This is a genomic window from Mucilaginibacter sp. RCC_168, from assembly GCF_041355315.1.
Lineage (GTDB): Bacteria > Bacteroidota > Bacteroidia > Sphingobacteriales > Sphingobacteriaceae > Mucilaginibacter.
The window spans coordinates 1-42,095 of record NZ_JBFUPN010000039.1; the positions used below are offsets into that span (position 1 = coordinate 1).

Sequence of the window (42,095 nt, forward strand, 5' to 3'; positions counted from 1 at the left end):
TGCTGTACTCGTCCGCCAGCCAAATACATGCTCCGTTTGCCACGGAATAGCATGGTCACCCTCCGCAGAATACCCAGATAAGGACAACCACGGCATTCTTTTAGAATTCCCCCTAAACAGGTATATAACTTCAGATTTAGCGTTAAATTCGATAGATCCCTTGAAAGACATTGATGGATTGAGTGCTTTCAATCTTGGAATGATTGCTATGGGAAATGAAAATGACGCAATATTGCCAGCGACTCCTCAGGCATGCATCGCCTTAGCAGAGCAGGATATCGAACTTATCGGGAAAAAAGTTGCGGTAGTCGGACGTGGACGTACGGTCGGACGTCCTCTTCTAAATATGTTGATCAATCGTGGTGCAACCGTAGTGGTTTGCCATACGAAAACATTGAATTTAAGCAGTCAACTTAAGGATTGTGATATCGTATTTGTCGCTATTGGAAGCCCATACGGAATCGACGAAACACATTTACCGGAAAACCAAATCGTTATTGACGCAGGTATTAACTTCTTAAACGGTAAAATCGTCGGCGATGTTTCTCCTGCGGCTTACGATAAAGTTAAAGCTTATACTCCTGTTCCAGGCGGTGTGGGAATAGTGACCAGTACCTTAATATTTAAGAATCTGATTAAGGCGGTAAAATTGCAAAACAGACGAAATGGATAAAATGAACTCTCTTTTAAATAACTCGTTGTCTAAGCTGATAAATGACGTAGCGAGTGATTCCCCCACACCAGGCGGGGGTTCGGTAAGCGTAGTCTCAGCGGCGCTTGGTTTATCACTAGTTATAATGGCCGCTGAAATCTCAAAGAAAAATAATTCTTCGATGGATCTTGAGAATTTAATCTTAGAAACTAAAAGCGCTTCAGAATCGCTATTAGGATTTGCAGACAAAGACATTGAAGTTTTCAATCAATATATGTTCGCCCTAAAACTACCCAAGCATAACGATGAAGAAAAGCAAGTTCGAAATGAAGCTATTCAAGCAGCCGCAAAGATGGCAACTGAATCACCATTAAAAGCCGCGGCCGAGATTGTTAAAAGCATGAAATTGACCAAACGCCTTTTGCCATTTATAAAAAAAGATGTCGTGAGTGATATTGGTGCCGGTATTGCTCTTTTAAATGCCAGCCTTAATGCTGTACTGTTAAACGTAGATATTAATCTCTCAAGCATTCGAGATAGTTTATTAAAAACGACCTTTAAAAGTAAAAAGATAGCATTACTTAATACCGGGGCAGATGTGTACGCATTAGTTTGGGATGAGGTTACAAACATGTTTGCCGTCTAATTTAGTCGAGTGCCCCATATTGCCTGGTCCAAAAGCTTTACAATTCCGGTACTATTTACGTTATCAGTATGGGAGCATGAAAGCTGAAAACGATACGGCCGCTGCCCGCGAGAGGAATAATTTTTTTTACCTGGATTTATTCACAAAAAGCTATTTCCAAACAGTACTTGTATTCCTTTGGTTTGAATTTTTAAATTCGTACGCATGCAGAAAGTTTACTATAAGCGGATCACGACCTGGTTTGATTATCCTGATCACAACGAGATTTGTGACGATTACGTCACTTATGGTTTATCACGTCACAATTGGGTGGAGATCTGCCGCACGCTCCCTCAAATGGATATGAAAGCAAGACAACAAGCCGTAGCTGAAGCGTTGCGGGTCGAACCAGCTGATATAGAGCTTGTCAAAAAATAGGCTGAATCATTACCATTTATTCCCGTCGATGTCGCCACCATAAGCCTGGTCATTGCGGCGGTACTCTCGCCGTTGCCGTTGAATATTTCCGCTACTAGATTTTCCTCTTTCTTCCGATTCTGACAGCGCAATTTTGCGCCCGTATATCTCCTTCCCGTTCAGGGCTGCAATCGCGGTCTTTGCTTGTTCACTGGCCGGCATCTCTACAAACCCCCAGCCTTTTCTTTTTCCTTCTTCATCAGTTTTCAGCATCACCGAGTCAACCTGTCCGAATTGGTTCAGCAGCTCTTTCAGCTCCGTTTCCGAAAGCTTGTGCGGTACGTTCGCAATAAATAGTTTCATAAGTGCGTATTATATTCTTTCAATGATTTGATGTTTGACGGGATCGGCTGTTAAGTGATGCATCGGGCAAATCAACTTGCCGTCATACTCCAGCATGTCGGTGCCGAGGTGCGGGCATCTTCTGCCTTTACAGCTTTGGCCCAGATACCCCTGGTACCATTTTTCATAAGTCGAGAGATCGGCATTGTGCCCGGCAAATGATAAGCCGGATTGCTGCCGCTCGCAAACCAGTTCAAGCGCGGTTAGGCCTATAAAATCGTACATCTCCGAACCGGACGGCAATATAATGCTCCGGGTATAGCCATTTGCTATCTGAAGCCGGTGGCGCATTCGCGGGTGCATTGCAAAGCGTCCGTCGATATGATAATGTTCGTGCGGAAAATTAAACTGAACATCCGTGTGTGGCTGCGCAAAAACTGGGATAGCATAAGCTCGCCCATCCTCTTTGAGGCGAATCTCCGTGCAGGTAACCGTATAGCTTTGTCCGATTTGATATTCCACGCCCTAAAATAAAGAAAAAAGCGGCTACTTGACGCAGCCCGGCGTTTTACCTAACTTTAACAGATGTTTGATAATAACCCGGTATTCGAGATTATAGTGGAGGATAAGGCGGTGCGTGTCAGCGAACACTATATTGGTGAACAGCGAGTCTTTTATGTGGACCTACCCCTGCAAGGAAAGCCTCTGATCCTTACAGTGACTGAGGGTCCGAAAGGCCGATTCTGGACCTCTGTACCGCAGGGACGTCAGGCAGACGCGGAAAAGGTTGGCCCTTTAATTGCGTGGTATTTCAAAAACAAGAAAAATAAAACATAAACATATGTGTTATTATAACGGACAGAAGGTAACCCGCGCGGAATTTATTAAGTTGAAGTCGCTGGAAAAAGCGGTCAGCAAGTATAACTTCCTCAATGTAGGTGTACATAACGGGTTCAATTATGCGCCCTGCGCGATATTGGTGCCCACCGAAGATGGAAAGGACTTCGAGATCGTACAGGCCGAATGGGGCTATGTGCCAGGGTATATCAAAACCCGCGCCGAAGCCAATATTTTCCGAGCCAAATACACGACCCTGAATTTTAAGTCTGAAAATCTTTTCGCGAAAGAAGACGGCAAACCGTCCATGTGGGCCTCGGCGGCTAAGAATCGTCGCTGCCTTGTGCTGTCGACCGGCATCGTGGAAAGCCGTCACGTACCCAAGATCGGCAAGAAGGGCCAGGAACTGAAAGAGACGATAAAATACCCATATCTCGTCACTGTAAAAGGTCAGGAATATTTCTTTATGCCCGGTTTATATAATGAATGGCTCGACCCGGAAACAAGCCAATTCGTCAATACCGTGGCGATCGGCATTACCTCGGCGAATGCGCTGATGAGCCAGATTCATAATTCCAAGCTGCGCATGCCGACCATCTTAACGGAAGACCTGGCTTATGAATGGCTGCTGGAAAAACGGGAAAAAGAACGCCTGAGTATTATTGCCAGGACGCAGATACCGTCGCGTCTACTGGAGTTTTGTACGATTGACCCGGATTACCGGACTGCGAAGGAAGCGACGCCGCGCGACTTTCAAGAGCTGGCGCCGATAGATATGACCTTTCTGTATCGCGAGGAACTGGAATTCGATCACTGGCCGGTGACGCCGTTCGAGCCGGAACCGGAAGCCGTGAAAGGTACACTGACAGAAGAAACGGTGTTGGCTGGGCGTCCGGGCAACTTAACGCTGTTTTAGTATCTGTCCACCTTGACGGTTGTTGTATAGCCGCTTTCAAAAGTGAGATTTACCACCCTGTCGACTTTGGGCCGGGTGCGGTGCATCACATTCCGCGGAATAGTGAATAGTTGGTTCGGCCGCAGCTCAAAGGTTTCATTCTCCAATTCAATGATCAGGATGCCTTCGATCACTAAAAAGCATTCATCGGAATCAGGGTGCAAATGCCAGAAATAAGGTTCGGTCATGACGGCTAAACGTACGACATGATCGTTTGTTAATGCGACTGGCAGGTTTTTATAGAGCTCACTGGTGGTAGCTTCCTTAGCCAGATCAATCACGGTCAGGTTTTCGGTATTGATTTCCGCGATATTAAAATCATCGTCTGTAGGAATCGAAAACTCCCCGCTTTCCTTATCCTCACTCAGCCAAACCTCCTGGATATAACTGGAGAAGACATCAAAGTGTATGGTAGCAAAGGCTATCTTTTCTTCCCACTCATCGTCATTATCCAACTCACATTGGTTGTAAAAGGAATTGATCACGATATCCTGCATAGACGGATCGCCGGGATCCACATCGACACTGTCCAAATAATCATGTAATTTGCTCGTCTGCGGTCATCCCGTAAATGTAGGAATTCCTCAACCTATTTAAAATTCCGGCTTTTAGGAAAGGGCTTTTTCAGATCCTCGGTGTTTAGCACATTTTCGAAATAAGCATCGGCATACGGGTCGACTTTTTTGGCAGCACTGGAATTTTTGAGCTGACGGGTTTCCGCGGCTTTGTCCTGTGTGAGATGCCGGGTGAGGCGCGAATAATCGTAGCATCTGGCAACAATCAGGTGCGTGCTGCCACCTTCCTGCTGCACGCGGCCTTCGACGCAGAGTACGTCGGAGTATAAAATTTCCTTGGTGAATTTCTTAAAGTTTTGTTTAAAGACTACCAGATTGCAGGTATCTTCTTCATCTTCCAATGTAATAAAACATACGCCTTTGGCTGTGCCCGGTCGCTGGCAGAACAGCATGATACCGGCCAGGCGGACGTAAGTTCCGTTCGGCACGGCTTTGACCTGTTTGACCGTCAGCGCACGGAGTTTGTTTAACTGCGGCCGCAGAAAGCTAAGTGGGTGCGCCTTTATTGATAAACCCGTTGTCGCATAATCCTGAAGGACATGTTCCGACAATTGCATAAAAGGTAACTGTAATTGCTGCTCAAAGGAGCTGTTTGATGCCTGTCCCGCGAATAATCCGATAGGCCGGTCTTTTAACGCTTCGGCTTCCCATAAAGCCTGCCTGCGGTCAAGACCGATGGAGCGAAATGCATCGGCTTTTGCGAGCAGGACGATGCCTGCCTGCGATACACCGGCTTCGGCGAGTTGCTCCATGCGGGTAAGAGGTTTTGTCCGAGCTGCCGTCAAGAAGTGGATATCTTCTTCTTTTAGCCCTTTGACCTGGCGGAAGCCTAGCCGCAGGGCGCAGAACTTGCCTTTGGTTTCTTCCAATGTGTAGTCCCATTGCGAATGGTTGATATCGATATGCCGAAGGGAAACGCCGTGCTTATGAGCATCGCTGACGAGTTGGGCGGGCTGGTAAAAGCCCATCGGCTGGCTGTTGAGGATGGCGGCGGCAAAGACGTCGGGATAATAACATTTGATCCAGCAGGAAACGTAGACCAGGTGCGCAAAGCTGATGGCATGGCTTTCGGGGAAGCCATAGCTCCCAAAACCCTCTAATTGTTTGAAGATACGTCGTGCAAAATCCTCGGAGTAGCCTTTGGCCAGCATGCCGTTGATCAGCTTGTGCTCAAATTTGGTGACCAGTCCATTGAATTTAAAGGTCGCCATACTGCGGCGGAGCAGGTCGGCCTCGGTTGGTGTAAAACCTGCCGCCACGATGGCCAGTTCCATTGCTTGTTCCTGAAACAGCGGGATGCCGAGTGTGCGTTCCAGTATGGCTTTGATCTCATCGGATTCATAAGTTACCGGTTCCAGTCCTTGCCTTCGCCGGATATAGGGATGCACCATATCGCCCTGTATCGGGCCGGGCCGCACGAGCGCAACCTGTATGGCCAAATCATAAAAATTCTTGGGGCGGAGTTGTGGCGCCATAACCATCTGCGCACGGCTTTCCACCTGAAAGGTGCCGGCGGTATCGGCAGCCGTAACCATTTCAAAAACCTTGGGGTCGTCCTGCGGAATATTGGCCAAGGTCAGATCAAGGCTGTGGTGCTTTTTAGCCAGGTCGAAAGCTTTGCGGATGGCCGTCAGCATACCGAGCGAAAGGAGGTCTACCTTCATAAAACCCAACGCGTCGATATCGTCCTTATTCCATTCGATGTTGGTGCGGTTGATCATCCGCGCGCGAAAAACCGGGCAGAGGTCGCTCAACTTACCTTGCGTTATAACAAAACCCCCGGTGTGCTGTCCGAGTTGCCGCGGGAAACCTATGAGCTCGCTGGTCAATTGGATGACCTTGCGCAGGTGTCTTTCTTTTGGGTTCAGTCCCAGTTTGGTGATCGCTTCTTCGTCGATATGATCATCCGCCAATTCTCCAAAAGCCTTTGATAACTTTTTAACGGTATCGACCTGCAGACCCATAGCCCGGCCAACGTCCTGGATCGCACCCTTACTTTGTAATACCGTTACGGTTGGCAAAATCGCCGCACGGTCACGGCCGAAGCGGCTGAATACATACTGCATCACTTCTTCACGGCGTTCGTGCTCGAAATCCACATCTATATCGGGTGGTTCCGGGCGGTCGTCGGACATAAAGCGCGAGAAAAGCAGGCGGTACTTCATGGGATTCACCGGGGTAATGCCCAAGCAGTAGCACATGGCCGAATTAGCTGCTGAGCCGCGGCCCTGGCAAAGGATCTTTTGTGAACGAGCCCAGGCGACGTAATCGTGAACAGTTAGGAAGTATTTGGCATGGCCGCGTCTTTTAACAAAATCCAACTCGAAATGAAGTTGCTTTTCGAGTTTAGGTGCCAGCTTTTCCCCAAAGAATTCATGCGCGCCTTTGAACGTCACTTCGGCCAGGTATTCATCGGCGGTCATGCCATCCGGCACAAGTTCATCCGGGTATTCGTACCGCAAACTCTTCAGATCGAAGTTGCAAGCCTGCGAAATCTTTTGGGTGTTGGCGATGGCTTCGGGGTACGCGTGGAACAGCCGCTCCATTTCTTTGGCTTCCTTCAGGTAGCGTTCAGCGTTTTGATGCAGCAGGAAACCGGCGTTAAAGATCGTGCGCTTATGCCGGACGCAGGTTAAGACATCCTGCAACTCCCTGCGGGAGGGGTCGTGGTAATGTACGTCATTGGTGGCCATCATAGGAATGCCCAGTTCGGAGAGCAGGAACAGCCGCTTGGCGTCACCGTCCGCAAATGTTCGGCTGGCAGCGATGTACAGGTTCTTGATATTTTGCTGGTACTCGGCGGCTTCTTTTTTAAATTTTGCAGGCAGCTCAAAATCAGCCGTTATACTGGCTGGCGGGATGATGACGAAGATGCTGCCTTGGCTATACTGATAAAGATCTTGTTTATAGAGGTAGCATTTTTCTTTTTCAGCCCGCAGGTTGCCCAAGGTCAGCAGTCCTGACAGGCGGGAATAAGCGGCTTGGTCAGCAGGATAAGCCAGCAGGCTTGGCCCGTCCAGTAAGTCAAGCCGTACGGCCGGAATAAATTTAATGCCGCGATCTTTGGCCACAACGTAGGCACGCACGACCCCGGCAAAAGTATTACGGTCAGTGATCGCGATAGCCGTGTAGCCCAGGTCAGCCGCCTGATCGACGAGTTCCTCCGGATGGCTGCCGCCGAGCCGGAAGCTGAAATTGCTCGTGACCTGCAGCTCCGCGTAACTCATGGGAAATAACCGTGTATGAACCAGCGCCGGGTTTGTTCAGGAATGTCATTCGGCGTGCCGAACAACCAGTAGCGCATACCTTCTTCGTCTTCCGCCACATAATAGTCGCGATAACCGCCGTCTTCGATCCACCATTCATGGCTAATGCGCTCCGGTCCGTCAGCGTTCACAATAATATGCCGCTGGTTTCGATAAACGAATTGGCGGGGCGCGTAATCAGGTGTCAATGCCATCGCCTCGATTGGCTCGGGTGGTTCCAGCAATTGTACCGGACGGATCTTGTCCTCGGGCCACTCGTTTTCGGATGTTTGCGCCAGATCAGTAGTATTAACGGCTGCACGTTCCGGCCAGTGATGCTCTTGTGGCAGGTAGCGGTGAATGTGGTCTTTGCCTACACGTGCGCCGACATTATCCAATAACTCGGCGACCTCTTCGCCGTCCGCCGCCGGCTTGCCGTTCCACAGCAGGTTCTGTTTATCGCTGGCAGGCTCTGTTTTGGTTGCCTCCAATAAAAACACTTCTATACCCAGACCCGGGGCGATCTGGTCGAATTGCAGCTCGAAGAGTTTAAAGATATGATCCGTGCGCTGGCTGGGATGGTTGGTGCCAATGCTCAGCTGTCCTGATTTCCCATCGATTCGCCAGTAGGTCAGTACAGCACTGCGCAGGCCGAGGCCTTCACCATACAATCGTTTACACAAGGTATCGATCAGCGCACGTACGGTCGTTTCGATCACTTCGCGGGTTGTTATCGGTTCGAGCAGAGTGAGCCGTTCACTATAGGGTACCGACTCTTTAAGCGGTAACAAGAATTCGGCTTCCTGTCCCAGCGCCTGGTAAAGCCGCAGCACCATATTACTACCAAAGCGGCGTTTGAGCACCGATTTTGGCATATGAATAAAACTGCCCACCTGGTAAAAACCGAGCTCCCGCAGCTTGATCACCAACTCCACACCTAGCCGTAACGAGGCAGGCGGCAAGGGCATCAGCGCGTTACGCTGACCACCGGGCGGCACAATGAGTCCGCTCTCAGCGCAGCGGGCTACCGCCCAGGCGCACCCGATGGTATCGGCCATACCGGGGCGAATGGTATAACCCAACACGCGCAAGCGGCTGACCATATCTTTGAGGAATTCGATCTCGCCACCTTTCAAATGCGTGCAGCCGGTTACGTCGAGTAGCAAACCGTCGGGTGGATCCACCATGACCAGTGGTGTATAGCGCAGGCACCATTCGGCTAGTCCTTTCAGGAGTTTGATATTTCGACCGGGCTTCGTTTCCAGAAGTTGTATTCCCGGTGCCATCACCCGGGCGTCGGCGGCGGTAATGCCGGCCTTAATACCGCAATTTTCGGCATGGATGTTCATGGTCATGACCAACATACGGCCATGGTCGGGTACAGTAATGGCAACGGGGAGTTCTCTCAGCGATTTCATACGTTTAGCTTCCCGGTCGGTCAGTAAATATTTAAACCATATGGATACAAAACGCTTAAGCATAGCGACGGCCGGCATCGGGTTGTTGAATCTGTTCTTTTTGCGGGTGAAGGAAAGCGTTGTTTTTCCATTCCAGCGTCCAGGACCCGGGTTGTCCGTTCTTCACTTTGAGCAGATCTACCTGCCAGCGAGGATGACCGACACCGGGCATACCAGGCCGCAGTTTACTGCGTAGAGGTTTCACCGTCCAGCGGGCGGTACAGGCGGTAGTATTTAACGCTTTTACGTCTTTGCGCAGAATAAAGCCGGTGACTTGGCTTTGTTCGATCGCCAACTGGAGACGGCGTGATTCCATAAAGGTGAGCAGCCGGGTTTCACAGATGACTGCTGCAATCCCATTACATTTAAGCGCTTCTTCGGTCACCCAGAGTACATCCTTTTCGCGCACCACATCGATAAAAATTATTCTGTCTGGGTTGATGCCAAAACGTTTGAGGGCCGGTGGATAGATCCTGCGCGTATAACTGACCCAGACGCAGACACCGCCTTTTTCCAGCAGGGTCTGCATGATGCCTGCAATAAAGCCGCCGATGGCTGCAGTGAATTCAGGCCTTGTACTGATAAATTCATGTAATACGCCAGTAGGAAACGCCTGGTTAGGAAATGCGTTTTCGATAGGCCCCAATCCAAAGGTTTGGCGTTCCTCCGGTGCTGTGGGTCGGAAGCCTTCCCAGCCTAAAAGGTCCTGGCGCAATTTGTCGATTAGTTCTTGTTTAGTCGCGCTCATGGTCTTAGAGTTTAAAAGTCAAAATGCATTTGGTCAAAATTCAATTTGCGGCTGCTGTTGTATTCACGGATAGCGGTCGCGATAGCTTTGGTTTCATTAACCGTGAAAACATCTTCTTCGCTGAAGCCTGCTACATCCTCCGGCGTTAGGGACTCATCTTCGATTTTCACGAAAATGACCGAACTGTGGTTAAAGCTCCTAATCTGATAGCGCATGTATCCGGTGTCATCGGCTAGCCGATCAAGTTGTTCGGCTGAAAGCGTCGTCAGTTTTCCGCTGATGTCGAGTTGAAAATTGAATGGTACCATGTCAGTAAATTTGGGACTATAAAGTTATGCTAATATTTTTAGCATTTTCTCATTCTTTTTTACATTTTTTTCTCCACTTTTGTTTTTATGAGAAATAAATTATTCGATGACCTGCCTAAATCGGTGAAGGTCAGCAGTGGAAAATGGGTGCAGATACTACCGGATAAAGGGGAAGGCTATGAACTATATAATCCGCTGGCTGAAAAAGAGTTAGGGCGGTTATTGTTCGATGCTTCGGATAACTGGGTCTATGATGGAGACGTACTTACGGTGGACGAGCAGGAAGAGCTGGCCGGTAAAATCACTGGACATCAAAAAGAAATGGACAAATTATTGAATACGTTAAAGGAGGATAATGGAACAGCTGAGTTTTTTTTCCGAAGCGGGACAAAGTAGAGATTTGCCGCAAGAATTGCTGGAGTACCGAACAGACCTGTTTGATGCGGCCGCCAGTGATAGGCTATTGATAAAATTTATTCAAGAAACGCCCTGGAAGCAAACGACTCAAAAATTATGGGATAAGGAATATCTCACGCCGCGACTAACCTGCTGGTATGGCGAAACCGAACGCATTACGGGCGCATTGCCCTGGACTCAGGAGCTAAATTCCATTCGCGAAAAGGCCGAAGATTTGGCAGGCATAAAGTTCAATAGCGTGCTGCTGAACTATTATCGTGACGGCAATGACTCGGTGGCCTGGCACAGCGACAAGGCTTGCGCCGAAACGGTGTGGTCTCATTCATCATAATCTCCAGTCACTAGCCAAACAGCTATTTTAAAGACCTATCGCTTCAACGAACAAATTCTTAAACTGAGTAGCACGTTCGTCCAGAAAAATCCACAGCAGATCCTAAAAGAGCTGATTGCAAATCAGCCGGCAACCGAAGGGCATGTCAGCTTTGAATTTATTAAAATCGCGCCTGGCAGTGGAAGGGATCACTATTTTCGGTTCAGGACACAGCACATATCAGAAATATTGGGCAAGATCAACGGTGAAAGGCCGGGGGCGTCTGTGTTTTTAATAGGCCGTTATAAGGTGAATGCACCGAGTGATATCCGCTACTTAAATAATCAGTATCCAGGTCTTCAAATTAAATTTTTTACCGCTCACGCTGTAAAGGGCATGACTTGTGATTACACGATTCTATTGGATATCGACTCGGGTATACTCGGGTTTCCTTCAGAAATGGCCGATGATCCAATGCTTAATTACTTGCTTCAGGAGGGTGACGGTTTTGATAATGCAGAAGAACGCCGGGTTTTTTATGTGGCAATAACGAGGGCGCGGTACAGGAATTACCTGATCTATAACGAGCATCAGCCGAGTAAATCTATCGCAGAATTGCAAACGGAAAATAATTTAACAGAACAGGCTGCAATCAAGTGTCCAGAATGTGGCGGACAAATGGTTAAACGTACAGGGCCATACAGCGAATTTTATGGCTGTGTCCACTATCCGCAATGCACAGGAAAAATTGCGATAGCGCTAACTAATGAATAATGTGGTTTTCTATATATTTTTATCGATGAGCCTAAAACACCTTTTGGAAAATCCTCTTCCCTAGCTTATCGAGGCAATGTATCGTAAAGACAGCAGAAAAATATTGAATTGTATTATTTTATAACTAATCTATATATCTTTAACATCTATTCTTATCACTTCATGATCCAACCTATTGAAACGGCAAGCTCCGTATTACATTATAATACACTTGAAAAGCAAATCTGGCGGGAAATTTCAATGCTTACAGATTTTAGACTGATTAAGGAAAAATTAAAAAAAGAGGCCAGGAGCGCTAATCTTGCCATGACTGATGAATTTGCTTCACAAAAAGCAAAGGATATTCAATATTGCATTAAACAAGCTAAAGAGTACTTTTTGTCTTCAAAATCCGCAACACTAGTGATAAAACCAACGCTGATATATTACGGATTAATTAGTCTTGCGGCTGCACTTGTTATTGTGAGAGACCGTGATAAAAGTCTAAATAGCATGCGAGGGGCTCATGGATTAAAAGACAAATATCCCGACAAATTAAATTCAGTAGCAAATTCAACGATAAGCAGAAATGAAATTTTAGAGATATCGGCAGAGATTCAAGATAGCGGAACTTTCGCGGAAATAATTCGGATGAATCTACATGAAGGCTTCACCCTTCCCATTAAACATGAGGGGTCAACCGACACGACAAAGGATTTCAAACAACAGGTCAATTATGCAGGTAGCTATCCCACGCTAAAAGAAATTAACCTTTTATCTATCTTCCAAAATATACCCGAAATTTGGAAGGAAACAAAACTTGTACTTAAAAAGGAGTCTTTTGTATATATGGGTGAAGCGGTTTTGAGTGGAGAGATCATTACATGCCGGATATCAAAAGAATTAAATACAATTGATGAATTAGAAAGGAACTTTTCTTTTACGGCAAGAGCTACAGTAGCAGAAAGCAACAATTATTATTTTTTCAATATTCCCAGATCACAATATACAGATATTACCCCGCTAACTAAAAGAGACACAACGGCAACGCAATATTTAACTGCGGATAAAAACAATCCTTTAATAACTAGTGATTTTATTTTGTATTACCTTTCTTTTTTCTTGTTAGGTTCACTTGCGCGTTACAAGCCTGCTCTCTGGCGTTATATCCTTGAAGACCCGATGCACGGCTTAAGCACAATACCAGAGATACTATGCGATAGCGCGTATATAAAATTACCTTACCTTTTTTTAAACGAATTCAACAATAACTTCTACAAGATATAATCATATGAAAACCGCAGAATATAAAATTGGAGAGATCTATTTTGGCACAGCCGATGGAGAAGATGAAGCTTTGAATTTATTAGGCAAACAAGATGAATTTAAGAACTATTATTATGACTATGATAATATGGTTGAAAAAGCGCTACAGCCATTGCGCTATTTAATCCTTGGCAAAAAGGGCGCAGGTAAGACTTTGCTTGGAGAGTATCTGAACTACAAACTGAATAACGCACCTAACAGCATTAGCAATATTGTTTCCTTCAACGAGTTCAGGATGCACACATTAAGAGAATTAAGTGCTGAGGATACTCCTCCAAATGAATATATACCAATTTGGACTTATGTAATTTTAATCGAGCTTTCTAAAATAATAATTAGCAACATAAGTCTAAAAGATGACGAAAACTGCTTGCGGCTTAAAAAATTTATTGCCAAAAATTATCAAAAACTCATTCTGACTCAAAATGCGGAGAAGGACATCGAAAAATTAAAAACGGTTAATGATAACTCTGACTGGATTGGAGATATCATAACCGATGACAATAAAGACCAGATTCAGGACAGCTATATTTCCTTTATCCCAATTCTAGAATCAATCGTAACCGAGGTTGTTAAATCAAAGCCTGAATTTTCGTACAACCTGATTCTGGATAAAATTGATGATCGGTTTACAAATTCTACATTGTATAAAAACTCTGTCATTAGCCTTATCAAAGCAGTGGACAATTTTAATAAAAATTGCGTGCGAAATAAGATCAAAGCAAAAGTCACCGTTCTATTAAGGAGTGATATATTTTCATTGTTAAATGATACAGATTTAAATAAGAGGGAAAACTCAAATGCAGTAAGAATTGATTGGGGGGACGCAGCTAAATATACATCACCATTATTCGATCTAATCATTCAAAAAATTAAAGCCTCATTACCAAGTTTGAAGGAAAAATCAAAAGGTGAGATTATCCGGCTTTTTTTTCCGGACTTCATTAAACAATCACATAGAAAAATACCTCTCGATAAATTTCTTTTGGGAAGGACATTGTTTCGCCCAAGAGATGTTATCACATATTTGGGTCTAATTACTGACAGATACGGTGATGCTTCCTGCTTTACTGCCGAAATGTTTCTTGATGTGCAATTGAGATACTCAGAATATTTCTTGAAGGAAATAGAAAATGAAATGAACGGACACCTTTCAGATACGCAAATTAAAGAGGTGATTTTATTAATGATCCGTTTCGGAAGATTTGACTTTAAATACGACCAAATCAAGCGTTTTGAAGATAAGGAGAAAATATTAACATCCATGTCGCTTGATGACGCACTGAAAGCTTTGTTTGATTTTAGCATCATCGGAAATTATTACTTCGAACGAGGTCAGCAACGCCATACTTGGAAGCATAGGCATGATAGGGTAGAAATCGATTTTAATAAGCAAATGTGCCTACACTATGGTCTATGGCGTTATTTTAATGTATAATCATATTTATTATTACGGAAACAGAGCCACAGAAATACTGGCTGAATAGTTCATGGTACAGACTATGCTATAAATCTTAATTACACTGAGGTCAAAGGTAAAACAAGCGGCTTATTAACTTCCTCCATCTGGCATTGGACTTTTTAAATAAGTTGTATTAAATCAAAATGAATTCGGCTGCTTATCAATTCTCAGCAATCCAGATAAAATCTGATAGAAATTCCAGTAGGATAAAACCGGCATAAATGCAATTTTATAAATTATTTATAAAGTAGAAAGTCATGTAGCTTTGTATATCTCTATGCTTAAATATAATTTAAAATACTCTCTTACAGAGGCCGCCCTGTTATTTAAGACTAGTAATGAAACTATCAAAAAGTGGTGCTATCATTTTTCCGAATATTTAGGCAAAGCGGCGAACCCTCCGAGAGGCACATCCAGGGAGTTTAATTTAGATGATATTCGCGTGTTTGGACATATTGTGCAGTATTGGGAAAACCATCCTGATTTTGAAAATATTAAATATGGGCTAAATTCAAATAACCACTATAATGACGATCAAATCGATGAATTTCTCTTATTAAACACACCTTTCATTATAGACCTACCAGAAGATCTCGACGAGAGTTGGAGACATGGTGTGTTATTCGTTGGCATATCGGAATTTGGAGATACTTTTGTGTTGGCGAAATCCTATAAATTAGCGGGAGACAGGCTGATTGAGGCATCTCTCGAAAATGACGAACCCAGGGATCTATATGCTCCAGCGATATTTAACTACCGCCATGCTGTAGAATTATACATAAAGGCCATCGTTGGCAAGCATAAACAAACTCACAATTTATTGACATTACTGGAAAAGCTAAAAACGTATTTAAAAAATGAATTTAATAGTGATCTACCAGAGTGGTTAGAGAATGTCATAATAACCTTTCATGACTTTGATCCTTATGGCACGACATTAAGATACGGAGGGGCGTCAGGCATGGAGGAGATGTTTATTAATTTCGTACAACTTAAAAAATTAATGGAGATGCTTGCAAAAGCATTTCAAAACATCAGATATCACCAGGGATTTACAGATGGAAACTAAACTGTTAATTAGTTATAGAGAAAAAGCTTTTAAGTATACATCTATAAACTCTGACGGAACATCAGTAGCAAACGTATGGTTTATAGCTTGCAAAATTTTATCGGGAGGAACTTGTAAGCTGATAACATCATTTGATATACTTAAAAAACCCGGTATTAATCTCTCCAAACTTTGGGCCAAGGTTTTTAGATCATCTACCGAATGATTCTTTAAAACAGCGTTTGCATATCTTAATGCGTTCAAGTTAGCGGGCTCCTTATCCGTCAGAATAATATTCCATGCAGTTTCTAAGAGCTCTTTTATAGGACCTCTGTTAACCTCTCTATCTCTTATATTTTTAATCCAGGCGGTGGTTTCAACTACGGTGTGGCAGTTTTCAAACAAATCTCGTAATTCCTTTAATCCAACTAATTTGGGGCTTGAGAGAATAATCAGCGCGCTTAAATCTCTAGCCCTTATCAAATTGATCTTATGTTTCTTCGCTTCAGTATTTACGGCAGAATTGGAATCGTCAGCACCTTCAAAATCTATGGCTACAACTACGGCATAGTTTGCGTTGTAGGCGTCTCGATGCCTATCAACACCTGATATATGAGCGGTAGTAGCCTTAATTTTATCTTTTCCTGTGCTTTTAGCATCGTATGTTAATGAATACCTGTCTGGAGATCCAATAGGCCCAAGATAAGCGTTCGCTTTTCCATCAGGTCTACCAGGGCCGCCAATTTTTGAAGCTTCAAATCCCAAGGATACAAACGCTTGTTTTACAGCTTCTTCAAGGCCTGCGGAATTACTTAACGACGTCTGCAATAAAGCGGCTACAAATGGTGCATTTGGTTTGTCGCTAAAAGTTAACTCTCTTAGCGTGTCATCCCTTCTTCGCATTATTGCCGATGCTTCATCTTGATTAATGCCATTTTCTATTAAAAAGCATTCAGTAAGTATTTCAGTCAGTGCAATCAGTTCAAATGGCAGTTTAGACTTAATTTCATCTACAAAATTGGCAAAGAAAGGGTGTAGCAGGTTGATTTTTGCAATTCCGGTTTCTAATTCCAATTTAGCGATGGGGTCATCTGGATTTAAAGCAACCCATGCAGTTTCACGAATAATACCTTTTTCACTTACTAGGTCAGTTTCCAGTTTTGTAATAAAAATCGCTTTTTCTTCTGTCGTTAGGCCTTTGGGGAATTCCGTTAATAACAAGTCAGAAATCGAGCCATCAAAAAATCGTTTTGCAGCTACCAAAATAGGTCTCCGGGACAAGCCAGCCGACGCAGCCGCAATCTTATAAGAAGCTCTATTCTTTCGCTCTTCCTCTTCAATAACATTTTGATAGAAAGCTCGAACTTCATTAAACTTACTGTTGATATATGCCTTGATCTCGTCAAGTTGTTCCGATTCTTTTATGGCTTCCCTGGTGGAGGTAATATAACTATCAAGTTCATCAGCATTTACTGTAATTCTAATTCTATTGAACAAACCGTGAAATAATGGTGACATGCCGGGTAATAAAGCGTCATCAATGTTAATTAGTCGCCCGCGAACCATTAAAAATATTCCGTGACTTCTGGATATATTATCAGACTTACTCGCTAGTAATGATTCTTGATAAAGGTCTATTCGACCTGTAACGTTTTGGATGCTTGTCATATCCACAGAAGGTTCACCTCTGTAAGTTCCTACACTATATCCTTTTTTCTTAGCGACTTCGTCATCAACTCCAAATATAAACGTCTTTTTGATTTCTATTTTTTCTTTGCTTGGAATTATATCTGAGCCGTTATAGCTGAGCTTAAAAGCAGGGTTCAACGGTAATGCCGTGCTTAATATCCATTTTAATCTCCCCTCCTGGATCTGTAGCGCCTTTCCCTTCAAGTCGGACATGATTGCCATTGTCCAAGTTGACTCTGCATCCTTGCCCCAAAGTTCGAATGAAAGTAATTTTTTATTTGCTCCGCCAACATAAGGATTTAACGCCGTTTTAACTTCGTCGAGCGTTAATTGTCGTTCGTCTAGCTTAATGCCTGTTTTCTCAGAAATTGCATTGATGTTAGAATAATTCATTGTAACTGCGTAGTAGTTACCATCTTTTGCTTTACAAATCAGGGTAAGTTTATTAGTTAAAATATAAGTGGCTAATTTGCCAATGCCGAATTTGCCTATTACTAATCGCTCTACAGGCACTGTATCTCTTTTATTTGAGGAGCCGATTTTCCAAAATTGCTTGAGTCCTTCTTTTCCCATCGACTCACCATTATCACACACCCATAATACTGATTCGGGTAAAGATTTATCAATTGGAACATGTACAGAAACTTTAGATGCGCCTGCATCATAAGAATTGCTTACAAGCTCTTCAAATGCCTTGTTAGGGCTTGAGTATAAACCGGCAGAAAATAATTCAATAATCCTGTAACTGATTTCTACTGGAATCTCATCAATTTTTTTACCCGAAGTTTCTATTGACATTTGCGTGCGATGATAATCAGTTCTTCCGGGTAGATCAATTTTTTATTTTCACTAGTTAGCTTGGTAAACTTACCGGAATTTTTGTCTCGAATAGTCGGATTGATTTTGTGAGGGATTTCACGTTTTATGATCTCTACGATCTCGAAATTCAATAATATTAACATTTCCGCGAAAGCTTCTGCAGATTTAATTCTGACATCTTTCATCGTGGTATTACCAACCACCAGACAGGTAACACCTGAAGGTTTCAAAATCCGTTTCATTTCCGCTGCCACCTCATACATGTTATTGAAATAGTTTGCAACTTCGCCAGCCAACCTGGTATCAATTTTATTTAATTCATTAACGATATCTTGGGCAATCGTACTTTTAGTGACCATATCCCTATTGTTGGAATAAAAAGTCCCTATAAAGTTCTTTCTAAAAGTGCTTATATCGGTAATGTAATCATACCAGTATGCTGTAAGTTGATGGATATCGGCATACTCATACGACGTGACGTACGGCGGCGAGGTGATGATAGCCCCTATGGAGTTTGCCCTGATCTTGGTTTGTCGTGCATCAGCAAGCCTAATATCGCATTCCACTCCTAGGTTATTGTCCTTTTCCAGCTGAGTATAAAAATCTGTGTTCTTTTTATACATCTTCCGCAGCTGTAATTCCATTGCTTTGAAAGGATCGGCTATAACTTTCTCAGGATCTATCTGTGGCTTGGTGCCACGTTGTAGCCAGCGGGAGCAGTTTTTTAAAATGTTTGACAGAGCACACAGAAAAAAGTTCTTGAACCCTTCTTCTTCAATATTGTTTATGAGGCCGTATAAGAAAGCGATCTCATTTTTTTCTTTTTCTCTGAACCAGTAATCTATTCGCGCATGCTGTGCAGCCGCATAGACTATTTCCGAGTCATAGCCAGTCATCTCTGCCTTGAAATTTGTTATTCTTTCGGCCAACAATTCTGGTTGGAGGGCATGTATTTTGGCTTGGGTTATTAGTTGGGCAACCGGATTAATATCTACCCCAACTGAATTTCGGCCGTGAACTTTAGATTCTACCAGGGTGGTACCGCAACCTGCGAACACATCCGCGATCTTATCAGCTGGAACGGTATACGTCTCAATGAGTTTTTTTACAATTTGCGGTATGAACTTCGCCGGGTAACGGTGATAACCATGAGTAAGGTTATCAATGGATCGCGATCCTGCAAATGACCAATCATTGTTGACAGGTACATTAAACTTATCGTTTATTATAGAGAGAATATTGCTTTGCATTATTAGTAAAATAGGAATCGCATACAAATATAGTTAAATTGAACAGATCGATTGGTGCTAAATTTATTAGCAAATTAATAATTAATTGGTTTTTAGAAATCGAATTCGTCCCTGATATTTATAAAACACCCTTGCTTGACCCATGCCGTTCTCAAATAACTTAATGTGATGGATCGCATCGGGATACTTATCTACTTCTAATTGATCGTTACCCATAAATCCACGCGTACGAGTGATAGTTGCCCTATCAACCTCGGCACTGTCCCTGTAACCTGAAATAGTAGATGTTTTATGGACTACTATAGAATTATCACCCTCTGGTCTGAAACTTTCAATATAATTGATCAAATACGTGGGCAAACGTTCCGTGCCGAGAAGGTCTGAGATCTGCTTAATTTTATTAATCGCTGTACCGCCCCCGGCGATGATGCTTTCGAGATCGGTATTCGGATAGTCAAAAAGAGCAAAACTCATCTCACCCTTGTCAACAATTACCCTGGCTTTATCAATACTGTTGGCTGCTACTGCGGTTACGCGGTTATCATCCAGCCATACTGGAGATTCGTTGACGAGTTTTCGTGATTCTAATGACAGTCTGTGGAAAATAAAACATTTCTGCCAGTCCAGAAACAAAGCTTCAGGTATCATCAGTTCAAAGTATTGCAAATACTTACCGCGAGCGCCGAACATCCTGGCCCGCTGGATGTAAGTATCCTGCTGCAATTTGCTAACCACGTCGCGCGCAAATAGCATAGACAATAAATTATCGAAAGTAACGCCCCTGGATACAATATTACCTCCAATAACAACTGTAAAGGGGGAAGTCGGTGAAGTGCCAGTCCTGTTATCGGCTGCGTTAACGTCTTTGTCACTGTTCATAACTACCAGGTTATGCCGCTCGCTATTCCCAACAATATAGGCCGTCACCTGATCCTCATGTCCAGGATACCTTGTCTTTGCAAGTTTCCAAATCGCCTCCAAATATTTAGAATGATTGGTATTTGTATCTTCTTTGATCGCCTCAAAAATTCCGACCAATTGCCGATAACCGATGGAATGGTCAGAAGTTTTGCCACTTGTATGAATTAGCAGAGAATAATTTTCTTCAGGATTATTGATGTTAAGGTAGCCGACGTTCACCATAAAGCTGAACAAAGCTTTTTGTATGGACTCGCTCATCTCTTGGTTTGCAGGTGTAAAAGTCAGACGGTAGGACAGATCGGAGATATCAAGAGGAAAGAAAACGTCCTGGCCCGTATATTTAGCATGAATCGGAAAATCCAACCAATCATCGTTCACATTGTTGTGCGTATTATTAAGATCCAACCTGGCCGGTGTAGCTGTTACACCAATATAAATGCCCTGATTGCTGATAAGATCACCTGTTAGGTCGTTAATCGTACTTCTTTCCTGACGGTTGACCTTAGAGTTCGGAGTAGCAAAATCCGCTTCGTCATCTAATACAACTATGTTTTTTTGGCCTTTCAATTTAGTAATTAGCTTTTGCAGATCTTTTGAATTTTTCTTACAAAAAATGACCCATTCGCGACTACCTAGGTTTATTTCAGGCGTCAATATTTCACTGAATTTTTTTGGTGCAGGAGATAAACCGGAACGCTGAAATCTTTCTAAATTTTGACCGAGCAGCTGGACGCTATCATTCATTAGCGCTATGATAATCTTATAACCCTCATCGAGCAAACGCGCTGTCAATGCAATCATTAACTCCGTTTTACCACTTTGCGGCTCACCGTATATTACAAAGGATCGGCGATCGTTTTTGATATTGCCTATTGCTCCGTCCACTACCGAAGAAATTCTACCCGTGTCCTGTCCGAGATGTTGTAATATTTCGAGTCGCCGCTCGTAGCGGGTACGGTTAAGGCTAATAGAAGTTTCCTTAATCTTAGAAAGGTCGAATGATTCGGTTTTCATGAATATGGTATTTAGGTTTTTAAATATATACTTAGTTAATCATAAAATAGATATTCTTTACAATATTATTAATTAATCCAACCGAAAAAGATCATTTGCCACGTGTACAATATTGTAGAGAATATCAATCAATTATTGATAACTATTTATTATCGGCGACCGAGTTTTTTAACAAATTATTTATTTCAGGTTAATGTGGAGTTCTAATTTAAGCTTGTTTTTAAATAAATTATACCTAAATTAGTGCTAACAATTAGAGTTATTTGCCCAATCACGTGATTCGTAGAGTGGTGACAAAAAGTTAAAATAAAGCGCTGATAGCCAAATATATAGGGAGGCATATTCTGAACCCTCCCTCTCCGCCAGTTTCAATAACAAAGTACATTAAAAGCCTGCAAATCAAATGATTGCAGGCTTTTGTTTTTGGGCTAAAACCCCGTTTTAACCACCAATTCGCATATAAAAGGTGCGTTATTAGGTGAGTGAATTTTTGGAAATACTTACTCACCGTTATTTGCGTATCGTTTTGATAGTCAACCTGTTCAAAAGTTGAACATCTTGTGCAGACCTGATTGCAAGCTTAATTTTGTTTCACTTTTTAATGTCAAAACATTATGAAAACTAACTTCAGCTTGCTTTTTTATTTGAAGAAGCCAAAAAACCATCAAAATGGCGTGGTGCCTATTTATTTGCGGATTACTGTTAATGGTAAACGGGCGGAAACCAGTACGGGCCGTGAATGCGAACCTACCTTATGGAACAGTACCGCAGGACGGTTTAAAGGAACTAAAGAAGAAATCAAATCTTTTAACGCTTACCTTGATAACCTGCAAGCCCAGGTTTACGAAGCGCATGGCCAATTGACCGAAGCGGGTGGTATGATTACAGCCGAAAGTTTAAAAAACAAGCTATTGGGCAAGAGCGAAAAATCCCGGATGCTTATCAGCTTGTTTAAAGACCACAATAAAAAGGTTTCGGCTTTGGTTGGTGATGAGTATGCAGCCGGGACATTGGAGCGTTACGAAACGTCTTTAAGGCATACCCGGAGCTTTATAGAATGGCAATATAAAGTTTCGGATATAGACATTAAACAGATTGACCATGACTTTATAACCAATTACGAATTTTACTTGCGGTCTGAACGTAAATGTGCCAACAACTCCGCTATCAAATACATTAAGAACTTTGGCAAGATCATCCGCATTTGTTTAGCCAGCGGCTGGCTGGATAAAGACCCTTTTGTAAATTACAAAGCCAAAGTTAAACGGGTTGACAGGATATTTCTAAACCGGGAAGAATTACAGGCTATTGCAGATAAAGCATTTCCAACCGAACGGCTCAACCAGATCAGGGATATTTTTCTTTTCTGTTGCTTTACAGGATTGGCCTATGCCGATGTGAAAAAATTGAAACCGGCTGAAATTGTAAAAGGCCTCGACGGGGAAATGTGGATATATACCAAGCGAAAAAAAACAGACACGCCAAGCCGTATTCCTTTACTGCCATCGGCATTGAGTTTGTTAAAAAGGTACGCAGAACATCCCCTTTGCTGTAATACAGATAGAGCCCTGCCAGTATCTACCAATCAAAAAATGAATGCCTACCTGAAAGAGATTGCAGACGTTTGCGGCATCAATAAAATACTCACCTTTCACATTGCCCGGCATACATTCGCCACAACCGTAACGCTGTCTAATGGCGTACCCATCGAAAGCGTATCAAAGATGTTGGGCCACACCAATATCAAAACTACCCAGCACTATGCAAAGATTTTAGATTTAAAAGTGGGGCAGGATATGGCATTGCTTAGGCAAAAGTTTGTTATTGATTAGCCTAATTACCAGTTTGAGCCAGCTTCGTTTTACATTCCTTATTCACCGCTACAGCGAAGATAGCCCACGCCGGGATAAAACGTAAAGGGTATATAAACAGGCAGATGTGTTTTGTTTTTTTATTGGCTTGCCCGCCCTTGACATTTTACCCGGCTTTGCGCTATTGGTTGCTTATCGGTTGAATAAGGACTGTTTTATTCAATAGCATTAGCTGATTTATCCGGTGTATTATTGCGTGGCGAATAACCTAATTTTTAATGTCCAAACGCGAAAGCGGGGGGAGCAAGCGGAAGTTGGGCAGAGCCCTACTTTGCTTGCCCTACGCTTCGCTACGAGGGTTTGGAGTATACTCAAAGTATACTTTGCCCTCTTAACGATAGTGTAAAGGCCGTTTTTAGTATACTTGTGAGTACACTTTATTAATTATATCCAATTAAATCTAAATATACTTAGGCCAAATTGCCTTTATACAAAATACTGAGATATCTATTATTTAATTTAGTTTTGGATAAACCTTAAAAAACAGTGGAAAAACTCAACTATTCTTCAAAGAACTTAAAAACTTTTCCTGCCGAGATACTCAAGCAAGCACATCTCGAAGTCTTAGATATTTCAACTAATACAGGTTCCTGGGATGTTTTACTAAATCCAAATATATTTTCCACTATACCAGATGGGATTAACGCTTTGCAAAGCCTGAAATCATTTAACTTATCAAGAACATCTATACAATCATTACCTGACACATTCGGAGAATTAAAAAATTTAAAATTTCTTGATCTCACTTCAACTGAATTAACAGAATTTCCAGAATGCATTTTACAACTACATGATTTAGAAGTATTGATAATGGAGAATTGTAAAATCGAGTTTATTCCATCAGGCATTTCACAATTAGAAAATTTACGAATTTTTAATTTGGATAATGCACTAATAAAAAAAGTACCCGCTGAAATTGGTCATTTGAAAAATTTAGAAGAACTCCACCTATATAATAATTTCATACAAGAATTGCCAAAAGAAATTGCTGGTCTACAAAATTTAAAGAAGCTGAAAATCGGAAGTTATGAGAATAAAAGAAATCAAATAAAAATGCTCCCTTCGGAAATTGGACAGTTAAAAAAGCTTGAATATATACATTTGGGAAATAATAAGTTGCAGGACTTACCAATAGAATTATTGGGGTGCTCATCTTTAAAAATATTAGAGTTGTGGAGTAATGAATTTGAATTTATCCCCGAATGGCTTTCACAATTAGACTTAAAAGAATTAAATTTTTATTCAAATCCTATTAAACACCTTCCTGAAAATTATAAATTTTTAAGGCGGATAAAAAAATTAACACTTGATGAGCACTTAGACAAAGAATTGGAAGACAAAAGAAAATGGAATATTTTTTGATTCTACAATAAAAATTCTTTTAATAGCAATATGTTTATTTTGAATTGATGTTAATAGAAACCTGCGCTTTCAAATTTTTTAAATCCATTGCAACCACCGGGAGCAATGGCAAGTTTGCCCCGAGCCAAAGGCATCGGGGTAGTTTTTGTGGTAACAAAAACACAAACTTGCTACTTATTGGTAAACCTCTTTATAAAACGAGCGTAGTCGTTCGGGTGAACTTCTGTTAAGCAACAAAAAGCGGAAGAAGACAGGGCTGTCAAGGGAACGTGGAATAAATGGGTAAGTGCGTGAATGGCTCGCGGGTTTATGCCGCGAAAGCCCTTTACTGCCCTGGCTTCGCGGCTACCTTTGCGGTTACAGATGATCAGCATAATAAGCCGCAAATAATCTGTTTTACAAATCCGTAATCCCTATATTTGTAATATAAGATTTGCAATTAATCTGTACAAAAAAAGTGGTGAGTATTTCGGTGAGTAAGAAATAAAATCCGCATAATATATTGAATATCAAAACGGTTTAAGAGGTAAACAAATCCCTCCCTCTCCGCCAGGTACATTTTTGAACACCAAGCCGGAGATATGAATTTCCGGCTTTTTTATTTTACATTTAATCAATAAATATTATCTAAATATGAGTTTTTTAAAAGGAAGAACTGTCAGAATAATTGTTAGCGAGCCATTTGAATGGGCGCATGGCAATTTATTTGGAACAATTATTTATGATCACGGCGCGGAGAAAATCATAGTTAAATTATCAAAAGAGATAAGAGGCGAAAAACTTACAAGTGACCTTTTGGAACTTAGCCCTCGTTATGAAAAGGAAACGTTTAAACCCTTAACACAAAACTATTCTGTGACTGTAGGCGGTGCATTAATTAAAGAAAATTTATCTGAATTTGATTACATCCTAATCGGCAGTGTAACCATCGACTAATGCTTGTTATTATTGATAATTTTCTTGATAATGTCCAAAATTCCATCCAAGTGTTCTAATAAATTCCCATTCACCCCGCCAAAAACAAAAAAGCTTGCAAATTGAATCTCTGCAGGCTTTTTTATAATCAGCTTTAATATTACTGATGGCCTTTCCTGCATTTAATTAAAAAGAATGGATAATTCTCAGTGACTTCCGTGATCTCAAATAGTCCGGCTTTACCAAACTCCGTATTAATTGATTCTCTATCATAAAAAAACATTTTAATCCCATCGAATATCTCATAACGATCCTTGCTCACTAATTTACCTTGACCATACGTTGAAGCTTCCTTCGAAATGGCTGTAAAAATCATATAACCATCATCTGTTAGTTGATTATAGCAATCACTGATTAATTTTTTCCGGTCATTGGCGTCTAATAAATGAATTAGGGCGTAACAGAATATCCCATTATATTGATGTTTGTCAAAAGGCATATCAATTACAGAACCATGATAGATGGTCATACCGGTTCCATAATGCTTTTTTGCCATATCTATAGCGGTTTTTGATATCTCGATCCCAGTAACTGCCATTTCATGATCTCTGAAAATTTGGGCATTCCGCCCATAGCCGATACCTGGAATAAGGATATTTTTTATCGATTTTTGGACAAAAAAATCATTTGTTAATATTGCAGATTTCGATGGTTCAAATCCCAACATTTCCTGCTTGTTGATAAAAGCAGATTCCCAAAATTCTGGTTTTTCATTTGTCATGCTATCTTTCAATTTGGCCCTAAAGTAACTATTTACTAAACCGACTATAACCGGAACTATTACTGTTTACATGCGTTTTTGATCTAATATCATATTTAATTCTTTTTATTTATAATGATTCTAAATAGTTATCTATATTTGTCCAAAATTAGCTTCCAGTGTCAGGCAATAGCAAATACCCCCAAGTAGTTTTTCACTTAACTGAGCAATCCTTTCAGCAACTTTATCGCTTGTATTGGAAAAAAGTTTTTACTATTTGTTATCATACTTTGAGGGATGAAGATATAGCCGCTGAGCTTTCCCAGGATATATTTGAATCATTATGGAAACGAAGAAACACACTCCAGATAAATGTATCTATTGAACAATACCTTTTCAGATCGGCTAAACTCGAAGTGTTTGAGTATTGCCGTACCACATCCAATCGACAAAAACACCTGCAAAATGTTGTCCAAAACCAGTCTATCGAAGGCAGGTACACTGAAGATACGTTGAATTACAACGAACTGTATAAAACCATTAACCACCTGATCAATAAGCTCCCTTACAAATCGCAGGAGGTTTATCGCTTAAGTCAGCAGCAGGGCCTGGATAAAAAGTCGATTGCTTCAGCCCTGCTGATATCGGAAAAAACAGTTGAATACCACCTCTACAAAGCATTGAATTTTCTCCGGGAGAATTTAGTTATCGACTAAATAAGTCCAAAATAAGCATCCATATTATTATCTCTACAAATTGTTTTTATACCTGAATATCAGCTATGTATATATTATTTAGAATTAGTCTTAGGAAAAATAACACACTAATCAGCTATGTTATTGAATGCAGCGTGTAGCTTGCATTTAATTAGATGAAAATAGAAATAACACAAGAACTACTGGAACGGTATCATCAGGGCAAATGCAGCATTGATGAGCAGTTTGCCATTAAGCAATGGCTGCAAAACATAGCAGAAAGTGAATTCACCATCTCCCCTCCTGTAGATATACAGGGTATTGAGGATAAAACATGGGCAGAGCTATCAAACCGGATATTCCCTGAGAATGAGCTCCGAAAAACAAACTGGACCTGGCTGATCAGGGTAGCCGCAAGCATTGTTTTGATCACGGGATTGACTTTCTATATTTATCATGTATCCGGAAACCATCAGGAGCAGGGTAGTGCTGCCCTTAGTTACCACGAAGTAAAAGTCCCTAAAGGTAGAAGGGCCACTTGCACCCTACCCGACGGAACAATTATTCAGCTAAACTCGGATAGCAAACTACGGTATCCCGAAAAATTTACAGATACATCAAGAGTTGTGGAATTTGAAGGTGAAGCTTTTTTTACCGTAGCTAAAGACAAAAAACGCCCGTTTTCTATCAATAGCAAGCAGGTAATTGTGCAGGTTTTAGGGACTCATTTTAATCTTCGTGCTTATCCCGAGGAAAATAAAACCGATGTAGTGGTTGAAGAAGGGCGGGTAATGTTTTCGCCAAAAATCAAAAAAGCTTCTTTAATTCTTACGGCTAACCAGCAAGGTGTATATGGTGCTGATCAGTCATTAAAGCAGCAAACGGTATATGCCGCGGCTTATTGTAACTGGCGTAACAATCAGCTGCAATTTAAAGATCAGAAATTGAGTGACATAGCCTCAACGCTGGAACGCTGGTATAATGTGGAGGTACTTATTGACAACCGCTTATTAAGAAACGAACGTTATACCGGACGTTTTAACAATCCGGATATGAAAAGTGTGCTCAACAGCCTTGAATTTGCTATAGGCTTTCATTATAAAATAGCCGGAAACATTGTAACTATTTATTAACCAGACGCAACAACTAATGCCATGTAGAAAAATATAGAAACAAAAATTCCCGATGCTTCATCGCCAAACTACAACATCGGGATTTGCTCAACTAATACTTAATTAATTAAACATTTAAACGAAAATATGAAACAGGTACATACTTACCTCAAAAACTTAATTAAATATTCTTCAAGCCTTACCATTAAACAGCTAAATATTGCGCCTAAAGTATTAATTGTTACTTTTTTAACACTTTTTAACACTACTTATTTATTTGCGCAGCAGGATGTGCTCGATAAACCCCTAACCATCAAATTAAGCAACATTACATTGGCCGATGCACTACTGGCCATTGGTGATAAAGCATCCGTAAGTATTACGTATAGCAATACCCGGCTCGATGCTAATAAGATCGTGAATGTAGATGCTACCCATCAACCTATCAAAAGAATATTACACGATCTGATGGGCGCCAATCTTAAATTAAAGGTGCAAGGCAATGTGATCACCATTCAAACAACCGATAATAAGCCCATAACTTCTATCAACTTAAATAACAACCTGAACGAGGTGGTGGTGGTTTCATCCCGCTCGCCGCAGCACATCAGCGAAATACCCGGAACTGTTTGGGTTATTGACAGTATCAAACTGCAATCCCAGATCAAGGCCGGCGTACCGCTTAAAGAAGCGTTGGGCATCCTGATCCCTGGTTTGGATATAGGCAACCAGGGGCGTTCGAATTACGCGCAAAACATTCGTGGGCGAAATATACTGGTGATGATTGATGGTGTATCTATCAATAGCACTCGTAACACCAGTCGCCAGTTTGATGCTATCGACCCCTTCAATATCGAAAAGATCGAAGTGCTTTCAGGTGCGAGCTCGGTTTATGGTGGCGACGCGACCGGTGGTATCATTAACATTGTAACCAAAAAATCAACGTCGGAGAAATTGTCATTCCAGACCGAAGTAGGTGGGCGTAGCGGCTTAGGTCACGGCGACGATCATGATATTCGTGTAGCGCAATCTGTAGCCGGAGGTAATAGCTTTGTAAAGGGGCGTTTAGGCTTTGCTTATCAGCAAAATGGAGCTGCTTATGATGGCGATGGCCATCAGATTATTATTGATACCAAACAAGGCGACCTGCAATATAACCGCAGTATTGATCTGTTTGGCAATGTCGACTTTAAACTCAAGCACAACCAAAATATCAGCCTGGATGCGCAATACTACAACTCTAAATACAACAGTGACCATGGCCTCTTCCTGGGGAATAACCTGGCGGGAGCACTACCGGCCAATGCCAATAATAATGTAGCTCCCGATCCTTCATTGCTGGATGTACGCAAAGGCTTTGATGCCGATGTGGTACCGCGTAGTAAACGCATTTTTATTAATAGTCAGTACCGCATCGGTAATATATTGGGAGGTCAGAGCTTTCAATTCCAGGCTTTTGTCCGGTCAGAGAAATTGGATTTCAGTCCTTCCTTTCCCGAAGGTATCGTACAATCACGCGATCTTACCGTTGCACCAGGTAATGTAAAACCTTTACCTCTGGCCGCATCACGCCAGAATACAGATGTATACGGCTTTAAGGCAGTCTTATCAAAACAGTGGGATAAGGTAAAAGTGATCTACGGCGCCGACCTTGACCATGAAAAATTTGTGGGCAAACAGGCTTTCTTTGATACCGACCTAAGCTATAGCTCTGGCGGACTGATCAATAAAACAGCAAGTAGCTTGGACCGCTATCCCGGTAACCGCATACTGGGTATATCGGGCTTTGCACAAGCCAGCTGGGAAATTGTTGATAAGCTTACCCTTTCCGGAGGGATCCGTCAGCAACATATGGATGTAACTGTAGATGATTTTGTGCGCTTTCAACAGCAGGTATCTGTAAACTATGGCGTGGGTACCTTGGCGGATAAAATCCCCGGAGGTAAAAATGATTATAATGTAACCCTGTTTAATGGCAGCCTGATATATAAGTTTAATAATAAGGCACAGGTTTGGGCAAATTACTCACAAGGCTTTTCGGTACCAGATCCAACCAAATATTACGGAACCGGGGCCTATGTACGCGATGGTAATAACTGGAAACTGGTTAACAGCATCAACGTAAAAGACGCGCCATTAAGCGGGATCAAAACCAACCAGTATGAACTTGGTGGCAGGCTGAGTGACGAGAGTGGTTTTAAAGGACAGATAGCCGGTTTCTATTCCGTATCAGACAAAGCCATCCTCATCAACACCAGTAATTTCACCATATCCGTTACCGATCAAAAAGTACGCAACTACGGTTTTGAAGGTGAACTAAGCTACAGCCAGCAGCCAAAAGGTTTAATAGTTGGCGTTTCTGGTCAGTTCATTATTTCGGATATCCAAACACCCGATAAAGGCTATCAGCGTAATTCTATCATCTCCACCAACCCATCCAAATTTGTAAGCTTCACAGGCTGGCAAAGTCAGGCTTTTTCGGTAAGGCTACAGGCTGTTCGCTCACTTGATCTGAAAGATTACCAAAACCTGGAACTTAAAGGCTTTACCACATTTGACCTGGTGGGAAATGTAAAACTACCGTTGGGCACCTTATCTGCCGGTATTCAAAATCTTTGGGACAAGCAGTATCTCACCTTCTGGGGACAGCGCTCTGTATTGTTTTACGGCGCCCCGGCCAAACTGTACCAGTACTACGGTCGCGGCAGAACATTTTCTTTAACCTATACCATTAATTATTAGGGCGTTCATAGTTGATGGTTTATAGTTCATAGCCAGAAAAGGATATCCTCCAAAGGTATCTGTTTCTCACAAACTACGAACCATCAACTATGAACCATTAACCATGAACAAACTATCAATCATTACCTATGATAACACCATCCAACACACCCCATCAGGATGAGGCCCTATTAGAGGCCTTAAGTACTGACACTTCTTTTGAAGATATACTTTACGAAGGCTCATCTGAAGAATATCTCAAGGCCATAAGCCTGGCCAGCCAGTCGGTAGTTAATTTTTTGCATGATAATAAAAAACCTTTCAGCGGTGTAACAGCGGCCCAATTACGTCCGCAATTTGAATCGGTTGACTTGACTATTCCCCTACCTGATTATGAAAGTCTGATGAACGAGGTTGAATCCTTATATACCAAACACGCGGTTACCTTTCATCATCCAAAATATGTAGCGCATTTAAATTGTCCGGTTGTAATACCGGCTATAGCTGCCGAAGTGTTGATCAGCGCTATCAACTCCTCGTTGGATACCTGGGATCAAAGTGCCGGGGGTACGCTGATAGAGCAAAAAATGATCGAGTGGACCTGTAACGAAATTGGCTTTGATGAGCATGCCGATGGCGTGTTTACCAGCGGTGGTTCGCAAAGTAACATGATGGGTTTATTATTGGCCCGTGATCATTATTCGGTAGAATATCTTAAACATAATATTAAACAAAATGGCCTACCTCCTGAGGCATCCCGTTTCCGGATCTTTGTTTCCGAAGCCGGGCATTTCAGTATCCAGAAAAATGCCGCGATACTGGGCCTGGGCGAAAAAGCCGTAGTTAAGGTAAAAGCCGATCGTACCTTCCGGATGAATACTGTTTTGCTGGAAGATGCTATACAACGTGAATTAAAACAAGGCAACATACCTATAGCTGTTGTAGCCACGGCAGGCACAACCGATTTTGGCAATCTCGACCCGCTGGAAGCCATTGGGAACATAGCTGCAAAATATAAACTATGGTACCATGTTGATGCCGCTTATGGCTGTGGTTTATTACTAAGCAACAAACACCGGTATTTATTAAATGGAATCGAGCTGGCAAATTCTGTTACTGCCGATTATCATAAAGCCTTTTTTCAACCGGTTAGCAGCAGCGCCTTCCTGGTAAACCATAAACGATATTTTGGCTTGATAACCCATTATGCCGATTACCTGAATCCGAAGGATCAGCACTCGGACGAGATCCCGAACCAGGTGAACAAATCCATCCAAACTACCCGCCGCTTTGATGCCCTCAAACTTTGGTTCACCCTGCGCATCATGGGTAAAGAAAAATTGGGCAGCTACATAGAAAAGATTATTGAAACGGCCGAAAATGCAGCGCATATCATCAGTACAGATCGTGATTTTGATCTGTTGAATTATTCGGATCTATCGGCATTGGTTTTCAGGTATAACCCTTCCGGTTTGCATACCGCTAACCTGACCCAGATGAACCAATATATTAAAGCACAGCTTTTAAAATATGGCGACGCGCTGGTGGCCGGCACCAAGGTTCATGGCGAATTTTATCTAAAATTCACATTGCTCAATCCGCTTACAACTACCGATCATATTAAAAACATTCTATTAAACATCAAAAAACATGGAAACGAATTCATTAAGTTTAATTAACCTTAGGGAAGAAGCTGAACAGGTAAATTACACCGCTATGCTCAACAGTTATCTGCGTGAGTTTAGCAATTGGAGCCGTTACCTGGGTATCCCCAAATATGACGAGGCATTAGCCGCTCATTTCCGGGCGACCGGTCATGATTTGCATATCCGTATTGATTTTTCTTCTATTGGCCTGGAGGTATATGCTCCCCTGGGTTATTATTCTGAAAGCGGCAGGCATATATTCCATTTCCCGGTTGTAAAACGCGACCTGCAAACAGATGAGATCACTGAACTGGCTTCTACCGATCTGATCGCTCTGATAGTTCAATACGCGCAAGAGCAATATCCGGAGATAGAAGCCAGTATCACCCAAAATCGTTTACAGAACAGTATAGAAAACCTGGAAAAATATCTCGAAAATTTCATCAAGCGTGATCTTCATGCCAATGCCGTCGAGATGGATTTTATCCAGGCCGAGCAGTCACTTATTTTGGGTCATAGCGTGCACCCGGTACCCAAATCAAAACAGGGGTTTAATGACGATGACCTGTTTAAGTATTCGCCCGAGACTGCCGGACGCTTCCAACTGCATTACTTTCTGATAGATGCCAGCCAGGTCATTCAAAAAACTGCCGACGATACTTTGCCATCGGTTCAGTTAAAAAGTGAGTTGTTAACCCTTGCTGCCGACGATTCACGGATGATGGAATTATTGAATACACACCCCACATTCACCGTAGTGCCGATGCATCCCTGGGAGGCTAATTACTTGCTGCAACAGGATGATGTTTTAGCTTTACAGCAGGATGGTAAACTATATAGTTTAGGCCATTGGGGAGCTGAATTTACACCAACATCTTCCGTACGTACGGTTTATAATGAGGAATGTGATTGGATGTTCAAATTTTCCCTGCACGTAAAAATTACCAACTCTGAACGCATTAACCTGTACCCCGAACTACATCGAGGTTATAATATTTCGCGTCTGTTAAAAACGCCCTGGGGACAAAACTTGCAGAAAGATTTCCCGGAGATCGATTTTATTGTTGACCCGGCATTTATCGCGGTTACCGATAATAAGGGGCAGGTGATTAATGGTTTTAATATCAGCATTCGCCGCAATCCGTTTAAAAACGAAGCACAGCATAAAAATGTAACCCTGCTGGCCGCGCTTTGCCAGGATAGCATTTTTGGGGAACCATCCAGATTAGCTAATATTATTAAAACCGCGGCTCAAAAATCAAACAAAGCGGTAAACCGCGTGGCCGAAGACTGGTTTAAACAATACCTGCACATCTGCATCAGGCCAATGGTTTCCATTTTAAATAAATATGGTTTGGCCTGTGAATTTCACCAGCAAAATGTAATGGTGGAGCTGGATAAGAACCTGTTCCCAGCAAAACTTTATTTCAGGGATAACCAGGGATTCTTTTTCCGTACAGGTAAAGCCGACGAAATTTTAGCCGCCATCCCGGGTATTGCTGATGAAAGCAAATCGATCATCGACGAAGAATACATCTCCCCAAAATACACCTATTACCTGATGATGAATAACCTGCTGGGTGTAGTAAACGCTTTCGGAGTAAACGGCCTGGCTGATGAAAAGCGTCTGCTGGATATTGTTTATAAAGAACTGAAAAGCCTGGAGGCGATGGACGAAACCGGTCTGGTCAACTACATCATCAACAGCCGAGATTGGAGTGTGAAAGCCAACCTGTTAACCAGCCTATATAACATGAATGAGGCTAATGTATCGTTAGAGTACCCGGCGGTTTATGTGGATTACCCCAACCCGCTCAACAAGTTTTTCTTTTGCAAAAACCTGATTAAACCGGAGCGGAAAGATACTGTGTACAGTAGATATTTCCCGAAAGAAGATGTAACGCTGAGTATTCGTCCGTTTGATATTGACCGCGACCTGGAAATGGTGCACGATTGGTTTAACCAGGAACAAGCCAAACCCATTTGGAAAATGGATGGCCCAATACGCGGATTGGAGCTTTTTTACAGAACCATCATCCCAAGCGACGCCACCCATAGTTTTATTGGCGAAGTAAATGGCGTGCCTAACTTCACTTTTGAACCCTACTGGCCCGCCCGCGACCTGGTTGGCGCTTATTACGAATGCCTGCCGACGGATTACGGTACCCACTTATTAGTAGCTCCCGCAGAAAAAGAGAAAAAGTTTGCTTATCAATCGTTGCAGGTGGCCTTAGATTACCTGTTTGCCCAACCCGAGGTTGGCAAATGTATAGGCGAAGCGGCTGTAGAATCGAGAGCCATGCGTGCCCTGGCTAACAGGATTGGTTACCAGCAGCAAAGAGTGATAGATCTGCCACACAAAAGCGCCAATCTTACTTTTTTATATCGCGAATGGTACTGGGAGAAAAATCCGGGTACAAAGGAAATTAAGATAGAATTATAGAGGAATTGATGGAACAAGGATTTGGGGAGCAAAGAACAAGGACAAACAGAAGCGGGGACAAGAAAGTCTTAATCCTTGTTCCAAAAATCCTTACTCCTTGCTCCTCAAATCCTTGCTCAAAAAAATAAAAAAATTGAAAACTAAAAAAGTATACAATCTGATCGGTATTGGAATTGGCCCGTTTAATTTGGGGCTTGCCGCTTTAACGGAGCCGATAGATGAATTCTCTACCCTGTTTCTGGACCGTTCACCGGCTTTTGACTGGCATCCGGGCTTAATGCTCAGTAATGCTACCTTACAGGTGCCCTTTATGGCCGATCTGGTAACTATGGCCGACCCAACCAGCAGGTACAGTTTCCTGAATTTTTTAAAGGAAACCAACCGACTCTATAAGTTTTTTATCCGCGAAAACTTTTTTATTCTACGCAAGGAATACAATGTTTATTGTAAATGGGTAGCTGCACAATTATCCAGCTGCTTGTTTTCCAGATCGGTTGAGGCGGTTGAATACATTGAAACTGCAAAGCATTATAAAATTAAGGTTACTAATAGTTTAACTAACCAACCCGAGGTTTATTACGCCGAAAAAATAGTGTTAGGTACGGGAACAGAACCCCGTTATCCCGATTTTATGAAGAGTATTCAATCACCCAATATTCTGCATACATCCAATTATCTATATAAAAAGACCGACATTCTACAGGGTAAATCGGTAGCGGTAATCGGATCCGGGCAAAGTGCTGCCGAGGTTTTTCAGGACCTGCTTCCTCATACCGAAACTGGTTTGCAGCTTAGTTGGTTTAGTCGCCCTGATCGGTTTTTCCCGATGGAGTATGCAAAACTGACGCTGGAACTTACCTCACCTGAGTATGTGGATTATTTTCATAACATGCCTGCAGAAAAGCGTAAGGCCTTATTGGCTAAACAGCCGCCTTTGTACAAAGGCATCAACTTTGAGCTGATCAACCAAATATTTGATACACTATATGAAATGAGTGTTGATGATACGACCTTAAATGTACAGTTACGACCTAATTCACAACTGGATGGTATCAAAGTAAATCAGGATGGTTCCAATGAACTGCAATTCACACAAGTACAGCAACAACAAGCCTTTACACATCAGGCCGATTATGCGATCTTGGCAACGGGATACAAATATAACACCCCGGCATTCATCAACGGCATTCAACAACGTATTGGAGTTAATGAAGATGGTCTTTTTGATGTGAAACGCAACTACAGTATTGATATCAATGGTGATGAGATCTTTGTTCAAAATGCCGAATTGCATACCCATGGTTTTGTAACCCCCGATCTGGGCATGGGCGCTTATCGCAATTCATGTATTATTAACCAGGTTACCGGACGGGAAATTTATAAAGTAGAACAGCGGATCGCTTTTCAGCAGTTCAGTGTTTAGGTAAACAGGAACGGATAACCGTAAAGATTTCATACTTAACATGAACCTGCGCAAGGTCATGTGGCAAACCTCCTGGCCAGCCGTGGCGACTATTGTACTTTATGGTCTGAATAACCGTTAAATAAAACACCGCACAAACATTTGATAAGTTATTTAAATTAAACTTCATTAATTTACTTAATATCATTTACTAAATATATTTATGAACTTTGCCAAATGGCAGGTATCTACATACATATTCCATTTTGCAAACAGGCATGTCATTACTGTGATTTTCATTTTAGCACCTCGCTTAAATATAAAGACGAGCTGTTGCATGCGCTGGTAAAGGAAATCAAACTGCAAAAAAACTACCTGGATAATGAAACTGTAGAAACCATTTACTTTGGCGGTGGCACACCATCGTTATTGGAAGCTGATGATATAAACCTGTTGATCAATGCCATAACGGAACTGCACACGGTATCATCAAGTGCGGAAATAACCTTAGAGGCCAACCCCGACGACCTGACTGATACCAAAGTAAAAGCACTTCGCCAAACCGATGTGAACCGCTTTAGCATTGGTATCCAATCATTTTTTGATGAAGACCTGCTTTGGATGAACCGGGCCCATCGCAGCAGGCACGCCGAAGCTTCTGTAAAAAGGGTGCAGGATGCCGGTTTTGAAAATATTACTGCCGATTTGATCTACGGCTATCCGTTATTAACGGATACTAAATGGAAACAAAACCTGGATAAGATATTTGATCTATCAATCCCGCACATATCTTCCTACTCCATGACAGTTGAACCGCAAACCGCATTAGCGGCCTTTATCAGCAAAAAAAAGCAGCAGCCTATGAATGATCAGCAGAGCGCGGCCCAGTTCACTGTATTGATGGATGCGATGACTGATCGTGGTTTTGAACATTACGAAATATCAAACTTTTGCAAACCCGGGCATTATTCCAGGCATAACTCTAATTATTGGCAGGGTGTAAAATACTTGGGGATTGGCCCCTCAGCCCATTCCTATAACAGCGAAGCCAGGCAATGGAACATAGCCAATAATGCCAAATACATACAAAGCATTGAAAGCAGTAAGCTCCCGGCCGAAACCGAAATACTTACGGAAGAGAATCGCCTTAACGAATATATCATGACCTCGATACGTACCATGTGGGGACTTGATCTGGATAAATTGAATACCATAGCCAAAGCATCTGCATCTCCATTGCTTATTGCTGCGGGGCAGTATTTTGATAAGGAATGGATAAGGCAACAGGATAATATTTTGTATCTTACCGCTACCGGTAAACTTTATGCCGATAATATTGCTGCCGGTCTATTTTTTTGATTGATTGACAACATTTAAATCAGCAGGTTGTACGAATTAACGGGCTCTATAAAACCGTTAAGTAATGCTCTCCGTATCTTCTTTCAAATAGCGCTTATTATAAACTTAACAAAACTATCAAGAGCTCGTGATAGCTTTGTTACATTGTAAAACAAAACAAACCGGCACCTTTGGGTGTCATTTAAAAACAATTTGTAAACTAATCACATCATGAAAAAATTGATCTTGGCGGTGTTAGCCTTAGCAACTTTTGCAGTAATGCCTAAAGCAAACGCGCAAACAAAAATGGTAGGCGGTGCAGCCATGTACCCAACAAAAAATATTATTCAAAACGCCGTAAACTCAAAAGACCATACTACACTGGTAGCTGCTGTTAAAGCAGCCGGTTTAGTGCCAACATTATCATCAGCAGGCCCATTCACTGTATTTGCGCCAACTAACGAAGCCTTTAATAAATTGCCTGCTGGCACGGTTGATAACCTGGTTAAACCAGCCAATAAAGCTACTTTAATAAAAATTTTAACCTATCACGTGGTTGCGGGTAAGTTAAGCGCGGCCGACCTTTTGGCAAAGGTAAAAGACGGAAATGGCAAAGCCGAACTAAGTACCGTAAGTGGTGGAACCTTAACTGTTATGGAACAAGGCAAAAAGCTATACCTGGTTGATGAGAAAGGTGGCAAATCATGGATCACTATTGCCGATGTTAACCAGAGCAATGGCGTAATACATGTAGTTAACACTGTACTCATGCCTAATTAAGTTTATAAGTCGTGAGTAGCGAGTTATGAGTTTTGTAGAAACTGTTTATTATCTTAATTTATTTAACTCAAAACTCATTACTTAGAGCTCAGAACTCAAAAAGAAACCCGGCAAATGCCGGGTTTCTTTTTGTCAGAAAAGTTTAAAAAAGCGGCCGGGCAATTGGGCGTTTTTTCCAATTAATTAATTTTGCATGTTAATTAATTGTGAATATGAGTTTACATCTAACACCCATAGATACCGTTGATAATATAAGCAGAGCCGATTTTGTTAACCATTATTTAAATCCACGTAAACCGCTTATTATTCGTAAAGCAACCCAAAGCTGGCCCGCCTTGCAAAAATGGACTTTTGATTATTTAAAGGAAACTGTTGGCGACCAAACCGTGCCCTTATATGATAGTTCAAAGGCCGATCCGTCAAAGGCCATCAATGCATCGGCAAGTGAAATGAAATTTGCCGACTATATAGACCTCATACAAAAACAACCTACCGATCTTCGCATATTTTTATTCGACCCGATCAAACACGCGCCAATATTATTGAACGATTACCGTTCGCCAACTGATCTGATGGGCGGTTTCCTGGATAAATATCCTAATATGTTTTTTGGAGGCGCGGGCTCGGTAACGTTTTTGCATTATGATATTGACCTTGCTCATATTTTTCACACCCATTTTAACGGGCGCAAAAAAGTGATCCTGTTTGATTACAAATGGAGCGAGCGCCTGTATTGCATCCCCTTTGCTACCTATGCGCTGGAGGATTATGATATTGAAAACCCCGATTTCGAAAAATTCCCGGCGCTGGATGGGATTGAAGGTCAGCAAGCTATTTTAGAACATGGCGATACCTTATTTATGCCCACTGGTTACTGGCACTGGATGAAATACCTGGATGGATCGTTTTCCATATCATTACGCGCCTGGGATAAATCGTGGGCCATCAAGGCAAAAAGCTTATATAATTTGACTGTACAACGCAAGTTTGATAATATGATGAAGGCGCGGTTTAGGAAGGCCTACATGGATTGGAAAGAAAAACTGGCTATTAAGCGTGCCGAAAATGCATTAATGACTGGTAAGCCATAGGGCCAAAGCCTCACCTAAATCCTCTCCAAAGGAGAGGACTTCTCCTTAATATTATTAATACGGATACTTTTAGCCCCCTCGCCTTTGGAGAGGGCCGGGGTGAGGCTCCGCGTCAATTATATTTTTTAACATAAAAGCTTATACCTTTTGAGGTTTTATTTCGTTATTTTGTTTGCTTTTCGGTATTTAAGTTAAATTAATTTAAATAAAACAGCCGAAAAACAATTACAATATGAGTTTTATCCTCCGCCCTATTGATACTGTTGAAAATATTTCTCCTGAAGATTTTAAGAAGAACTATTTAGATCCCCGCCGTCCGCTGGTTATAAAGGGGTTGACCAAAAGCTGGCCCGCCCGCGAAAAATGGACACCTGAATATTTAAAGCAGGTAGTAGGCAAAAAGGTGGTTCCCTTATACGATAACTCAAAAGCCGATCCTTCAAAACCCATCAATTCATCGGCAACCGAAATGCCTTTTGATGAGTATATTGATATGATCCGCAGTCAGCCTACTGAGCTCAGGATATTTTTCTTCAACATTTTTAAACAGGCTCCGCAACTTTTAGATGATATTGTATTGCCAAAAGATCTGATGGGTGGCTTTTTAGAAAGCATGCCCGCTATGTTCTTCGGGGGTTCCAACTCTGTTACTTTTTTACATTACGATATTGATTTGCCACATATTTTCCATACGCATTTTGGTGGCCGCAAGCATGTGATTCTGTTTGAAAACAAATGGAAACGCCGCTTATACTGCATCCCGAATGCTACTTACGCTTTGGAGGACTATGATGTGGCAAATCCTGATGTTAAAAAATTCCCCGCGCTGGATGGTGTAGAAGGGATCGAAGTTTTTTTAGAACACGGCGATACGCTGTTTATGCCTACCGGTTACTGGCATTGGATGAAATACATCGACGGATCATACTCCCTGAGCCTGCGTGCCTGGGATGCTTCCATCAGCCGGAAAGCGGCGAGTTTGTATAACCTGGCCATCAAAGGCGGGGTAGATAGTGTATTAAAAATGGCTTTTAAAGAAAAATATGCCAAATTCCGCGAAGAACTGGCCGTAAAATGGGCTAATCGTGAACTGGCCGCCGGGAAACCTTTTTAAGTTGTAAGTACTGAGTTTTGAGTTATAAGTTATTAAAAAAATCGATGAGCTGTCTCATCGATTTTTTTGAAGCTTTTCCGTCTCAGATCTCATTTCTAACATCTCATATCCTTATGATGTATGATCACACACGATCTTCCACTCGCCTTTTATTTTCCTGAACCATAGCGTATAATAGCCACCAGGCGCATCTTTTTCACGCTTTAGCTTCCAGCCACCAAACACAAAGGCATTTGTAGCATCTAATATTTTCACTTGCAGGATAGTAAAAGTGAGTTGTCCCATAGCCGCTTTATCCGGATAGCCCTTTTTATAGTGATCAAGTGCTGTTTGCCATCCATAATTAGGTACCGCTTTACTTACAAACAACAGCGAATCTGATTTCCAGTACCCCTGCATAAAACCATCAATATCGCCCTTATTCCAGGCCAGTTCCTGGTTGTGCATCACTTTGAGTATGGCCTGCCTGTCCTGGGCATGAGAGAGGTAAGAAACAAGGATCAGGAGGAAAGATAATATGTACTTTTTCATACCCTAATATAAACAGGATTTTCAGGATTAAAAGGATTACCAGGATTGGATGGAAAAATCTTACAGATTCCAAAATCTGGCAAATCCTCTCATCAATCCTTAAATCATGTTAAAAATCCTGCTATATTTGAGTTATACTACACCAAACTTTACATCAACTTTATGAACAATCAGGTATTAAGCTTCGGCGAAATTTTATGGGATGCTTTTGGCGACGGTAAAAAAGCTGGCGGAGCTCCCATGAATGTGGCAAGACACTTAGTGCAGCAAGGCGTTAATGTTGTTTTTGCCAGTTCTGTAGGAATGGATAGCAGCGGCGACGGACTGATAAACTTTTTACAAAAAAGCAGACTTTATTCACCCTTAATTCAGCGTGATGATGAACTACCTACCTGTGAAGTAACAGTGCAGTTGGACGAAAACAACCAGGCTACCTATATTATACCTGAACCTGTATCCTGGGACAATATCCAAACCACAACTGAATTAACGGGGGCGGGTAAAAAGGCATCAGCCATTGTGTTTGGCAGCCTGGCTTGTCGTAACACAACAACCCGCGAAACCCTGTTAAACCTGCTCGACGAAACACCTGCCCTGAAAATATTTGATGTAAACCTCCGCCCTCCGCATTACACACTATCTACTATCGAAACGCTTGCCGCCCGGGCTCATGTGGTAAAAATGAATGAAGAAGAAGCCAATTTACTTATAGGTGGCAGCAGTGACTCACTACGCGACCAGATCATTGAGTTCCGTTCCAAATATCATAATCAAACTATCTGCGTAACCCGTGGCGAGCGTGGGGCAATAGTATGGCATGATCATGAGTTTTATGAAAGTCCGGGCTGCCCTGTAAAAGTAAGCGATTCAGTGGGTGCCGGAGATGCGTTCCTGGCCACTTTTGTAGCGGGTATATTGGCCCAGCACCCTATGCAAACCATTGTTGATAAAGCGTGTTCCGTAGGTGCCTTTGTAGCCAGCCAGCGCGGCGCCAATCCTGTTTATCCACCAGAATTACTGAATAGCCTGGCGTACTTGTAAATTCGTTAACTCTAAATGCTTTTTATATGTCATTGCTGTAAGGGTTTAGTAATTCGAGGACAAACTAGGGGGTTTATTTTTGGTTGTTTAGGGTGATCATATC

Annotated in this window: 37 protein-coding genes; 25 read left to right on the forward strand and 12 right to left on the reverse strand. The window is 42.1% G+C overall.

The features are described 5' to 3' along the window. From AB6735_RS26610 to AB6735_RS26620, 3 genes are all read left to right on the forward strand, one after another. The coding region (locus AB6735_RS26610) for a hypothetical protein (RefSeq protein WP_370999228.1) at positions 1-673 on the forward strand (673 nt) is incomplete at its 5' end. Further along, positions 666-1,298 (forward strand): cyclodeaminase/cyclohydrolase family protein, encoded by a 633-nt coding sequence (locus AB6735_RS26615; RefSeq protein WP_370999229.1) that lies wholly within the window; start codon positions 666-668, stop codon positions 1,296-1,298. The genes AB6735_RS26610 and AB6735_RS26615, both read left to right, overlap by 8 nt. Positions 1,299-1,502: 204 nt before the next feature. Then, the gene (locus AB6735_RS26620; protein WP_370999230.1) at positions 1,503-1,715 is read left to right on the forward strand and encodes a hypothetical protein; all 213 of its coding nucleotides are present in this window, start codon (positions 1,503-1,505) and stop codon (positions 1,713-1,715) included. Between the two features lie 9 nt (positions 1,716-1,724). Here AB6735_RS26620 and AB6735_RS26625 read toward each other — a convergent pair whose 3' ends face one another. Continuing rightward, the gene (locus tag AB6735_RS26625) at positions 1,725-2,057 is read right to left on the reverse strand and encodes an RNA recognition motif domain-containing protein (RefSeq protein ID WP_370999231.1); all 333 of its coding nucleotides are present in this window, start codon (positions 2,055-2,057) and stop codon (positions 1,725-1,727) included. A 9-nt stretch (positions 2,058-2,066) separates the two neighbouring features. After that, on the reverse strand, positions 2,067-2,558 hold the full coding sequence (locus tag AB6735_RS26630; RefSeq protein ID WP_370999232.1) for a hypothetical protein: 492 nt from the start codon (positions 2,556-2,558) through the stop codon (positions 2,067-2,069). A 63-nt stretch (positions 2,559-2,621) separates the two neighbouring features. Here AB6735_RS26630 and AB6735_RS26635 point away from each other — a divergent pair, with 63 nt between their 5' ends. Together AB6735_RS26635 and AB6735_RS26640 are read left to right on the forward strand one after the other, a co-directional pair. Further along, the gene (locus AB6735_RS26635) at positions 2,622-2,873 is read left to right on the forward strand and encodes a hypothetical protein (protein WP_370999233.1); all 252 of its coding nucleotides are present in this window, start codon (positions 2,622-2,624) and stop codon (positions 2,871-2,873) included. A gap of 52 nt (positions 2,874-2,925) precedes the next feature. After that, a complete protein-coding gene (locus AB6735_RS26640) occupies positions 2,926-3,789 on the forward strand; it encodes an SOS response-associated peptidase (protein ID WP_370999234.1) in 864 nt (287 codons plus the stop codon). Here AB6735_RS26640 and AB6735_RS26645 read toward each other — a convergent pair. From AB6735_RS26645 to AB6735_RS26665, 5 genes are read right to left on the reverse strand one after another with little or no spacing between them, the layout of a single operon-like run. After that, the gene (locus AB6735_RS26645; RefSeq protein WP_370999235.1) at positions 3,786-4,361 is read right to left on the reverse strand and encodes a cupin domain-containing protein; all 576 of its coding nucleotides are present in this window, start codon (positions 4,359-4,361) and stop codon (positions 3,786-3,788) included. The two genes, AB6735_RS26640 and AB6735_RS26645, sit on opposite strands and share 4 nt — an antisense overlap. 56 nt (positions 4,362-4,417) lie before the next feature. Beyond that, positions 4,418-7,630 (reverse strand): error-prone DNA polymerase, encoded by a 3,213-nt coding sequence (locus AB6735_RS26650; protein WP_370999236.1) that lies wholly within the window; start codon positions 7,628-7,630, stop codon positions 4,418-4,420. Continuing rightward, entirely contained in the window at positions 7,627-9,144 is a 1,518-nt protein-coding gene (locus AB6735_RS26655; protein WP_370999237.1) for a DNA polymerase Y family protein, read from the reverse strand. The genes AB6735_RS26650 and AB6735_RS26655 overlap by 4 nt, the downstream gene beginning before the upstream one ends. Continuing rightward, positions 9,122-9,853, reverse strand: coding sequence for an ImuA family protein (locus tag AB6735_RS26660; protein WP_370999238.1), 732 nt, complete (start codon positions 9,851-9,853; stop codon positions 9,122-9,124). The genes AB6735_RS26655 and AB6735_RS26660 overlap by 23 nt, the downstream gene beginning before the upstream one ends. Positions 9,854-9,864: 11 nt before the next feature. After that, positions 9,865-10,161, reverse strand: a complete 297-nt coding sequence (locus AB6735_RS26665) for a hypothetical protein (RefSeq protein WP_370999239.1) — start codon at positions 10,159-10,161, stop codon at positions 9,865-9,867. Between the two features lie 87 nt (positions 10,162-10,248). On the opposite strand from AB6735_RS26665, the gene AB6735_RS26670 reads away from it, so the two are divergent. The 6 genes from AB6735_RS26670 to AB6735_RS26695 all read left to right on the forward strand — a co-directional run bounded on the left by AB6735_RS26670 (position 10,249) and on the right by AB6735_RS26695 (position 15,498). Next, positions 10,249-10,557, forward strand: a complete 309-nt coding sequence (locus AB6735_RS26670) for a hypothetical protein (protein ID WP_370999240.1) — start codon at positions 10,249-10,251, stop codon at positions 10,555-10,557. Next, entirely contained in the window at positions 10,517-10,909 is a 393-nt protein-coding gene (locus tag AB6735_RS26675; RefSeq protein WP_370999241.1) for a hypothetical protein, read from the forward strand. The genes AB6735_RS26670 and AB6735_RS26675 overlap by 41 nt, the downstream gene beginning before the upstream one ends. Positions 10,910-11,137: 228 nt before the next feature. Next, positions 11,138-11,662 carry a topoisomerase DNA-binding C4 zinc finger domain-containing protein gene (locus tag AB6735_RS26680; RefSeq protein WP_370999242.1) on the forward strand — a complete coding sequence of 175 codons (525 nt, stop codon included), beginning with the start codon at positions 11,138-11,140 and terminating at the stop codon, positions 11,660-11,662. A 162-nt stretch (positions 11,663-11,824) separates the two neighbouring features. Next, positions 11,825-12,928 (forward strand): YaaC family protein, encoded by a 1,104-nt coding sequence (locus AB6735_RS26685; protein WP_370999243.1) that lies wholly within the window; start codon positions 11,825-11,827, stop codon positions 12,926-12,928. Between the two features lie 4 nt (positions 12,929-12,932). Continuing rightward, positions 12,933-14,405, forward strand: coding sequence for a P-loop ATPase, Sll1717 family (locus AB6735_RS26690; protein ID WP_370999244.1), 1,473 nt, complete (start codon positions 12,933-12,935; stop codon positions 14,403-14,405). Positions 14,406-14,706: 301 nt separating this feature from the next. After that, positions 14,707-15,498, forward strand: a complete 792-nt coding sequence (locus AB6735_RS26695) for a HEPN domain-containing protein (RefSeq protein WP_370999245.1) — start codon at positions 14,707-14,709, stop codon at positions 15,496-15,498. A 12-nt stretch (positions 15,499-15,510) separates the two neighbouring features. On the opposite strand, the gene AB6735_RS26700 is transcribed toward AB6735_RS26695, so the two are convergent. The 3 genes from AB6735_RS26700 to AB6735_RS26710 all read right to left on the reverse strand — a co-directional run bounded on the left by AB6735_RS26700 (position 15,511) and on the right by AB6735_RS26710 (position 21,170). Then, on the reverse strand, positions 15,511-17,964 hold the full coding sequence (locus AB6735_RS26700) for an ATP-binding protein (RefSeq protein WP_370999246.1): 2,454 nt from the start codon (positions 17,962-17,964) through the stop codon (positions 15,511-15,513). Beyond that, the gene (locus tag AB6735_RS26705; protein ID WP_370999247.1) at positions 17,955-19,235 is read right to left on the reverse strand and encodes a DNA methyltransferase; all 1,281 of its coding nucleotides are present in this window, start codon (positions 19,233-19,235) and stop codon (positions 17,955-17,957) included. Before AB6735_RS26705 ends, AB6735_RS26700 begins: the two co-directional genes overlap by 10 nt. An 81-nt stretch (positions 19,236-19,316) precedes the next feature. Beyond that, positions 19,317-21,170: a Z1 domain-containing protein gene (locus tag AB6735_RS26710; RefSeq protein ID WP_370999248.1), complete on the reverse strand. Its 1,854-nt coding sequence runs from the start codon at positions 21,168-21,170 to the stop codon at positions 19,317-19,319. Positions 21,171-21,784: 614 nt separating this feature from the next. On the opposite strand from AB6735_RS26710, the gene AB6735_RS26715 reads away from it, so the two are divergent. The 3 genes from AB6735_RS26715 to AB6735_RS26725 all read left to right on the forward strand — a co-directional run bounded on the left by AB6735_RS26715 (position 21,785) and on the right by AB6735_RS26725 (position 25,339). Further along, positions 21,785-23,002 carry a site-specific integrase gene (locus tag AB6735_RS26715; RefSeq protein WP_370999249.1) on the forward strand — a complete coding sequence of 406 codons (1,218 nt, stop codon included), beginning with the start codon at positions 21,785-21,787 and terminating at the stop codon, positions 23,000-23,002. A gap of 525 nt (positions 23,003-23,527) precedes the next feature. Continuing rightward, entirely contained in the window at positions 23,528-24,403 is an 876-nt protein-coding gene (locus tag AB6735_RS26720; protein ID WP_370999250.1) for a leucine-rich repeat domain-containing protein, read from the forward strand. A 633-nt stretch (positions 24,404-25,036) separates the two neighbouring features. Continuing rightward, the gene (locus tag AB6735_RS26725; protein WP_370999251.1) at positions 25,037-25,339 is read left to right on the forward strand and encodes a hypothetical protein; all 303 of its coding nucleotides are present in this window, start codon (positions 25,037-25,039) and stop codon (positions 25,337-25,339) included. Between the two features lie 139 nt (positions 25,340-25,478). On the opposite strand, the gene AB6735_RS26730 is transcribed toward AB6735_RS26725, so the two are convergent. Next, the gene (locus AB6735_RS26730) at positions 25,479-26,099 is read right to left on the reverse strand and encodes a class I SAM-dependent methyltransferase (protein ID WP_370999252.1); all 621 of its coding nucleotides are present in this window, start codon (positions 26,097-26,099) and stop codon (positions 25,479-25,481) included. 158 nt (positions 26,100-26,257) lie between these two features. On the opposite strand from AB6735_RS26730, the gene AB6735_RS26735 reads away from it, so the two are divergent. From AB6735_RS26735 to AB6735_RS26780, 10 genes are all read left to right on the forward strand, one after another. Then, positions 26,258-26,794 carry an RNA polymerase sigma-70 factor gene (locus AB6735_RS26735; RefSeq protein ID WP_370999253.1) on the forward strand — a complete coding sequence of 179 codons (537 nt, stop codon included), beginning with the start codon at positions 26,258-26,260 and terminating at the stop codon, positions 26,792-26,794. Positions 26,795-26,949: 155 nt separating this feature from the next. Continuing rightward, the gene (locus tag AB6735_RS26740) at positions 26,950-27,906 is read left to right on the forward strand and encodes a FecR family protein (RefSeq protein WP_370999254.1); all 957 of its coding nucleotides are present in this window, start codon (positions 26,950-26,952) and stop codon (positions 27,904-27,906) included. A gap of 126 nt (positions 27,907-28,032) precedes the next feature. After that, positions 28,033-30,627, forward strand: coding sequence for a TonB-dependent receptor (locus tag AB6735_RS26745; protein WP_370999255.1), 2,595 nt, complete (start codon positions 28,033-28,035; stop codon positions 30,625-30,627). A gap of 128 nt (positions 30,628-30,755) precedes the next feature. Then, positions 30,756-32,285: an aspartate aminotransferase family protein gene (locus tag AB6735_RS26750; RefSeq protein WP_370999256.1), complete on the forward strand. Its 1,530-nt coding sequence runs from the start codon at positions 30,756-30,758 to the stop codon at positions 32,283-32,285. Further along, positions 32,257-34,695: a GNAT family N-acetyltransferase gene (locus AB6735_RS26755; RefSeq protein ID WP_370999257.1), complete on the forward strand. Its 2,439-nt coding sequence runs from the start codon at positions 32,257-32,259 to the stop codon at positions 34,693-34,695. Before AB6735_RS26750 ends, AB6735_RS26755 begins: the two co-directional genes overlap by 29 nt. Before the next feature lie 133 nt (positions 34,696-34,828). Continuing rightward, the gene (locus tag AB6735_RS26760) at positions 34,829-36,118 is read left to right on the forward strand and encodes a lysine N(6)-hydroxylase/L-ornithine N(5)-oxygenase family protein (RefSeq protein ID WP_370999258.1); all 1,290 of its coding nucleotides are present in this window, start codon (positions 34,829-34,831) and stop codon (positions 36,116-36,118) included. A gap of 216 nt (positions 36,119-36,334) precedes the next feature. Next, positions 36,335-37,456, forward strand: a complete 1,122-nt coding sequence (gene hemW, locus AB6735_RS26765; protein WP_370999259.1) for a radical SAM family heme chaperone HemW — start codon at positions 36,335-36,337, stop codon at positions 37,454-37,456. A 210-nt stretch (positions 37,457-37,666) separates the two neighbouring features. After that, positions 37,667-38,215: a fasciclin domain-containing protein gene (locus AB6735_RS26770; RefSeq protein ID WP_370999260.1), complete on the forward strand. Its 549-nt coding sequence runs from the start codon at positions 37,667-37,669 to the stop codon at positions 38,213-38,215. Between the two features lie 212 nt (positions 38,216-38,427). Then, on the forward strand, positions 38,428-39,306 hold the full coding sequence (locus AB6735_RS26775) for a cupin-like domain-containing protein (protein ID WP_370999261.1): 879 nt from the start codon (positions 38,428-38,430) through the stop codon (positions 39,304-39,306). Positions 39,307-39,538: 232 nt separating this feature from the next. Beyond that, positions 39,539-40,420, forward strand: a complete 882-nt coding sequence (locus AB6735_RS26780; protein WP_090471200.1) for a cupin-like domain-containing protein — start codon at positions 39,539-39,541, stop codon at positions 40,418-40,420. 111 nt (positions 40,421-40,531) lie between these two features. Here AB6735_RS26780 and AB6735_RS26785 read toward each other — a convergent pair whose 3' ends face one another. Next, positions 40,532-40,951, reverse strand: coding sequence for a DUF4440 domain-containing protein (locus tag AB6735_RS26785; protein WP_370999262.1), 420 nt, complete (start codon positions 40,949-40,951; stop codon positions 40,532-40,534). Between the two features lie 162 nt (positions 40,952-41,113). Between AB6735_RS26785 and AB6735_RS26790 the strand changes: the two genes are divergently transcribed. Further along, positions 41,114-41,992 (forward strand): carbohydrate kinase, encoded by an 879-nt coding sequence (locus AB6735_RS26790; RefSeq protein ID WP_370999263.1) that lies wholly within the window; start codon positions 41,114-41,116, stop codon positions 41,990-41,992. Positions 41,993-42,095 lie beyond the last annotated feature (103 nt).

Coding starts and splice junctions, on each gene's coding strand:
- AB6735_RS26620 (WP_370999230.1), top strand. CDS start 1,503: ATGCAGAAAGTTTACTATAAGCGGATCACGACCTGGTTTGATTATCCT.
- AB6735_RS26770 (WP_370999260.1), top strand. CDS start 37,667: ATGAAAAAATTGATCTTGGCGGTGTTAGCCTTAGCAACTTTTGCAGTA.
- AB6735_RS26740 (WP_370999254.1), top strand. CDS start 26,950: ATGAAAATAGAAATAACACAAGAACTACTGGAACGGTATCATCAGGGC.
- AB6735_RS26700 (WP_370999246.1), bottom strand. CDS start 17,964: ATGTCAATAGAAACTTCGGGTAAAAAAATTGATGAGATTCCAGTAGAA.
- AB6735_RS26745 (WP_370999255.1), top strand. CDS start 28,033: ATGAAACAGGTACATACTTACCTCAAAAACTTAATTAAATATTCTTCA.
- AB6735_RS26655 (WP_370999237.1), bottom strand. CDS start 9,144: ATGCCGGCCGTCGCTATGCTTAAGCGTTTTGTATCCATATGGTTTAAA.
- AB6735_RS26665 (WP_370999239.1), bottom strand. CDS start 10,161: ATGGTACCATTCAATTTTCAACTCGACATCAGCGGAAAACTGACGACG.
- AB6735_RS26790 (WP_370999263.1), top strand. CDS start 41,114: ATGAACAATCAGGTATTAAGCTTCGGCGAAATTTTATGGGATGCTTTT.
- AB6735_RS26755 (WP_370999257.1), top strand. CDS start 32,257: ATGGAAACGAATTCATTAAGTTTAATTAACCTTAGGGAAGAAGCTGAA.
- AB6735_RS26775 (WP_370999261.1), top strand. CDS start 38,428: ATGAGTTTACATCTAACACCCATAGATACCGTTGATAATATAAGCAGA.
- AB6735_RS26725 (WP_370999251.1), top strand. CDS start 25,037: ATGAGTTTTTTAAAAGGAAGAACTGTCAGAATAATTGTTAGCGAGCCA.
- AB6735_RS26715 (WP_370999249.1), top strand. CDS start 21,785: ATGAAAACTAACTTCAGCTTGCTTTTTTATTTGAAGAAGCCAAAAAAC.
- hemW (WP_370999259.1), top strand. CDS start 36,335: ATGGCAGGTATCTACATACATATTCCATTTTGCAAACAGGCATGTCAT.
- AB6735_RS26750 (WP_370999256.1), top strand. CDS start 30,756: ATGATAACACCATCCAACACACCCCATCAGGATGAGGCCCTATTAGAG.
- AB6735_RS26615 (WP_370999229.1), top strand. CDS start 666: ATGGATAAAATGAACTCTCTTTTAAATAACTCGTTGTCTAAGCTGATA.
- AB6735_RS26705 (WP_370999247.1), bottom strand. CDS start 19,235: ATGCAAAGCAATATTCTCTCTATAATAAACGATAAGTTTAATGTACCT.
- AB6735_RS26710 (WP_370999248.1), bottom strand. CDS start 21,170: ATGAAAACCGAATCATTCGACCTTTCTAAGATTAAGGAAACTTCTATT.
- AB6735_RS26675 (WP_370999241.1), top strand. CDS start 10,517: ATGGAACAGCTGAGTTTTTTTTCCGAAGCGGGACAAAGTAGAGATTTG.
- AB6735_RS26670 (WP_370999240.1), top strand. CDS start 10,249: ATGAGAAATAAATTATTCGATGACCTGCCTAAATCGGTGAAGGTCAGC.
- AB6735_RS26635 (WP_370999233.1), top strand. CDS start 2,622: ATGTTTGATAATAACCCGGTATTCGAGATTATAGTGGAGGATAAGGCG.
- AB6735_RS26625 (WP_370999231.1), bottom strand. CDS start 2,057: ATGAAACTATTTATTGCGAACGTACCGCACAAGCTTTCGGAAACGGAG.
- AB6735_RS26780 (WP_090471200.1), top strand. CDS start 39,539: ATGAGTTTTATCCTCCGCCCTATTGATACTGTTGAAAATATTTCTCCT.
- AB6735_RS26690 (WP_370999244.1), top strand. CDS start 12,933: ATGAAAACCGCAGAATATAAAATTGGAGAGATCTATTTTGGCACAGCC.
- AB6735_RS26685 (WP_370999243.1), top strand. CDS start 11,825: ATGATCCAACCTATTGAAACGGCAAGCTCCGTATTACATTATAATACA.
- AB6735_RS26785 (WP_370999262.1), bottom strand. CDS start 40,951: ATGAAAAAGTACATATTATCTTTCCTCCTGATCCTTGTTTCTTACCTC.
- AB6735_RS26730 (WP_370999252.1), bottom strand. CDS start 26,099: ATGACAAATGAAAAACCAGAATTTTGGGAATCTGCTTTTATCAACAAG.
- AB6735_RS26650 (WP_370999236.1), bottom strand. CDS start 7,630: ATGAGTTACGCGGAGCTGCAGGTCACGAGCAATTTCAGCTTCCGGCTC.
- AB6735_RS26695 (WP_370999245.1), top strand. CDS start 14,707: ATGCTTAAATATAATTTAAAATACTCTCTTACAGAGGCCGCCCTGTTA.
- AB6735_RS26660 (WP_370999238.1), bottom strand. CDS start 9,853: ATGAGCGCGACTAAACAAGAACTAATCGACAAATTGCGCCAGGACCTT.